At 57.0% G+C, this 48,862-nt stretch carries 57 protein-coding genes and 6 pseudogenes; 13 read left to right on the top strand and 50 right to left on the bottom strand.

Annotation, left to right across the window (positions count from 1 at the left end; translation table 11 throughout):
* A partial coding sequence (locus A9976_RS26485) for an MFS transporter (protein WP_183021456.1) occupies window positions 1-1,029 on the top strand: 1,029 nt, incomplete at its 5' end.
* Window positions 1,030-1,186: 157 nt separating this feature from the next.
* Window positions 1,187-1,624 carry an OsmC family protein gene (locus A9976_RS26480; RefSeq protein WP_183021455.1) on the top strand — a complete coding sequence of 146 codons (438 nt, stop codon included), beginning with the start codon at window positions 1,187-1,189 and terminating at the stop codon, window positions 1,622-1,624.
* Window positions 1,625-1,646: 22 nt separating this feature from the next.
* Here the strand turns inward: A9976_RS26480 and azu are convergent, their stop codons facing one another.
* The 5 genes from azu to A9976_RS26455 are packed head-to-tail and all read right to left on the bottom strand — an operon-like array spanning window position 1,647 to window position 7,680.
* Window positions 1,647-2,138, bottom strand: coding sequence for an azurin (gene azu / locus A9976_RS26475; protein WP_183021454.1), 492 nt, complete (start codon window positions 2,136-2,138; stop codon window positions 1,647-1,649).
* Between the two features lie 50 nt (window positions 2,139-2,188).
* Complete coding sequence (locus tag A9976_RS26470; protein WP_183021453.1) at window positions 2,189-3,043, bottom strand: ABC transporter ATP-binding protein; 855 nt, start codon at window positions 3,041-3,043, stop codon at window positions 2,189-2,191.
* Window positions 3,040-4,128: an iron ABC transporter permease gene (locus A9976_RS26465; RefSeq protein ID WP_183021452.1), complete on the bottom strand. Its 1,089-nt coding sequence runs from the start codon at window positions 4,126-4,128 to the stop codon at window positions 3,040-3,042. The genes A9976_RS26470 and A9976_RS26465 overlap by 4 nt, the downstream gene beginning before the upstream one ends.
* Complete coding sequence (locus A9976_RS26460) at window positions 4,125-5,336, bottom strand: ABC transporter substrate-binding protein (RefSeq protein ID WP_183021451.1); 1,212 nt, start codon at window positions 5,334-5,336, stop codon at window positions 4,125-4,127. Before A9976_RS26460 ends, A9976_RS26465 begins: the two co-directional genes overlap by 4 nt.
* Before the next feature lie 13 nt (window positions 5,337-5,349).
* Window positions 5,350-7,680: a TonB-dependent siderophore receptor gene (locus tag A9976_RS26455; RefSeq protein ID WP_183021450.1), complete on the bottom strand. Its 2,331-nt coding sequence runs from the start codon at window positions 7,678-7,680 to the stop codon at window positions 5,350-5,352.
* Between the two features lie 152 nt (window positions 7,681-7,832).
* Between A9976_RS26455 and A9976_RS26450 the strand changes: the two genes are divergently transcribed.
* Window positions 7,833-8,597, top strand: a complete 765-nt coding sequence (locus tag A9976_RS26450) for a response regulator (RefSeq protein WP_183021449.1) — start codon at window positions 7,833-7,835, stop codon at window positions 8,595-8,597.
* Entirely contained in the window at window positions 8,597-10,030 is a 1,434-nt protein-coding gene (locus A9976_RS26445; RefSeq protein WP_183021448.1) for an ATP-binding protein, read from the top strand. The genes A9976_RS26450 and A9976_RS26445 overlap by 1 nt, the downstream gene beginning before the upstream one ends.
* Here the strand turns inward: A9976_RS26445 and A9976_RS26440 are convergent, their stop codons facing one another.
* On the bottom strand, window positions 10,031-10,831 hold the full coding sequence (locus tag A9976_RS26440) for a SprT-like domain-containing protein (RefSeq protein WP_183021447.1): 801 nt from the start codon (window positions 10,829-10,831) through the stop codon (window positions 10,031-10,033).
* Window positions 10,832-10,953: 122 nt separating this feature from the next.
* Here A9976_RS26440 and A9976_RS26435 point away from each other — a divergent pair, with 122 nt between their 5' ends.
* Both A9976_RS26435 and A9976_RS26430 read left to right on the top strand, forming a co-directional pair.
* Complete coding sequence (locus tag A9976_RS26435) at window positions 10,954-12,093, top strand: helix-turn-helix transcriptional regulator (protein ID WP_183021446.1); 1,140 nt, start codon at window positions 10,954-10,956, stop codon at window positions 12,091-12,093.
* 4 nt (window positions 12,094-12,097) lie between these two features.
* On the top strand, window positions 12,098-13,219 hold the full coding sequence (locus A9976_RS26430; RefSeq protein WP_183021445.1) for a helix-turn-helix transcriptional regulator: 1,122 nt from the start codon (window positions 12,098-12,100) through the stop codon (window positions 13,217-13,219).
* A 78-nt stretch (window positions 13,220-13,297) separates the two neighbouring features.
* Here the strand turns inward: A9976_RS26430 and A9976_RS26425 are convergent, their stop codons facing one another.
* The 6 genes from A9976_RS26425 to A9976_RS26400 form a co-directional block, all read right to left on the bottom strand.
* Window positions 13,298-14,782, bottom strand: a complete 1,485-nt coding sequence (locus tag A9976_RS26425; RefSeq protein WP_183021444.1) for a hypothetical protein — start codon at window positions 14,780-14,782, stop codon at window positions 13,298-13,300.
* Window positions 14,783-15,100: 318 nt separating this feature from the next.
* Window positions 15,101-15,670 (bottom strand): flavin reductase family protein, encoded by a 570-nt coding sequence (locus A9976_RS26420; protein ID WP_183021443.1) that lies wholly within the window; start codon window positions 15,668-15,670, stop codon window positions 15,101-15,103.
* Between the two features lie 37 nt (window positions 15,671-15,707).
* Window positions 15,708-16,340 (bottom strand): NAD-dependent dehydratase, encoded by a 633-nt coding sequence (locus tag A9976_RS26415; RefSeq protein ID WP_183021442.1) that lies wholly within the window; start codon window positions 16,338-16,340, stop codon window positions 15,708-15,710.
* Window positions 16,341-16,418: 78 nt separating this feature from the next.
* Window positions 16,419-17,519: an alkene reductase gene (locus A9976_RS26410; protein ID WP_183021441.1), complete on the bottom strand. Its 1,101-nt coding sequence runs from the start codon at window positions 17,517-17,519 to the stop codon at window positions 16,419-16,421.
* 118 nt (window positions 17,520-17,637) lie between these two features.
* Window positions 17,638-18,219 (bottom strand): TetR/AcrR family transcriptional regulator, encoded by a 582-nt coding sequence (locus A9976_RS26405; RefSeq protein WP_183021440.1) that lies wholly within the window; start codon window positions 18,217-18,219, stop codon window positions 17,638-17,640.
* A gap of 35 nt (window positions 18,220-18,254) precedes the next feature.
* Complete coding sequence (locus tag A9976_RS26400) at window positions 18,255-19,214, bottom strand: LysR family transcriptional regulator (protein WP_183021439.1); 960 nt, start codon at window positions 19,212-19,214, stop codon at window positions 18,255-18,257.
* Between the two features lie 123 nt (window positions 19,215-19,337).
* Between A9976_RS26400 and A9976_RS26395 the strand changes: the two genes are divergently transcribed.
* The 5 genes from A9976_RS26395 (at window position 19,338) to A9976_RS26375 (ending at window position 24,835) form a co-directional block, all read left to right on the top strand.
* The gene (locus A9976_RS26395; protein ID WP_183021438.1) at window positions 19,338-20,354 is read left to right on the top strand and encodes a tripartite tricarboxylate transporter substrate binding protein; all 1,017 of its coding nucleotides are present in this window, start codon (window positions 19,338-19,340) and stop codon (window positions 20,352-20,354) included.
* A gap of 4 nt (window positions 20,355-20,358) precedes the next feature.
* Window positions 20,359-22,275 (top strand): AMP-binding protein, encoded by a 1,917-nt coding sequence (locus A9976_RS26390; protein WP_183021437.1) that lies wholly within the window; start codon window positions 20,359-20,361, stop codon window positions 22,273-22,275.
* A gap of 194 nt (window positions 22,276-22,469) precedes the next feature.
* Window positions 22,470-23,198, top strand: coding sequence for a DUF4198 domain-containing protein (locus A9976_RS26385; RefSeq protein WP_183021436.1), 729 nt, complete (start codon window positions 22,470-22,472; stop codon window positions 23,196-23,198).
* A gap of 195 nt (window positions 23,199-23,393) precedes the next feature.
* Complete coding sequence (modA, locus tag A9976_RS26380; protein ID WP_183021435.1) at window positions 23,394-24,134, top strand: molybdate ABC transporter substrate-binding protein; 741 nt, start codon at window positions 23,394-23,396, stop codon at window positions 24,132-24,134.
* Between the two features lie 35 nt (window positions 24,135-24,169).
* On the top strand, window positions 24,170-24,835 hold the full coding sequence (locus tag A9976_RS26375) for a molybdenum ABC transporter permease (protein ID WP_183021434.1): 666 nt from the start codon (window positions 24,170-24,172) through the stop codon (window positions 24,833-24,835).
* 40 nt (window positions 24,836-24,875) lie between these two features.
* On the opposite strand, the gene A9976_RS26370 is transcribed toward A9976_RS26375, so the two are convergent.
* From A9976_RS26370 to A9976_RS31565, 21 genes are all read right to left on the bottom strand, one after another.
* On the bottom strand, window positions 24,876-25,589 hold the full coding sequence (locus tag A9976_RS26370) for a hypothetical protein (protein WP_183021433.1): 714 nt from the start codon (window positions 25,587-25,589) through the stop codon (window positions 24,876-24,878).
* A gap of 307 nt (window positions 25,590-25,896) precedes the next feature.
* Window positions 25,897-26,214: a hypothetical protein gene (locus A9976_RS26365; protein WP_154834253.1), complete on the bottom strand. Its 318-nt coding sequence runs from the start codon at window positions 26,212-26,214 to the stop codon at window positions 25,897-25,899.
* Between the two features lie 118 nt (window positions 26,215-26,332).
* Complete coding sequence (locus A9976_RS26360; RefSeq protein WP_183021432.1) at window positions 26,333-26,692, bottom strand: hypothetical protein; 360 nt, start codon at window positions 26,690-26,692, stop codon at window positions 26,333-26,335.
* A 488-nt stretch (window positions 26,693-27,180) separates the two neighbouring features.
* Complete coding sequence (locus A9976_RS26355; RefSeq protein WP_183021431.1) at window positions 27,181-27,840, bottom strand: hypothetical protein; 660 nt, start codon at window positions 27,838-27,840, stop codon at window positions 27,181-27,183.
* A 101-nt stretch (window positions 27,841-27,941) separates the two neighbouring features.
* Window positions 27,942-28,103: a hypothetical protein gene (locus A9976_RS26350; protein ID WP_183021430.1), complete on the bottom strand. Its 162-nt coding sequence runs from the start codon at window positions 28,101-28,103 to the stop codon at window positions 27,942-27,944.
* Between the two features lie 77 nt (window positions 28,104-28,180).
* Window positions 28,181-28,648, bottom strand: coding sequence for a hypothetical protein (locus A9976_RS26345; protein WP_183021429.1), 468 nt, complete (start codon window positions 28,646-28,648; stop codon window positions 28,181-28,183).
* Window positions 28,649-28,657: 9 nt separating this feature from the next.
* On the bottom strand, window positions 28,658-28,912 hold the full coding sequence (locus tag A9976_RS26340) for a hypothetical protein (RefSeq protein ID WP_183021428.1): 255 nt from the start codon (window positions 28,910-28,912) through the stop codon (window positions 28,658-28,660).
* 41 nt (window positions 28,913-28,953) lie between these two features.
* A complete protein-coding gene (locus A9976_RS26335; protein WP_183021465.1) occupies window positions 28,954-29,106 on the bottom strand; it encodes a hypothetical protein in 153 nt (50 codons plus the stop codon).
* Complete coding sequence (locus A9976_RS31970; protein WP_183021427.1) at window positions 29,033-29,281, bottom strand: RHS domain-containing protein; 249 nt, start codon at window positions 29,279-29,281, stop codon at window positions 29,033-29,035. The genes A9976_RS26335 and A9976_RS31970 overlap by 74 nt, the downstream gene beginning before the upstream one ends.
* Before the next feature lie 78 nt (window positions 29,282-29,359).
* Window positions 29,360-29,728, bottom strand: a complete 369-nt coding sequence (locus A9976_RS26325; RefSeq protein WP_183021426.1) for a hypothetical protein — start codon at window positions 29,726-29,728, stop codon at window positions 29,360-29,362.
* A gap of 56 nt (window positions 29,729-29,784) precedes the next feature.
* A complete protein-coding gene (locus A9976_RS31965) occupies window positions 29,785-30,141 on the bottom strand; it encodes a hypothetical protein (RefSeq protein WP_409049557.1) in 357 nt (118 codons plus the stop codon).
* Window positions 30,142-30,203: 62 nt separating this feature from the next.
* Window positions 30,204-30,680, bottom strand: coding sequence for a hypothetical protein (locus A9976_RS26315; protein ID WP_183021425.1), 477 nt, complete (start codon window positions 30,678-30,680; stop codon window positions 30,204-30,206).
* A 61-nt stretch (window positions 30,681-30,741) separates the two neighbouring features.
* Window positions 30,742-31,203, bottom strand: coding sequence for a hypothetical protein (locus tag A9976_RS31570; protein ID WP_259649323.1), 462 nt, complete (start codon window positions 31,201-31,203; stop codon window positions 30,742-30,744).
* Window positions 31,142-31,555 (bottom strand): hypothetical protein, encoded by a 414-nt coding sequence (locus A9976_RS26305; RefSeq protein WP_183021424.1) that lies wholly within the window; start codon window positions 31,553-31,555, stop codon window positions 31,142-31,144. Before A9976_RS26305 ends, A9976_RS31570 begins: the two co-directional genes overlap by 62 nt.
* Before the next feature lie 154 nt (window positions 31,556-31,709).
* Window positions 31,710-31,967, bottom strand: coding sequence for an RHS repeat-associated core domain-containing protein (locus A9976_RS26300; RefSeq protein WP_183021423.1), 258 nt, complete (start codon window positions 31,965-31,967; stop codon window positions 31,710-31,712).
* A 75-nt stretch (window positions 31,968-32,042) separates the two neighbouring features.
* On the bottom strand, window positions 32,043-32,402 hold the full coding sequence (locus A9976_RS26295; protein ID WP_183021422.1) for a hypothetical protein: 360 nt from the start codon (window positions 32,400-32,402) through the stop codon (window positions 32,043-32,045).
* Between the two features lie 436 nt (window positions 32,403-32,838).
* Entirely contained in the window at window positions 32,839-33,267 is a 429-nt protein-coding gene (locus tag A9976_RS26290; protein ID WP_183021421.1) for a hypothetical protein, read from the bottom strand.
* Window positions 33,268-33,660: 393 nt separating this feature from the next.
* Window positions 33,661-34,170, bottom strand: a complete 510-nt coding sequence (locus tag A9976_RS26285; RefSeq protein ID WP_183021420.1) for an RHS repeat-associated core domain-containing protein — start codon at window positions 34,168-34,170, stop codon at window positions 33,661-33,663.
* A 157-nt stretch (window positions 34,171-34,327) separates the two neighbouring features.
* Entirely contained in the window at window positions 34,328-35,293 is a 966-nt protein-coding gene (locus A9976_RS26280) for a hypothetical protein (RefSeq protein ID WP_183021419.1), read from the bottom strand.
* 55 nt (window positions 35,294-35,348) lie between these two features.
* A complete protein-coding gene (locus A9976_RS26275) occupies window positions 35,349-35,600 on the bottom strand; it encodes a hypothetical protein (protein WP_183021418.1) in 252 nt (83 codons plus the stop codon).
* 47 nt (window positions 35,601-35,647) lie between these two features.
* A complete protein-coding gene (locus tag A9976_RS31565) occupies window positions 35,648-35,830 on the bottom strand; it encodes a hypothetical protein (protein ID WP_259649322.1) in 183 nt (60 codons plus the stop codon).
* Window positions 35,831-36,032: 202 nt separating this feature from the next.
* On the opposite strand from A9976_RS31565, the pseudogene A9976_RS26265 reads away from it, so the two are divergent.
* Window positions 36,033-36,257: pseudogene (locus A9976_RS26265) on the top strand (hypothetical protein); the annotation flags it as partial.
* A 240-nt stretch (window positions 36,258-36,497) separates the two neighbouring features.
* Here the strand turns inward: A9976_RS26265 and A9976_RS26260 are convergent.
* From A9976_RS26260 to A9976_RS26245, 4 genes are all read right to left on the bottom strand, one after another.
* Window positions 36,498-37,061 (bottom strand): hypothetical protein, encoded by a 564-nt coding sequence (locus tag A9976_RS26260; protein ID WP_183021417.1) that lies wholly within the window; start codon window positions 37,059-37,061, stop codon window positions 36,498-36,500.
* 167 nt (window positions 37,062-37,228) lie between these two features.
* Entirely contained in the window at window positions 37,229-37,582 is a 354-nt protein-coding gene (locus A9976_RS26255; protein WP_220808886.1) for a hypothetical protein, read from the bottom strand.
* Between the two features lie 247 nt (window positions 37,583-37,829).
* Entirely contained in the window at window positions 37,830-38,378 is a 549-nt protein-coding gene (locus A9976_RS26250; protein ID WP_310889424.1) for an RHS domain-containing protein, read from the bottom strand.
* Window positions 38,375-38,923, bottom strand: coding sequence for a hypothetical protein (locus A9976_RS26245; protein WP_183021416.1), 549 nt, complete (start codon window positions 38,921-38,923; stop codon window positions 38,375-38,377). The genes A9976_RS26250 and A9976_RS26245 overlap by 4 nt, the downstream gene beginning before the upstream one ends.
* 115 nt (window positions 38,924-39,038) lie before the next feature.
* On the opposite strand from A9976_RS26245, the pseudogene A9976_RS26240 reads away from it, so the two are divergent.
* Window positions 39,039-39,850: pseudogene (locus A9976_RS26240) on the top strand (transposase); the annotation flags it as partial.
* A gap of 78 nt (window positions 39,851-39,928) precedes the next feature.
* Here the strand turns inward: A9976_RS26240 and A9976_RS26235 are convergent.
* From A9976_RS26235 to A9976_RS26170, 13 genes and pseudogenes are all read right to left on the bottom strand, one after another.
* Window positions 39,929-40,768, bottom strand: a complete 840-nt coding sequence (locus tag A9976_RS26235) for a suppressor of fused domain protein (protein ID WP_310889423.1) — start codon at window positions 40,766-40,768, stop codon at window positions 39,929-39,931.
* A 7-nt stretch (window positions 40,769-40,775) separates the two neighbouring features.
* A pseudogene (locus A9976_RS31560) lies at window positions 40,776-41,144 on the bottom strand (RHS repeat-associated core domain-containing protein); the annotation flags it as partial.
* Window positions 41,145-41,516: 372 nt separating this feature from the next.
* Window positions 41,517-42,056, bottom strand: coding sequence for a hypothetical protein (locus A9976_RS26225; protein WP_183021415.1), 540 nt, complete (start codon window positions 42,054-42,056; stop codon window positions 41,517-41,519).
* Window positions 42,057-42,121: 65 nt separating this feature from the next.
* The gene (locus tag A9976_RS31550; protein WP_310889420.1) at window positions 42,122-42,613 is read right to left on the bottom strand and encodes an RHS domain-containing protein; all 492 of its coding nucleotides are present in this window, start codon (window positions 42,611-42,613) and stop codon (window positions 42,122-42,124) included.
* 186 nt (window positions 42,614-42,799) lie between these two features.
* Window positions 42,800-43,327, bottom strand: coding sequence for a hypothetical protein (locus A9976_RS26215; RefSeq protein ID WP_183021414.1), 528 nt, complete (start codon window positions 43,325-43,327; stop codon window positions 42,800-42,802).
* A complete protein-coding gene (locus tag A9976_RS26210) occupies window positions 43,327-43,761 on the bottom strand; it encodes an AHH domain-containing protein (RefSeq protein WP_409049558.1) in 435 nt (144 codons plus the stop codon). The genes A9976_RS26215 and A9976_RS26210 overlap by 1 nt, the downstream gene beginning before the upstream one ends.
* A pseudogene (locus A9976_RS31960) lies at window positions 43,744-43,935 on the bottom strand (RHS repeat-associated core domain-containing protein); the annotation flags it as partial. The pseudogene A9976_RS31960 and the gene A9976_RS26210, both read right to left, overlap by 18 nt.
* A gap of 321 nt (window positions 43,936-44,256) precedes the next feature.
* Window positions 44,257-44,844: a hypothetical protein gene (locus tag A9976_RS26205; protein WP_183021413.1), complete on the bottom strand. Its 588-nt coding sequence runs from the start codon at window positions 44,842-44,844 to the stop codon at window positions 44,257-44,259.
* A 346-nt stretch (window positions 44,845-45,190) separates the two neighbouring features.
* A pseudogene (locus A9976_RS31955) lies at window positions 45,191-45,576 on the bottom strand (RHS repeat-associated core domain-containing protein); the annotation flags it as partial.
* Window positions 45,577-46,359: 783 nt separating this feature from the next.
* Window positions 46,360-46,756: pseudogene (locus tag A9976_RS26190) on the bottom strand (RHS repeat-associated core domain-containing protein); the annotation flags it as partial.
* A 374-nt stretch (window positions 46,757-47,130) separates the two neighbouring features.
* Window positions 47,131-47,559 (bottom strand): SMI1/KNR4 family protein, encoded by a 429-nt coding sequence (locus A9976_RS26180; protein WP_183021410.1) that lies wholly within the window; start codon window positions 47,557-47,559, stop codon window positions 47,131-47,133.
* 11 nt (window positions 47,560-47,570) lie between these two features.
* Complete coding sequence (locus tag A9976_RS31950) at window positions 47,571-47,951, bottom strand: hypothetical protein (protein WP_183021409.1); 381 nt, start codon at window positions 47,949-47,951, stop codon at window positions 47,571-47,573.
* A 161-nt stretch (window positions 47,952-48,112) separates the two neighbouring features.
* Window positions 48,113-48,679: a hypothetical protein gene (locus A9976_RS26170; protein WP_197956207.1), complete on the bottom strand. Its 567-nt coding sequence runs from the start codon at window positions 48,677-48,679 to the stop codon at window positions 48,113-48,115.
* Window positions 48,680-48,862 lie beyond the last annotated feature (183 nt).

Here is a 48,862-nt window from a genome sequence, read left to right as displayed (position 1 = left end):
GTTCAGGGGCTGGGGGCGGGCGGCATGTCGGTGGCGCTGTATGTGCTGGTGGGCCGGCGGTATCCCGAGGCACTGCGGCGGCGTATTTTTGCGGCGTTTGCCACGGCCTGGGTGGTGCCCGCGCTGGTGGGGCCGGCGTTTAGCGGCCTGGTGGTGGAGCACCTGGGCTGGCGCTGGGTGTTCCTGGGCGTGCCCCTGCTGGCCTTGCCGGCCGGGGCGATGCTGCGCCCGGCGCTCCAGGGCCTGGGCGGCCATGGCCAGGGCATGCAGGGCGGTGTGCGGCGCGGGCTGTGGGCCCTGGGTGCGGCCACGGGCATCTGCCTTCTGTATGTGGGCGGGCAGAGGCAATCGGCGGGCGCCTTGGGGGCGGTGGCGGTGGCCGCGGCCTTGTCGCTGGTCTGCACCTGGAAGCTCTTGCCGGCCGGCACGCTGCGCGCCGGGCGCGGGCTGCCCAGCGTGATCGCCTTGCGCGGTCTGGTGTTTGCAGCATTCTTCGGGGCCGAGGCGTTCCTGCCGCTGGTGCTGGCGCGCGAGCACGGGCTGTCAGCGCCCATGGCGGGGCTGGTGCTGAGCGCGGGTGCGCTGGGCTGGTGTTCCGCCTCCTGGTACCAGGGACACAGCCGCAACGGCTGGAGCCGTCACCGCTTCCTGCGCGTGGGCACCAGCGCGGTGCTGGCGGGCGTGCTGCTGACGGCATCGGTGGCCTGGCCGGCCGTGCCCGTGTGGGTGGCGGTGGTGGGCTGGATCGTGTCGGGGCTGGGCATGGGCCTGCTGTCGGCAAGCCTGTCGGTGCTCACGCTGTCCATGTCCGCACCCGGCGAGCAGGGCGCCAACAGCTCGGCCCTGCAGCTGTGCGAGGCCATTGCCGTGGCGGCCACCCTGGCGATTGGCGGATCGCTGTTCGCGGCCTTGCTGGAGACTTCGGCCCAGGCGGCCTATCTGGCGAATTTTGGGGTTGCGGCCGGGGCGGCGGTGCTGGCGGCGGTGATCGTGGGGCGAACGGATACGCGGCAGGTGTTTGTGGGGTGAGGAGCCGGCTTTGCCATCACAAAGATCGCTGGATGAGTGTTTAAGCCTGGCTCTGTAGGACGTGCGCGCAGGGGCTGGCGCGCCCCGGGACCACGCCTTGCCCCGTGGCGCCTGTGCTGTGATGGCGGCTTGTCCAACCAACGCACAGGAGAAACACATGTCCGAGAAAACCGCTTCCGTCCATTGGGAGGGTGCCGGCAAGTCCGGCCAGGGCCGCATCAGCACGGAGACCGGCGCGCTCAAGGACCATCCCTACGGGTTCGGCAGCCGCTTCGGGGATGATCGCAAGGGAACCAACCCCGAGGAGATCGTGGGCGCCGCGCATGCGGCGTGTTTCACGATGGCCTTTGCCTTTGCCTGCGAGAAGGCGGGCATCGCCACCGAGATGCTGGACACCACGGCCAAGGTCCGGCTTGCCAAGGATGGCGAAGGCTTCAAGATCGACCGCATCGCACTCACGCTGGATGCCAAGGTGCCCGGCATCGATGAGGCGCAGTTCCAGAAGATCGCACAGGATGCCAAGTCCCAGTGCCCGCTGTCCAAGGCACTGGCAGGCGTGCCCGAGGTGACCCTGGTGGCCACGCTGCGCAAGTGAATGGGCGCAGGCCCTTTTCCTTTCAATCCCCCAGCACCAGCCGGCCCCGCATGGGCAGGGCATGCGATGGATACGAGCAAAAGTAGGTATAGCTTTCGCCCTGGCGCAGGCGCTCCACGGGGAAGGTGACCGAGGCATGCTCGCCGCCCGACAGCATTTGCGTGGCCGCGATCACGCGTGCGTCGCTGTGGTCCACCCAGGCATGCTCGGGTCCGGCGCGCAGGCCGTCCGCGATGACGGCGTCGATGTCGGCGCTGCGGACCAGCACCCAGTTGTGGCCGGCTTGCTGCCAGGGCTTCTTGCCGGTGTGCACCAGGTGCACGGTGAAAGTGCCGCAGCGCGGGCTGACGCGGATTTCGGCCAGGCTGAAGCGTTTGCCGGGCTGGCCTTCGATGGTGGTTTCGCAGGCGGTGCTGGCTGCTTCGGAGCTTGGCACGGCGTGGGCATGCTGGGCCTGGCCATTCAGGCAGAAGGCGGCCAACAATGCAGCGGCGGCGGTGATGCGGATAGGCATTCGGGAATCTCCAGGAAAGAAGGGATGGAAATGTGGATGCGATGGCGGGCTCATGCCGCAGCCGCCAGCCCGTCCACGATGACCTGGGGCAGGCCTCGGGAGCAAGGCTCCACCCGGGCCTGCACGCCGTAGGCGCGGGACAGCAGGGCGGGGGTGATGGCCTGGGCGGGCGGGCCGTCGGCCAGCAGCCGGCCTTGCCTGAGCACGATGACGCGGTCGGCATGGCGCAGGGCGGCGCCCAGGTCGTGCAGCACGACCAGGGTGGTCATGCCGTGTCGGCGCGTTTGCTCGTGCACCAGCTGCATGACGTGGAACTGGTGGTTCAGGTCCAGGGCGGACAGCGGCTCGTCCAGCAGCAGCACGCGCGGCTCGCGGATCAGGGCCTGGGCCAGGCCTGCGAGCTGGGACTGGCCACCCGAGAGTTCGTCCAGGTGGCGCATGGCCAGGTGGGCGATGCCCAGGTGCTCAAGCAGGGCGGCGGCCTGGGTGACCGCATCCGGGGAGCCGGCCTGCTGCGGGCGCGTGGTGTGTGGCGAGGCCTTGCGCGCGGCCAGCAGCGATTCGATGACGCGCAGGTGCACGGCGGCCGGCAGGGCCTGGGGCAGGTAGACGATGCGGCGCGCGCGCTCGGCCAGGCTGGCGTGCTGCAGCTCCTGGCCTTCCAGCGTGATGCTGCCCTGGGCGCGCACCAGGCCGGCCAGGGCACGCAGCAGGGTGGATTTGCCGCTGCCGTTGGGCCCCAGCACCACGGTGAGCGTGCCGGCGCGCAGCGGGGCGATGTCCAGCGATTCGATGACGCGGCGGCGCCCGTAGGCGACGCTGAGACCCTCGATCTGCAGACCATCCTCCGTGAGAGGTGGCAGGCAGGTGGGTGCGAAGTGCGGAGTATCCAGGAGGGTGTTCATGTCCGCCCCCGCGTACGCAGCACGATGGCCAGGAAGAAGGGAATGCCCACCAGCGAGGTGACGATGCCCACCGGGATGATCACGCCCGGGATCAGCGTCTTGGACGCCACCGAGGCCAGCGACAGCACCAGCGCGCCGACGAGGGCGGCGGCGGGCAGGTAGAAGCGGTGGTCATCACCCACCATGCGGCGCGCGATGTGCGGTGCCACCAGCCCGATGAAGCCGATGCTGCCCACAAAGGCCACGGACAGCGCGGCCAGCAGGCTGATGCGCAGCAGGGCGCCCAGTCGCAGTCGGCGCACGTCCACGCCAAAGCTGGCGGCACGGTCCTCTCCCAGGCGCAAGGCAGTGAGGCGCCAGGCGTTGAGCAGCGAGAACGGCAGCACCAGGGCCAGCGCGGCGGCCAGACCGGCCACCTTGGGCCAGGTGGCGCGGGAGAGGCTGCCCATGGTCCAGAAGACCAGGCCCTGCAGCGCCTCGGCCGTGGCCACGAACTGCAGCAGCGAGACCAGGGCATTGAAGCTGAACACCAGGGCAATGCCGAACAGCACCACGCCCGATGCGCTCATGCCGCCCCAGCGCGCCACCAGGTCCAGCAGCAGGGCCGAGGCCATGGCGAACAGGAAGGCGTTGGCAGGCACGGCCCAGGCCGTGGGCACGCCCGGCAGGCTCCAGTCCAGCACGATGGCCAGCGCCGCGCCGAAGGCGGCGGCCGAGGACAGGCCCAGCGTGAACGGGCTGGCCAGCGGGTTGGCCAGCACGGTCTGCATCTCGGCGCCGGCCAGGCCCAGGGACAGGCCGACGGCCACGGCCATCAAGGCGTAGGGCAGGCGAATGTCCCAGACGATGACGCGCAGCGCAGGCGGCGCCTGGTCGGCATGGCCCAGAGTGGCGATCAACTGGTCCAGCGCCAGCCCTGAGGGGCCGGTGGTGAAGTCCAGCAGCAGCGCGCCCACGATGGCCGCAGCCAGCAGGGCCAGCACCAGCACGCGCAGTGCGGTCAGGCGCCGGTAGCCCCTGGCCAGCGGCGTGGCGCTGGCGGCCGGGCTGGCGAGCTCCATGGGCAGGTCGGCGGCCATGTTCATCGCGCGGCTCCGCTGGCCGCCGTGGCCGCTGCCTTGGCAGGTGCATCGCCCCAGAAGGCACCGTGCATGGGCAGGGCGGGCAGGAAGCGGCGGTTGATCTCGTCCAGCGTGGCCTGGGGATCGATGTCGTGGAAGCGCTCTGGGTAGAACCACTTGGCCATGGCCTCGATGGCCAGGATGTTGGTGGGCGCGTCGTAGAAGTTGTGCCACAGGCCGTGGGCGCGGCCCTGGCGCACGGCGCCCAGCACCTCGAAGCCGGGGCGCGCGGCCAGCGCCTGCAGGCTGGCCGAGAGGTCGGCCGGCGCCACGCCGCTGCCGGCCTTGAGCATGAGTCGGTTGCTCTGCGGGCGGCTGCCGGTGGCGATGTAGACCTCGGGGTCGGCGGCGATCAACGCTTCCTGGTGCATGTCGCCTATGGCGCCGGGCACCTTGCCGGCCGCGACGTTGATGCCGCCGGCCGCCTCGATGAATTCGCCCATGTTGCCCTTGCCCACGGTGTGGCAGCAGCCGTCCCAGACGCCGGCCAGCAGTTCGGCGAATACGCGCGGGCGCTGGCTGGACGGTATGCCTTCCACGCGCTGGCGCACCTGCTGCAGATGCTGCTCGTAGAAGCTCGCATAGGCCTCGGCCTGTTCTTCGCGGTGCACGGCCTTGCCCAGGATGCGCATGCTGGCCAGGGTGTTGCGCACGGGCTGGGCGCGGAAGTCGATGAAGACCACGGGCACGCCGGCCTTTTGCAGATCCTTGACCAGGCCGCTCTGGCGCCCCGGCCCATGTCCGCCCAGGCCGAAGATGGCAATGTCGGGCCGCGTCGATACCGATTGCTCGGCGCTGACGCTGTCCTCCGAGGTGCGACCGATGACCGGGATGCGGTCTATGGCCGGGAAGCGGCGCCGGTAGTCGGCATAGCCGTTGGGGTCGGCAAAGGGCAGCTCGCCCTGCCAGCCGGCGATGCGTGCCAGCGGCTGCTCGCCCTCGATCAGGGCCAGGGCGTAGAGGAAGCGGCCTTCGCCTAGCAGGATGCGCTCCACCTTGGCGGGAATCTCGACCGTGCGACCGACGATATCGACCAGCGTGGCAGCCGGTGCATTGGCAGCGGTGCCGGCAGGTGAGGCCGCAAGCGCGGAGGCGGACAGCAGGGCGGCGGCGCAGGCTGCGGCCAGCGCCAGCAGGGCACGGCGTGTGGGAAAACGGGGAATGGATTTCATGGGAAGGCCCGGCTCAGAAGGACATGTCCAGGCCCGCCGTGTAGGTGCGGCCCGCGCCCGGCACGCCGTACAGCTGGAAGCCGTCCAGCGAGGCCCCGATGCGGCTCCAGTAGAAGCGGTTGGTGAGGTTGTTGATGTTGAAGCGGGCCGTGAGCTGGCGGTTGATGCGCCAGCTCAGCGCCAGGTTCTGCACCAGGTAGCTGGGTGCCTTCTCGTGGTCTGCCACGTAGATGGGATGGGCGCCGTTGGCGCCGGGTGCCGTGCTGGAGGTGTTGTTCTGGCCTCCCACCATCACGTTGTCGGCATAGCGGCGCTCGCCCACGTACTGCGCGCCCCAGCTCAGGGTGACGGCCGGCGTCACCAGGAAGGAGGTCCAGACGCTGCCGCTCCAGTCCGGTACATTCCTGGCCTCGGCGCCCTCGTTCGCGCCCTTGGTGATGCGGCTCTTGAGGTGGGACAGGCCTGCGGAGACGGACCAGCGCGGCGTGATCTCGCCCTGCGCCCCCAGTTCGAACCCCTGCACGCGCTTGGACGGCAGGGCGCGGATGGGCGAGGCGTTGTCGGCGTTGTACTCCCAGGAGTCGCTGAGTTCGGTGCGGAACACGGCGCCCGTGAGCGACAGGCGACCGCCCAGCACATCCCACTTGCTGCCGGCTTCCCAGGTGCGCGATAGGGCCGGTGCGTAAGCCAGCTGCGCCGCCGTGCCATAGACGCCATTGTTGGTGGTCACGCCCACGGCCGAGGGCTGGGCCGCGCGGCTGTACGAGACATAGATGGAGCCTTCGCTGGCGGGCTTGTAGACCAGGCCCAGCCGGCCGCTGAGGGCGCCGTCGGTGCGGCTGGCGCTGCCGTTGCCGGCTTGCCAGCGGTCATAGCGCAGGGCGGTCTGGGCCTGCCATTGCGGCGAGAAGGTGATGGTGTCGTTCACATACACGCCCGCGTTCTGCACCGAGGCTCTGGCGCTACCTGCGCCGACCACGGTGGGCGTGCCCGGGAAAACGGTGGACGGGTTGGCCATGTCGAAGCCCAGCGTCCCCGTGGGCAGGTCCATGCTGCGCTCGCGGTCGCCATAGGTCTCGCGGTACAGCTCCAGGCCCGCCGTGAGGTCGTGCTTGAAGCCTGCCGTCTCGAAACGGGTGCGCACATCGGTCTGGTTATCGGCGATGGTGTAGCGCTTGGACACGGGCACCGATGCCAGGCGCAACGATGCGCTGGCGCCCGTGGTGTCCACCAGGCCGTAGTCGCCATACGAGAGCACGCCGCCCGGCCCGGCGATCAGCGGCCCCAGGCCCACATAGCCCAGCGAGTTCTTGCTGCTGCCGCTGTTCAAGCGCGCAGGCGCCAGCACGCTCCAGTTGTCGGCACGCTCGTAGCGGAACTGGTTGCGCACCGTGGTGTCCGGGGACAGGTCATGCTCGATGCGCGCCGTCACCGTGTCGGTGCGCGACTGCTGGGTGTAGAGGTTGGACGCGCCGTACCAGGCATGGCGCGGCACGCCCGGCATGGCCCGGCCGCCCGTGCCGCGCTGTATGGGCAGGCCGCCGTCGGGCATGTTGTCGTCCACCTGGTGGAACATATTGACCACGGTGCGCGTGGAAGTGCCCAGGCCGTGGGCGAAGGAGGCCGCCACGCCGTAGCGGTCGTAGTCCACCACGTCGCGGCCGGCCACGTCGTTGTGGTGCTTCATGAGGTTCAGGCGCACGGCGCCGGTCTCGCCCACGCTGCGGTTCAGGTCGGCCGTGACGCGGCGGTAGCCATCGCTGCCCACGCCCGCCGAGCTGTTGTAGAAGGTGTCGCGCCCGGCCTCCTTGCTGACCAGGTTGACGCTGCCGCCCACGGCGGACACGCCCGACTCCACCGAGCCCGTGCCCTTGTAGACCTCGGCTTGCTCCAGGTTGAAGGTATCGGTGCGGCTGGCCATGCCCGCGTCGCGCACGCCGTCGATGGTGATGGCCTGCTCGGCCGAGAAGCCGCGGATGGTGAAGAAATCTCCCCAGCCCAGATTGCCCTCGCCCGAGGTGAAGGTGATGCCGGGAACGTTCTGCAGCACCTCCTGCAGGCTTTGGGCGTTCTGCTCGCGGATCAACTCGGCAGGCACCACGCTGATGCTCTGCGGCGTGTCGCGCAGCGGCTGGGTGAGCTTGGGGGACTGTACGGCGGCGGGCTGGTAGGCCGGGGTCTCACGCGTGGAGCGGACCTCGATCGCGTCCAGCTCGGCCGCGGCCTTGGTCGCAGTCTGGGCCACGACCAGCGAGGGCACGGCCAGGCAGGAGAAGGCGCCCAGCGTCAGCGCAAGGCTGGTGGACAGGGCGGGAGGGAAACTGTTGGAGTGACGGGAAGACATGGCAGCGAATCACTAGAATGAAAATCGTTCTTATTGACGAGCAGGACTCTAGTGACGCGACAGCGCAGACAGGCCAGCGGCCGCCGGGCAAATGCAATGCTCCATTGCACAGGCCGCCGCCACAACATTCCATTACAAAACGCCATGCGCCAATGCAATCCATGAGCGCACCAACCGCCGCATCCCCGGCCGCCCAGGGGCCGCGCATCCTGGTGGTGGACGACGATCCCGACATCCGCGAACTGCTGTGCGACTACCTGCGCGCCTCGGGAATGCGCCCGGCCGCCGTGGGTGACGGCCTGGCCATGTGGGACTGGCTGGGCCGGCATGCGGCCGACCTCATCGTGCTGGACCTGATGCTGCCCGGCACCGACGGCCTGGCCCTGTGCCGCAGCCTGCGCGAGCGCACCCATATCCCCGTGGTCATGCTCACGGCGCGCGGCGCCTTGCTGGACCGCATCCTGGGCCTGGAGATGGGGGCTGACGACTACCTGCCCAAGCCTTTCGATCCGCGCGAGCTGCTGGCCCGCATCAAGGTGGTGCTGCGCCGCGTGGCGCAGGCGCCCGCACCGGCCAGCGAGCCGGAGCACCTGCCCGTGCTGCGCTTTGCCGGCTGGACGCTGGACATGCGTGCGCGCGAGCTGCGCTCGCCCCAGGCCGTGCTGGTGCCGCTGGCCCAATCCGACTACCGCGTGCTCTGCGCGCTGGCCAGCAACCCGCACCGCACGCTGAGCCGCGATTACCTGGCCGACCATGTGTTCGGCCGCGAGCGCCAGGCGCAGGACCGCGCCATCGACGTCTGCGTGAGCCGGCTGCGCCAGCATCTTGAAGACCCCGCCCGCCAGGCCAGCCTGATCCGCACCGTGCGCAACGCCGGCTACGTGCTGACCTGCGACGTGGTGCCGCAGGCATCGTGATGGCTTGGGCACAGACCGGCGCGCTGCTGCAGCGCCTGTGGCCGCAGACGCTGTCCGGGCGCGTGGCCCTGATCCTGGTGGCCGGCATGCTGGCGGCCCAGGCGCTGACGGGCACCATCTGGTGGGAAAGCCGGCGCGGCCAGCTGCTGGAAGTGCCGCTGCGCCTGCTGGGCGCGCGCGCGGCCGACTCGCTGCTGCTGCTGTCCTCCCTGCCTCCCGAGGCGCGCGCCGCCGCCGTGGGCGCGCTGAGCACGCAGGGCTATCAGCTGACCCTGATCGATGCGGCCCGTGCTCGTCCCCTGATGGAAGACAAGGCGTCCGATCCCGCCGATGCGGCCGACGCCATGGCCAGCGATCTGCTGGCCGATGTGCTGGCGCGGCGAGTGGGCGCGGCCGTGCCGTTCCACCTGCTGGCGCTGGAGCTGCACGGCGGCGCGGAAACCCTGCTCACCGCCCATGAGCCCGAAGCCCATGTGCGCATGCTGCTGGGCCTGGGCAACGGCCAGTGGCTGCAGGTGCAGGCCGTGGAGGGTGAGGCAGGCTACCCCGTCAGGCCCTACCGGGCGCTGGCCGACTATGTGCTGCGCATCTACCTGCTGCGCATCGTCGTGGTCGTGGTGGTGGCGCTGCTGGCCGTGCGCCTGGCCATGCGCCCGCTGGCCCGCATGGCCAGCGCGGCCGACGCGCTGGGCAAGGACCTGCAAAGCCCGCCGCTGCCGCTGGACGGCCCGCGCGAGGTGCGCCAGGCGGCGCAGGCCTTCAATGTCATGCAGCAGCGCATTGCCGATGGCGTGGCCGAGCGCACGCGTTTCTTTGCAGCCGTCTCGCACGACCTGCGCACGCCCATCACGCGGCTGCGTCTGCGCTCGGAAATGCTGGAGCCGGCATCCCTGCGCGACAAATTTCGCCGCGATCTGCAGGAGATGGAGGCCATGGTCACCGCCACGCTGGACATGCTCACCGGCGCCGACGCGCGCGGCGAGCGCCAGGCGCTGGACATCAACGCCCTGGTGCAGGGCGTGGCCCAGGACCTGGGCGAGGCGCATGGAGTGCACATCCCCATCACGGGCCGCGCGCTGCGCCCGCTCGATTGCTATCCCCACAGCCTGCGCCGCTGCCTGCAGAACCTGCTGGAGAACGCGCTGCGCTATGGCCGCGACGCCGAACTGCACATCAGCGACAGCGACGATCTGCTGCGCATTGCCGTGCTGGACCGCGGGCCGGGCATTGCCCAGGAGCAACTGGCCCAGGTGCTGGAGCCGTTCTACCGCATGGAGGCTTCGCGCAACGCGGGCTCGGGCGGGTTTGGCCTGGGCCTGTCCATTGCCGATGCCGTGGCCAAGGCGCATGGCGGGCGCATCGTGCTGGGCAATCGGGAGGGGGGCGGGCTGGAGGCGGTGCTGGAGCTGCCGCGCAAGACTCCTGCCCGCTGATCAATCCTGGGCTGTGAAGCCTTTGCCGCAATCGCCGCAGATCAGGTTCAGCCCAGGCTTGCCCCAGACATTGACGGGCGCCGCGCAACCGCCGCAGCGGTATTTGACACGTAGCGACTTGTTCACGGGCTGCACCATGGTCTCGCCGGTGGTGGAGCCCGGCACAGCCACCGAGGTGCCCACGGGCCGCACGACTTCGGCCAGGGCGGGCACGGAGGACATGGGCGGCTGCGTGCCCTGCATGCCCTGGATCTGCGTGGCCATGCTCCACTGGCCCGTGACCACATGCTCGATGGCCGGGAAGCGGTCGTACCAGCTCAGTTGGAAGCGCGTGGTCAGCAAGGCATCGCAGGCCGCGAGGAAGGGGCCGCCCGCCATGGCGTAGTCGGCCATCATGTCGCCCGTGCGCCGGCCGCCGGGCCGGCCCGTGGACGAGGGCATGAGGCCCAGCGATTCCAGCTTGTCCGCCCATTCCTCGTTGTGATAGCGCGCGCGGCCCGGCTTGCCGAAGTGGTGCTGCCACAGGTGGGTCATCTCATGCACCAGGGTCTGCAGCGTCTCGATGATGGGCACGGCCGCGAAGTAGGCGGGGTTGAGCGCAATCTCGTCCGTGGTGCTGCCGTCCAGCGACGCAAAGCGTGCCGCAGAGAAGTAGCCGCAGGTGCGCTTTTCGCGCTGCAGCGTGATCAGGCAATGGGGCAGGGCATCGTCGAACAGGCGCTGGTTGAAGTGCTCGTAGGCCTGCTGCAGTTCGGAATAGGTTTCGCGCGTGGGGGCGGAGCGTACGGGGGCGGCGGGCATTAATGAATTGTGCAATACATAAAACCAGTGGACATTTGCCCCGGATCGACTTGGCAAAACCTTCATCGGAATTCAGAACGATCTGATTGAGAATAGCCATAGCCAATAAATAATTCCATTTCATGAAAAACATTCATGAGCAAGATGCCAGGGGCCATGTAGCGGGACTGCTGTATGACGGAGTACTTTCCGCCCAGGATTGGCAGTCCGCACTGGACGCCATGCGGGAGGCGCTGGGCGCATCCGTTTTCCATTTCTTCACGCTGGGCGGCACTGATGTCGGGGTGATCGAGAGCGTGCACAACCACGACCTGGCGGGCATAGACGCCGATAAATTGCGTGAGTACGAAACCCACTATGTTGGCGAGGACCTGCGCATGTCCGTCGTGGCGAGCCTGCCGCAGGGCCAGTTCATGCTCGACCACGAGCATTTCAGCGCATGGGACATGTCGCGCAACGCGGTCTACGCCGATGTGCTGGCGCCCCACGGACTTCGCAACACGCTGGGTGTCATGGTGCGCGACCAGGGGGGGACGCAGGACTTCCTGGGTTTCATGCGTCCCACGGACCGTGGGCCTTATGGCGCGCAGGAGCGGGTCTTCATGCAGCAGTTGATGCCCGATCTGGCGCGTGCCACCCGCCTGCGCATGCACATGGGTGGACTGGCGCGGCAGGCGGCTTTGGGACTCACAGCCCTGGGCAACTTGCCGCAAGGCATCGCACTTGTGGATTCAGATTGCCGCATCCACTACAGCAACCCCTCGGCCGACTGCCTGCTGGCAGCTTTTTGCGCGGCCTTGTCTGTGCGCCACGGCCTGCTGCGCTGCGTTGACGGGCAGGCCCAGGCGCAACTGCTGCGTCTTGTGGCCCAGGCTTGCGGCCATCATGCGCAGGGCCTGGCCGGGGCGCTGTGCCTGACGGCAGGCTCTGCGTTACGGTTGATGGTGACGGTCCTGCCGCTCAAGCCCAGCCATGCCGCTGCGTTCCGCCAGCAGCCCATGGCTTTGCTGGTAATGGCGGATGCCGGTACGCCATTTTCTGGCCCGAGTCCCGGACTCGTGCAGGAGGCGCTGGGTTTGTCGCCCTCGGAAGCGCGCCTGGCGGTGCTGCTTGCCACGGGCAGGACCGTCAAGGACTACGCCCGGATAGAGGGATGCAGCTGGCACACGGCGCGTACACACATGAAGAACCTGATGCGCAAGACCGGTTGCCACCGGCAGGTGGAATTGGTGGGGCTGCTGCAATCCCTGCAACCGAGGTGAGTCCATGCAACAACGCGTTGAAACCATCGCCGGTCAGCTGTATGAGGGGGTGCTCGCTCCCCAGGCTTGGAGCGAGGCGCTCGCGGGCATGTGTGCGCAATTGCAGGCGGGCGTCTTCCACTATTTCACGCTGAATGCTGGCGAGGCAGCCGTTCCGCAAAGCGCAAGCAATCTGGAAAGCTTCGGTTTGCATGACGGCTTGATGCATGAGTACGAGACACACTACGCGCATAACGACCTGCGGATGGAGACCGTGCAGCGGCTGCCCGTGGCCCAAGTGATGCTGGACCACGAGCACATAAGCGCCAGGCAGGCGTCACAGAACAGTGTCTATACGGATTGGCTGGTTCCGCTGGGACTGCGACATACCGCTGCTGCCAGCGTTCGCATGGAAGGCAATGCGCGTGATTTCATCAGCTTCATGCGTCCCAGGGATGCCGGGGCCTATGGTGCGCAGGACAAGGCATTCCTTGAGCATGTGATGCCGCACATCGAGCGGGCCAGCCGCCTGCGCGCGCGCATGGGCCAGCTATGCAGCCAGGCCGCAATCGGATTCGCGGCACTGGATGCGTTGGCGCAGGCACTGCTCGTCGTGGATTCCCGATGCCGGCTGCAGCATGCCAATCCGGCGGCAGAGCGCCTGCTCGCGACATTCGGCGCGTTGCAATGTGTGCACGGCGGGCTGCAATGCACATCGGGCGAGGCGCATGCGCGCTTGCAGAGATTGGTCTGCGCAGCTTGCGCCAATCCCGCAAAGGCGGCGGCCCTGGAGCTCCAAGGCAGCCAGCCAAGCCAGTCCCGGCTCATGCTGACCGCGTTGCCCCTGGCGGCCAGCCACGCGTTTGCCGCGCCATGGCAACGGCCCCTGGCCCTGATCTTTCTGACGTTGCCCGGCTCCATGGTCTTGCGGGATCAAGGCCTGGTGGGCGAGATGCTGGGCCTGTCACCCAGCGAGACCCGCCTTCTGTTGCTTCTGGCAGGCGGAAAGACCGTGAAGGACTATGCCCTGGTGGAAGGATGCAGTTGGCACACTGCGCGCACCCACATGAAGAACCTGATGCGCAAGACGGGTTGCCATCGGCAGGTGGAATTGGTGCAACTGCTGCGGGGGTGGGCAATTGCGTGACCACTCTCCCTGCCCATCGCTCAGCGACTTGCGGGCTGGGTCATGGATTGGGCGCTGCATGGTCACGCATCCCTGGCCTCAGGGGTTGTATTGCAGGTTGTAGTACATCTCCCTGCCGTTGCGGTCAGCGTAGACGAGGAGGAACTCGGCATAGTTCGTCGCCGATGCGCCGTCCGGCCTGCCTCCAAAAGGTATGGTGGCCGAGGTGGCTCCTTTGGGCACGGCCACGGTCAGATTGGGCGTGCGTACCGTGGGCAGGCCTGAGGCAGATCCCGCCGCAGCTCCCTGCCGGTAGGAACTGAGTACGGAAAGTGCCATGGGCATGCTGCCCGCTGGCGGTTGCGCAGCCGACCAGACAACCTGCGCGCTGCCGCCGCCGGCCTTGAAGGCTGCCACGATTTCGGCCTCGGAGGGCGAGATGGTGTTGAACTGGGGATAGGCATTGACAGGTATCTGCGCAAACGGATAAGACCCGTTCTTCAGCGTGACCTGGTAGGTGGCGATGGGTGTTTTGCCTTGCTGTCCGTTGACGGCTTTCCAGCCCTCGTCGGCATGGATGTCGAATCGCACCTGGGTTCCCGCTGCCAGGCCCAGGGCTGCGAAGCGGTTGTCCCCGTCCGCCATCGCGGCGGCGTCGAACCCGCTGCGCACGGTGGAGCCCCAATAGTCGTTGGCCACACCCAGTTGCGCGTTGGTGCAATCTGCCGTGACGGCATTGGCCACGTCGTTGTTGGCGTTCGATCGGCACTGCCGGAAGTTGTTGGTGTCCGCATAGCTGGCGTTGCCCCGCACGCCTTGCATTTCGGGTGCATCGCGCATGATGCGGGGCGACAGCAGCTTGAGCGAGTTGCGCGCGCTGCCTGCCTGCGCCGACGGCCAACTGACGATGGCATAAGTTGCCAGCCGAGCAGGATCGGTAATGCCAAACTGCACCTCTCGCCGCAATTGAAACGGATTGGGGGATGGTTGGCCGTCGGCCAGCTGGCGCATCACATTGGCGCGGTTGCGCGACACCAGTCCCACGCCTACCATGCGCTGATTGCCCAGGGCGCGCATCTCGGCTGCATTGCGGGGCGTGGAGCAGGTGCCGCTGCTGTTGCCTGCGATCAGTGTTTCGCGCTGGTCCCTTGTGCTGGTCCCGTCCGTGAATTTTTCGTCGTAGCTGATATCCACCTCATGCCGGGCGGAACCGTCGGCATTGGTGGTTTTGCGCTCCGCCAGGATTTGCAGATTTTCGAAGCTCCGCCCAATCTGGTAGGCATTGGAGGTCTGGATCTGGGCCTGGTTTTCATCCCAATTGGTGATCAGGCGCGCCTTGCTGCTGCCGTTGCCCAGGTAGCAGTCGTCGAGATGCGCAAAGCGCTCGGTGCCTTTGGCGGGCAACTGGGTGGCGGTCAAGGCCTGGCTGGCGTCCATGTACTTCTGCACCAACTCCTGTGTCGTTTGCGTTGGTGGTGCAACCGGTGGCGTCACTTCGTTGCCTCCGCCACCTCCGCAAGCCGCAAGCGCGAGCACGGCTCCGGCGATGAGGGGAGGGCGCAATATGGGGGTCTGCTTGATCATTGGGTATCTGCCTTTCAAACCATTGGGAATTGGCGGCGGACGGATCCGATGGCCTCCCGCGTCCGCCTAGGCAGAAGTCTTCCCAGTCGTGGTGCATCAGGCCATACCGCATTTGCGGGATGGCTTCAGTCCCCACCCATCTGTCGTAATACTTTTTGAAGGCCAGGTGCAGGGCAAACGGCGCTGTTTGTTCACCATGTGTTCATACATAAAGTACAGGGGGCTGGAAATGCAGTGGATTCAAAAATCGTAGGCATGAGTTGATCCGGCAGCGCCCGGTTTGCTGGCAAAGGGCTCAGGATAGGCAGGATGAACCCTTTAAATCTTGAGCCCTTCCCCAATCGCATAGAACTGCCCGCCCGCCACATAGTGCAGGCTGCGCAAGGCCGGGTCCGCGTCCTCGAAGTGCCAGTGGCCGTCGCTGAACACGCGGGTGTCGGACCAGGCGCCGACGATCTCGCCGATGAACAGGTCGTAGGTCTGCTGGTTGTGGGGTTCGGGGATCAGCCTGCAGGCCAGCCAGCCGGCGCAGCCGTCCACGAAGGGCAGGTCGAACCCTTCCATGCCGAACAGTTGAACGCCGCTGGCGGCGAGCTTGTCTGCATCGGTGGACAGGCTGAGCGTGCCGACCTGGTGCGTGAGCTGCAACTGGGCGGCCGTGGGGATCTGGATCACGAACATGCCGCTTTGCTCGACCAGGGCGCGCGTGGCCGTGGCCTTGTCCAGCACCACGGTGAGCTTCGGGGGCGCAAAGTCCAGCGCGCAGCACCAGGCTGCCGACATGACGTTATCCACGCCGCCGTGGCGGGCCGAGACCAGGACGGTGGGGCCGTGGTTGATCAGCCGGTAGGACTTGGCGAGATCGACCGGAGCGATATGCGGATTCATGCGAGCTTCCTGAGAGGTTCTGTTCTGTGCGGCAGAGTCATTCGGCCAGCGCTCCGGAGCCCACGGCATGGACGCCGGGCCTGGCGTTGACAGCAGCCTCTATCAAGGCCTGGGCAATGCGGTGCGCGGGGTTGAGCCGCCAGCGCCGGGGCAGCAGCGGGCCCAGGGCGCCAAGAACGCCGACCATGAGGCGCTCGCCCGGCCGGTGCTCGGTGCGCGGGCCGCTGATCAGGCCGGGGCGCACGAAGGTGAGGGAGGCAAAGCCTTGCGCCTGCAGGTCTTGCTCGAGTTCGCCCTTGACGCGGTTGTAGAAGATGCGCGAGCCGGCATCGGCGCCCATGGCCGAGTTCAGCACATAGGTGGGCGTGCCATGCTGCCACGCCAGGCGGGCGGCCAGCAGCGGATAGTCATGGTCCACGCGCCGAAACGCCGGCTGGCTGCCGGCTGTCTTGATGGTGGTGCCCAGGGTGCAGACCAGGGCATCGGCGCGCCACCAGTCGGCTTCTTCGGGCAGGTGCTCGAAATCGACGATGGGGGCGAGCAGCCTGGGATGCTCCGGCAGCGCCCGGCGTACCGGGGCCACGACGCGGGTGATGCGGCTGTCGGCCAGGGCCTGTTGCAGCACCTGGCTGCCCACCAGCCCCGTGGCGCCCACGATCAGCAGTTGCATGGCTTGGTCTTTCGATGGGTCATTCGATGAGGACGCAGGTCAGCCAGTGTGCCGCAGATCGTGGGGCGGATGGCCGGCTCAGGCGGCCACTGGCCAGTCCGTGTAGCCCTGGGCGCCGCCGCCGTAGTAGGCCTCGTGCGGGGCCACGGCCAGTTCCTTGCCGTGGCGCAGGCGCGCCACCAGGTCGGGGTTGGCGATGAAGGGGCGGCCGATGGCCACGGCATCGACCAGGCCCTTGGCGCGGCGGTCCATGGCCAGTTCCAGGTCATAGCCGTTGTTGCCCATGTAGGCGCCGTCAAAGAGCTTGCGCAGCGCGTCCAGGTCCACGCCGGGCGGCAGTTCGCGCGAGCCGCCGGTGGCGCCTTCCACAAAGTGCAGGTAGGCCAGGCCAAAGCGGTTGAGCTGGGGGATGAGGTAGCCGTAGAGGGCCATGACATCGCTGTCCAGCGGCGTGTTGCCGGCGTTGGGCGTGACGGGTGACAGGCGGATGCCCACGCGGTCGGCTCCCCAGACCTTGGCCACGGTGTCGGTGACTTCCAGCGTCAGGCGGGCGCGGTTTTCGATGCTGCCGCCGTAGGCGTCGCTGCGGTGGTTGGTGGAGTCGCGCAGGAACTGGTCGAGCAGGTAGCCGTTGGCCGAGTGCACTTCCACGCCGTCAAAACCTGCGCGCTTGGCGCATTCGGCCGCATGGCGGTATTGCTCGACGATGCCGGGGATTTCGCCGGTTTCCAGGGCGCGGGGCATGGACACCTCGGCCACGCCGTTGGGCGTGAAGGTGACGCCCTCGGCCTTGATGGCAGACGGGGCGACAGGGGCCACGCCGCCGGGCTGCAGGTCCACGTGCGAGTAGCGGCCCACGTGCCACAGCTGGGCCACGATCTTGCCGCCGGCCGCATGCACGGCGTCGGTGACCTTCTTCCAGCCGGCGAGCTGTTCCTCGGTCCAGATGCCGGGCGTGAGGTTGTAGCCCCGGCCCTGGGCGGAGATGTTGACGGCTTCGCTGATCAACAGGCCCGCGCTGGCGCGCTGGGCGTAGTAGGCGGCGTGCAGTTCGGTGGGCACGCCGTCGTCACCGGCGCGGCTGCGGGTCAGCGGTGCCATGACGAAGCGGTTGGCCAGCGACAGGCCGCCCAGTTGGGTGGGGGAGAACAGATCGGTATGGAGGCTGTGGTCGGTCATGGTGTCTGAAGGTGGTGGTTGAAGGGGTAGGAGAAAACGGTGAAGCGGGTGAGATTGGTGGTTGAAGTTGACCAGTCGTCTACAAGCAAGGCAAATAAAAAGCGGCTGCCGGACCTGCTCAGGCCAGCAGCCGCCTGGTGGAAACAAGGGCGGCCGCAAAGGGCTCCTCATGCCGGCCCAGCTTGGACAGCAGGGAGGCGCCCAGCCACAGCTGGTACAGCGATTCGGCCAGCGCAGGCGCGTCCAGATCCGAGGTGATGGAGCCATCGGCCTGGCCGGCGCGCACGCAGTCGGTCAGCCGGGTGATGATGGAGTCGGTGCCGGTGCGCAGCACCGAGCGCATGTCGTCGGACAGGTCGCAGACCTCGGGGCCCAGCTTGACCACGAGGCACTGGCCTCCTGCATGGGCCGAGCACTGGTTCTGCGTCCACTGGCGAAAGTAGGTCATCAGCCGGGAGATGGCCGGATCGGGCGTTTCCATGAGCGCATCGATCTTGGCCAGGTACTCGTCGAAGTACTCCTGCAGCAGGGCCTGGCCGAACTCTTCCTTGGACTTGAAGTAATAGTAGAAGGAGCCCTTGGGCACGCCCGCAGCCGCGACGACCTCGGCCAGGCCGACGGCCGTATAGCCTTTCTGGGTCATCAGCGCCTTGGCCACATCAAGGATGTGCTGGCGTGTTTCCTGTGCGGGTTTCTTCATGGGGTGAGAGTCTAGCGCAAAAACCGACCAGTCGTCTACAAGCTTCGGCCTGGCGATTGCGACGCGTCTGGGGCATCGGGAAGATCCCCCGGTCTGATCACCCGCGCCAGCCCCATCCTGTCGCTCAGGAAATCGATCAGGGCGCGTGTGGCGGCGGACTGGAAGCGGTTGGGCATGTACAGCATGAACATGCGGCCCTGGTTGATGCGCAATTCGTAGTCCTGCATGGCCAGCACGACGCGGCCATCGTCCACCTCGGGGCGCACCATGTAGTCCGGCACCAGCCCCACGCCCAGTCCGGAGGTGATGCAGTCGCACAGAAAGGGGTAGCTGCGCGACATCAGCGTGGGCGTGATGTCCAGTTCCTGCAGCGGCTGGCCGTTTCTGGCGATCTGCAGGCACACCTTGCCGCTTTCGCCGCCCGAGGTGATGAGCGGTGCGCGCGTCAGCTCGGACGGGGTTTGCGGCAGGCGGTGCCTTTGCGCCCAGTTGCTGGAGGCGCACAGGCTGTAGCGCACCGGCCCCATGTCGCGCGCCACCAGCATGGGCGGCGGGTCGGACATGACGCGGATGGCGATGTCCACGCTGTCCTTGAGCAGGTTGTCTATGAAGTTCTCCAGGCGGATGTCCAGCACCACCTGCGGATGGGCGCGCTTGAACTCGATCAGCCACGGCGCCATGACCAGGTGGCCGTAGCCGGTGGGCACGCTCAGGCCGATCTTTCCCGAGATTTCATCCGTGCTGCTTTGCGCCAGCTCGCGCACCAGCTCGGTCTCGTTGAGGATGTTGCGCGCATGGAGGTAGATGCGCTGGCCGACCTCGGTGGCCTCCACGCCCTGGGGCGTTCTGCGCAGCAGTGATGCGCCCAGGGACTTCTCCAGCCGGGCCAGGTGGTAGCTCACGTTGGCCCGCGACATGTTCAAGAACTTTGCCGCCTGGCTCAGGTTTCCGTGCTCGATGATCTGGACAAGGATGTTGAATGCCAGGAGATCCATGCGTTGCAGTCCGAGGGGGTGTCAATATTCTTTGACATGATGTCAACCACCGCCACCATTGTCAAAGAGGGTGCGCTGGGCAGAATGGGCCAGCCAGAACAGATAGACATTCAAGGAGACAAGATGGCAGGCATCACAAAAAGACAGGCGTTGGCCAAGGGCATGGCGCTGGGCGCCATCGGCGTGGCTGCGTTCGCATCGCTGTGCGGCGCGGCGCAGGCCAATACCGATACCGGCGCCTGGCCCGACAGGCCGATTCGCCTGGTCGTTCCCTTCCCGCCGGGCGGACCCACCGATGGCGCGGCGCGCGTCTACGCCGAGGCGCTGGCGCGGCAGCTGGGCCAGCCCGTGGTGATAGAGAACAAGCCCGGCGCATCGGGCGCGGTGGCGGCAGGCCAGTTCCGCACGGCAGCGCCCGACGGCTACACGCTGATGATGATGGTCACGCCCACCATCATGGCGCCGCATTTCTTCAAGAACGTCAAGTTCCACCCGGCCACGGATTTCGCCCCGGTCACCAAGATCTATGACCTGCCCAATGTGATTGCGGTCAATGCGCAGTCGCTGCCCAAGGTGACCGACCTCAAATCGCTGTTCCAGTACGCCAAGGCCCAGCCCGCCACGCTGGACTACACCAGCTCCGGGGCGGGCAGCTCGGGCCACCTGAGCATGGAACTGATGAAATCCGCCAAGCTGCACACCATGCAGCACGTGGCCTACAAGGGCAGCGCGCCCGCCATGAACGACACGCTGGGCGGCGTGGTGCCGGTGATCTATGCGGACATGGTGTCTGCGCTGCCCCATATCCGCAGCGGGCGGCTGAGGGCGTTGGCGGTGGGCACGCCGCAGCGCGTGAAGGCGCTGGACGGCGTGCAGACCATGGCCGAGCAGGGCTTTGGCGGCTATGAGGCATCGTCCTGGGGCGGCCTGGTGGCACCCAGGGACACGCCGCGCGCCATCATCGACAAGCTCAGCGCCACCTCGCGCCAGCTGCTGGCCACCGACGAGGTGCGCGACCGCTTCGAGAAGATCGGCGTGACGGCCGCCTACCTCAACCCCCAGGACACCGAGGCCCTGATCCGCAGCGACTACACGCGCTGGGGCGAGGTGGTGCGCACCAACGGCCTGGGCGCGGAGTGAATCCATGGCCATGAGTCCTCTCCCTGCGCAATCCATGTTCCGGCCCCTGCGGGCCGTGCGTTCCCTGGCCGATGTGGAGGCCATCGAAAGCCGGCCCATGGCCGGGCTGATCACGGCGCAAACGGTCTACGACCTCTTTCGTAACTCCGCGCGTGAGCACGGCCAGGGCAGGGCCCTGAGCTTCCTGCCCCAGGCCGGCAGCGTTCATGACGCCCTGCACCTGAGCTATGCCGAACTGCTGGGCAGGATCCACCAGACGGCGAATGCCCTGCATGCGCTGGGCATGGGCGCCGACGACACCGTGGCCATCCTGCTGCCCGGCTGCATGGAGTACCACTTTGCGCTGTGGGGCGGCGAGGCGGCGGGCATCGTGCAGCCCATCAATCCGCTGCTGAGTGCAGAGAAGATCTCCGCCCTGATGCGGACCACGGGCGCGCGCTTTCTGATCACCTGGGCGGACGAGGACGATGCCGGCATCCGCGAGAAAGTCACGGCGCTGGATGCGGACCTGGCGCATGTGCTCTGGGTCTCGCATGAAGGCCGGGTTCCCCAGGGGGATGGACAGCGCTGGCCCGCCAGCGATCTGCATGCCGCCCTGGCCGCCCAGCCCTCCGACCGGCTGGTGAGCGGGCACCAGCCCCAGGCCGGCGACGTGGCGGCCTACTTCCATACCGGGGGCACCACGGGCGCGCCCAAGATCGCCGTGCAGACGCATGGCGCCCAGGTCTACACCGCCTGGGCCAGCGTGCAGATGCAGGGCCTGAACACGGCCGACCGCACCATCAACGGCTACCCGCTGTTCCATGTGGCCGGCGTGCTGCCGGGCTCGCTGGCCTGCTTCTCGGCCGGGGCCCACGTGATCATTCCGACCACGGGGCTGTTCCGCAACAAGACCGTGGTTGCCGGTTTCTGGCGCATTGTGGCGCAGTGGAGGCCCACGCTGATGTCGGCCGTGCCCACGGTGCTGGCCGCGCTGGTGGAGGTGCCGCTGCAGGGGGCCGATGTGTCCTCCATCCGCTACTTCCGCACGGGCGCCGCGCCGCTGTCGCCCGAGGTGGCGGTGCGCTTCAAGGCGCACAGCGGCTTCCATGTGCACGAGAGCCTGGGCATGACCGAGATGACGGGCATCTCCACCATCACGCCGCCCGGCCTGCACGCGGCGGCCGGACATGTGGGCCTGCGCCTGCCGTTTGCGCGCCTGGCCGTGCGCCGCATGGGGCCGGACGGCAGGCCGTCGGACCAGGAAGCGGCGGCCGGCGAAACCGGCATGGTGGTGTTCCAGTCGCCCAACCTGTTTTCCGGCTACCTGGGCGGCATCGAGCCGTCCAGCTACCTCACCGATGACGGCTGGCTGATCACGGGCGACCTGGGCTCGGTGGGCGCCGATGGCCTGCTGCGGCTGCGTGGGCGCTCCAAGGACGTCATCATCCGCAGCGGCCACAACATCGATCCGCAGGTGATAGAGCAGGCGCTGGAGCGCCATCCCGCCGTCAAGGCCTGCGCCGCCGTGGGCGCACCCGATGCCTATGCGGGCGAGGTGCCTGTGGCCTTTGCCGCGCTCCACCCCGGCGCCCGGGCCGATGAGACCGAACTGCTGGCCTTTGCCGCAGCCGGCGTGGACGAAGCGCCGGCGCGCCCGCGCTATGTGCGCATCATCGATGCGCTGCCCACCACCAACGTGGGCAAGGTCTACAAGCCGCGCCTGCGCAGCATGGCTGCGGAAATCTACGCCCGCACCCTGGTGGCCCAGGCGCATGAGCGCATGGGCCTGCCGCTGCCGCCCGCCGACAGCACCACGCATGCGGAAGGCGAGGGCTTTGTGCTGCGCCCGGCCAGGGCGGCTGACCGGAGCCCTTGGGAGCGGGCCGCCGAGGCGCTGGCATTCATGGGCGAGCCGGTGCATATCGAGGAAGCCGCCTGAGCGCTGGGCCGAACCCCATTGCAGCCACCTGGTGAACTGCGCCGGAGCGGTGTGCAATGCGCATAGAATGCAAACCATTCGCATTCAATAATCAATGCGGCGCCATGCGGCCGCACCCCACTCCCCAAGCACCTTCATGCCGTCGGCCCGTTGTGGCGCCGATGGCTGTTTTTTTGTCCTTTGAGGAAGCTGCAATGAAGAAACACTGGATTCTTGTCTCCGCACTCCTGGCCGCCAGCGGCGCCAGCCAGGCCCACCAGATCTGGCTGGAACAGCCGGCCGGCGAAACCGCCGTGATCCGCTTTGGCGAGTTTGGCGACAACCTGCGCGAGACATCGCCGGGCCTGCTCGACAAATTCGGCAAGCCCGTGGCCACCCTGGTGTCTGCCCAGGGCGAGAAGGCGGCCGATGGCCGCAAGACCGGCACCGGCTTTGCGCTGCCCTTCAAGGCCGGCCAGGGCGACAGCATCGTGGCCGAGGATGCCGGCTACCCGCTGTACACCAGCAAGAAGGGCGAGCAGGAACTGCGCAACTGGTACCACCCGGCTGCGCGCCTGATCACCGGCTTTGCCGCCCAGGCCGCGCGCCTGACTCTGGATGTCGTGCCCTCGGGCAAGGCCGGCGAGTTCAAGGTCATCTACAAGGGCCAGCCCCTGCCCAAGGCCAAGGTGGTTCTGACCGTGCAATCGGGCTGGAGCAAGGAAGCCCATGCCGACGAGCAGGGCCTGGTGCAGTTCGACATGCCCTGGAAGGGCACCTACGTGGCCGAAGCCACGCACGACGAGCGCAGCGGCGGCGAGCGCATCGGCCCGAACGGCGCAGAAAAATACGACGGCGTGCACTACGTGACCTCGGTCACCTACGTCAAGCCCGAAGGCGTGGCGCCCATCGCTGCCGGCCCTGCGGCCAAGCCCAACAAGTAAGCGCTGCGGCCAGACACCTTGGCCGAAGACGCAGGCAGCCATGCCTGGCGGCCTCCATGTGTCATGCATGGAGGCTTTTTTACGGGCGTTGCAGCAGGCACGCAGGGGTGGATGCGGTGATTCGTCGTATACGATTGAACATTTCGTAGAGAGAGGGGCGCAGGCTTCAACGCCGTGTTCCAAGAGGAGGAATCCATGTTCAAACGCATACTGTCCCGCGGCCTGGCGCCGCTCCTGGCGCTGTTGTTGGCTGGCTCGGCCAGCCTGGCCCATGCCGATGAGGGCCTGCTGCTGGCCGCTGGCGCCGGCTACCGCAAGCCCGTGCTGGAACTGCTGCAGGCCTTCAGCCAGGCCACGGGCATTCGCGCCGAGGCCAGCTTCGGCAACATGAAGCAGATAGAGACCCAAGCCCGCCAGAACCCTGAGATCGCGGTGCTGATTGGCGACCGCGCCTTTGTCGAGCCCATGCAACTGGCCGAGCGCTACATCACCCTTGGCCAGGGCCAGCTGGTGCTGGTCGCCGCGCGCGGCCGGCGCCTGGAGAGCGTGCAGGACCTGGCCAGGTCCGAATTCAAGCGCATTGCCATCGCCGACCGCAGCAAGGCCGTGTACGGCAACGCGGCGCGTATCTGCCTGGAGCGCCTGGGCCTGGCGCAGACGCTGGGCGAACGCCTGGTCGAAGTGGCCACGGTGCCCCAGGTCAGCGCCTATGTGACCACCGGCGAGGTGGACGCAGGTTTTGTCAACAAGACCGAGGCCCTGGCCCTGAAAGACCGCGTGGGCGCCAGCGTGCCGGTGGCGGCCAGCTGCCATCCGCCCATCGAACTGAGCCTGGCCGTGCTCAAGGGCCGCGCCGCTTCGCCGCAACTGCAGGCGCTGCTGGACTTCATCGCCACGCCGCAGGCCCGCCAGGTGCTGGAGCGGCACGGCCTTTGATGGGCCACCCATTCCCTGCTGGCAGCTGACAATCCATGGCCACCTCCGTCTGCGCCCAGGCGCCACTGGCCCTGACCGCCCAGGTCATCGCCTGGAGCCTGCTGCTGCAATTGCTGGTAGGTGCAGGCATGGGCTGGCTGCTGGCGCGGCGCCGGTTTGCGGGGCGCCAGCTGGTCGACGCGCTGGTCAGCCTGCCGCTGGTGTTTCCGCCCATCGTGCTCGGCTACGGCCTGCTGGTGCTGCTGGGCCGGCAGGGGCTGCTCACCCAGCTGCTGCCCGATGTGCTGCGGCCCGACATCGTTTTTTCGCAAACGGGCCTGGTCATTGCGGCTTTCATTGCCGGGTTGCCGCTCATGGTCAAGCCCACGCAGGCCGCCTTTGCCGGCACCTCGCCACGCCTGCTGGAGGCGGCGGCCATGCTGGGGCACCGCCCCTGGTCGGTGTTCTGGCGCATCGAGCTGCCGCTGGCCCGGCGCGGCATTGCGGCCGGCCTGATCCTGTCGGGGGGCCGTGCGCTGGGCGAGGTCGGCCTGTCGCTCATGCTGGGCGGCAACATCATCGGCCGGACGGAAACCCTGTCACTGGCCATCTACAACAACGTGCTGGATGGCAATCTGGCCTGCGCCAATCAACTCTCTCTGATGCTGGGCGTGCTGGCCATGGCGGCCTTCATGGTGCTCAGGCGGTTTGGCGCGCTGTGAGCAGCGGGCAGGGCCGGGCAGGGCGCAAGCTGGAAAGGACTCAGGGCAGGAACGGCGAAGACAGCAGCCGCAAGCCGATGGAAAACCACCGCTCCTGCGTGCTGCTGCCTGCGCGATTGCCGTAGGTGGCATCGATCTGCACATGTCCAGGCACCAGCCAGTAGCGCAGGCCCATCTGGTAGAAGGGCTTGCCCTGGTTCTGGCCGAATGTCTCGGCAATCAGCCAGGTGCTCTGGCTCAATTGGGCCTCGGTTGCCAGGCCCCACGTCATGAGGTTGCGATGTGTCTGCGCCGTGCGCAGCCAGCCCACGTTGGTGTGGAAGAACAGCCGGTCATCGCGCAGCGAGAACGTGACGGGCACATAGGCGTACAGATCTCCCCGGCCCTGGCCCTCGTCATTCGGATGCCGGGCATTGCCCACGGCCAGGCCCCAGCCCCAGCCATTGGGCTGCAGTTCCTTGAACAGGGTCTTGCCCTGGATCACCACGTCCGTGGTCCGGCTGCTGCCGTCCTCGCGCGTGCGTGCCGCGCCCAGCGTCAGCTCCAGATTGCCCGTGAAATTGCAGGCCGGCTGCGCCCAGAATTCCGTGCTGTCCTTCCTGGACTTGACCCAACTTTCCAGCTGGCAGGACTTGGCATCGACGATGCGGGCATCGTCCGTGATCATGGGGCGAGCCGAGTGGGCCGGGCTGGTGCCGAGACAGGCTGCCAGGCCCAGGGCTGCTGCCGTCCAAAGGGAGTGGGAATTGCGCATGGCCCGCCATCCTAAAGCCGAAAAATGACGCCACCAGAACATTGCTGTGCCAGGAGCGCCACAACAACGGCTGTGCACGGATTGGCCCATATGGCCCTGTCCATCGCCAAACTGGGTCAGGCACACATCCCCGGACGGATCGCGCTGGGGAACCACGTCCCCGCACACATACAGCCGCTCCGTGCCCGCCTTCGCAACGTACTTCCACTCATGGTCCCAAGGCAGGCGATAGCCCGTGGCGGCCAGAAAGCGCTGCGCTTCCTCTTGCTGCCATCACTTGTCATTCCTTGGGGTTTTTTGATCATTGTCACATAACGATAAATGCATCATGCTTTTTATAAAAACGTATCGCATTTATATAGTCAACGATGGTGGGGAATTCCACTTGCTGTTCCAGATTTTCGATTATATCCTCCACATCTTCTTTTGAAAGATAGGGGGAAAATCCTGCCCTGAAAAATAATTCTCTAACTTGTAATTCATCCTGGGGACTCTGATTTAAATCCGCGCTATAGAAAAATACCTTGGCATCATCTTCTATATCGATATCAGTCTTTGCGTAGAGCCATCCTTCATTAATGGAAATTTCCTCAATGACTTTCTTGAGATTGATGAGATTTTTCATGGATGAATAATGAGTTTATTAATGAGGGGTGCTGTCATCTTGCTCATGAAAATCAAATTTGGAATAATGCGATCGCAAAAGTATGCGGGACATTTTCCTGTGTTGTACGATTGAATATCTATAATACCTTCAAGTCATAAAGAAATACAGTGGATTCACCAGTGCATGCCGATGTTTTTATTCTGAATACAGCAGTTAAATCAGATGGCTCTCCATCAATCCAGAGATCAATGTCTGAAAGCTTGTCAAATAGCCCCAATCCTTCCCGTGTTTCCATTTCTGCCACACTTGATTCTGGAGGCATCGTGTACCTCTGCCTCTTGTGCTTTGGGTTGGAAATGTAGTTTTCTAAGACACGTGAAATTTCGAATGAGTTATCTTCGTCCAAAATTTGCTTGTTTTGGGTAATTTGATGATTGCAGATGATCTTCAATAGATCCATGATCTGTATTTTTGCATTTGGAATATCTTTGACCATTGACATAGATTCCGTGACAACACTTCAAATAGCAAAACGTCATTGATGTCGATAGTTATGTCGCATAGACAACAAAATCTCCACTTCTCCAGTTATTACCACCAGTCCAGGCACAGGGATGGCCTTGTCGATGATATACGCTGAGCATTTTTTCAAAATAAGAATGTGAATCCTGCACTAGCAGTCTTGCTTCTGCACACAGCATAAGATCTTCATATATGGACTCGGAAAGATCCATGATTTCTTGAGGATCAAGAAGGGTGCTGATCTTGTGCTTGGAAAAATACTCAACAAGACAATCGAAGTAATTAATGTGCCGCATAGCTCAATGAGTTTGCTTCTTCTTTCGTCGAAAGGTGGTGATTCTATTTTTTCTATGGGGTGTTGGTTTCTTCAAATCCTGTGCATATTTTCAAAAGAAATTTTAGATGAGCCAATGCTCATATCGATACTCTACTTTAATCAAATAGCCAGCGAAAATTGAATTTTCATACCGGATCATAAAATCCAACGGGTTTGTATAGCTCACTCATATGCGACTGCATGCTTGCGTTTATATCACTTATGGGTATGTATTTCACACATCGTATGCCATGATCTTCGAATATCTTTTTTGCCTTCTCTGAACAAATTAGACTTGCTTGGCTGGACGAGATATTCACAATGTCGAAAATGTCAAAATCCAAGTCCTCCTTGAAATGGAGGCTTTCATATTCAACGCCTCTTGGGGATATTTGTTTGCTCTTTGAAATATCCAAGCAGTTTTCGGCTTTGAACTTCTTTGGTATTGCAATAAAAACATCCCTGGTATTTCTAGCAATACCTTTGCTATCGACGCAATCAACACGCTTGATTTCGGAAAAATTATGTTTGATTTCTGGAAGACATCTTGCGAATCCAGCACTTATGACATAAAAGTAATCTGCACCCTTGCGAACATCATAGTTATATTCATTTTTCTCCATCAAAATAAGTTTCTCGGGAAGCGATGGTAGTGTTCCTCCGTATCTTTTGGGGCCAGAATACCAGGGGTTATAACCATAGTCCGCTTTTACCTCTTCAAAATCTTTAGCAAGTACGGAATGATAAAATCCAGCAGGGCATCCAAATTCCTCGTTGATGGCCATGATGTAATATTCTTTATTCATCCAAATATTTCCTATAAGCGGCTAATATCACTTTGTTGAGTTGCTCCAGTTCGTTCAGCGACCAGAACGTCAGGTATAGGTCGCCAAAATTTCCTGCGCCTTCATTGGACCGGCGCATCCAATTCGCGTTCATCTGCCTCAGAGAATTTTCTGCCGATGGATGAAATTGATTCCAGTATAAATAAGCCAAACTCTTGGTCGGCGAATTTTGCTTCGGTTTCTCCAAAATACTGAATGTCTTCCAATTTAAAAGGCGTGCTCATCTTCTGTTAGATCCAGCTCATGCAATATATGGTGATTATTGTTCTTCAAGAGTTTTCATCCCTTGGAACAGGAGGGCCTATTTGAGGCTGAGATTGTTTTCGTCAAATTTGTTCATCTTCCTTATTCTTATTGTTTCTATGCCTTTCCATTTATTTTTATAGAATAGAATAACTATATAGGTTTCTTTTTGATATATTTGGACAAGGTCTTCCTTGTTTTTGCTGACCGATTTACCCAATTTTTCTTCGACTTGGCTCTTATCCATTGTGAAGTCGAGCTTGAATGGTATTTCTTCTTCGAAGCCTTTGTTGATGTCGATGGATTCAAAAGTGAACCCGCCATCCCCAATGGGTTGAGAAAGATATTTCTCCTTGTATGAATCCGTGGGATCAAATTCCATGGAAATCAATTTATCTTTGGTTTTTATTCTTGTTGTGAAATCTCCTTTTGGTAATTTATTTATGCCATTTTCTAGAAGAAAATACTTAAAACTATCGCTTGTAGAAGTATGGCCCAAGAGTGATAGCAATTTTTCGATGTTCATTGTGATTGCTTATGTTGATGGTAGTTTTGGTTTGACGGCTCTATGAGATAGAACCATGTCTTCCACGTATTTATCAAAATCAAGACTATTTAACTCTTGAAAACGATTGCATGTACTCATCAAAGGCATCGTCGATTTTTTACCGGAATCCTTGTGATTCGTGGGATTGACTTTATCTTTTCCACCCCCTTGGTCATCTGCTTTCTCCGCTATAGCGCCTTTAGCATGTGGGGCTGCTTTATGAACCAGTTTCTGCTGCTTCACGCCAACCTTCTTTCCTGGGCTTCTGTGGTCGCCGCTGCTGCCTACTTTCCATACTTGGTCCCGGTGGCCACCATGCCGGCCCTCAAGATCATGACTGCTGCATTCAAGGCTGTGTTGACTTTATCGCCCTCGGCAAGATAGATCAACGCGCTGGCGCCGCCGGCAATTTCGCCAATGCCGGGGATGAGGCCCACGACATACAGACCTGTGCGCACAACGTCGCTGCCCCAGCGCAGCCTCCTTGTAGTCCGCAGCCCACGCCACCTTGCCCTGTGCGTCGGCCAGCTCCAGCGGCGTGCCGATCTGGTCGCATTGGCACCAGTAGGTGCTGGGTTTTTCGCCCGCGTCCTGAATGTTGGCCGGTGGCACAAAACTTCCCGGCTCATGGGCTTCCCTGGAAGGGCCGACTGGCGAGAATGCGGCCGGTGGGGCGTATATCCGGACGTGTTATGGAGTTTTTAGATCATAAAGATAAACTGCTTGAGCATTGGACTTCGGATTTCTTCTTACGCAAAAGGTCGCCACGGCGTCACTTTCATCGCCGTTGCTCCATAGAAATACATCGATGGCGTATTTATCATTTGGATCTCCTGGAAGATCAAATATGTATGATTTCTGCAATGCATCGTCGGGTGGCATTGTAATTAATCTTCCGCGAAAGATGTCACGAGAACGCTCAGTATATTCCTGTGGCGATGCATTGCCTAGCAGTTTTTCTGTATGCAATAGGTCGTAATTTTCATTGGCCATTTCTTTTATTATTGATTTTATATTAGAAATGATTTTAGGATTATTTTCCAAGTATGATTCAGTCATTTCCTGTTTGCTACAGTTGGATGTTCAGTCCCACAGTGAGATGGTGCTGATGAAGTCTAAAGCGGCCTGGATCTTTCTCCCATGCCTCGCAAATCGCTCGAAATGGCGTCTTCCACCTGTGCGCCTTCGAGTGCTTGCCGAAGTTGTAGCCTTGAACGAATGTCCAGCGACAGATGCCCTTGCTTGCGTAACGCAATCGCCAGGTGTTCTTGCTCCTGGGAAAGATGCTGGCTTGCTCTGTCCCGAGGACCCATGGGCTCATCGAGCACCGAGGTGCGCGCGCGCCACTTGGCCACAGTCTTGGGGTTGATGCCGTAGAGCTGGGCCAAGGACCGATGGGAGCCGGTCGCTAGCTGGAGCTCTGCGCGGATACGCGGCGTTGTGCGGGCGCTGCCATGCAGGCGGATTGCCATAGTGCTTTCTCCTGTTCCAGGCTGAAGAATGCACCATGACTTCCTGGGACCGTACATCTCAATCAGGGGCAAAGTCCATGTTTTCTTTTGACATTTGTAGGAACACCAAGCTGAAAGAATTCCAATTTATCCTCTTCAAAAGCGACTGTCCATACAATACTGTCAAGAAAATAGTTATCAATCTCCGGCATTCTGCGCTTGAGCTGTCCCAGTTTTTTCTCTATAGCATTTCTGCTGTCATTTGCGCTTAAACCATAAGGTAAAGGCCCGGTGTAAATTCCATTCCTCCCGTCATCTCCAGATATTCGAATTTCAAGTTGGCTAAATATGAAAGCACCTTCGCTTTTGGGTGCTATCCCAGTTCCTTTTGCATCTATTTCAAATGACATTGAAAGACCTTGTCCTTTTATGGGGATAAGCGTTTCCAATGACCGGCCTATTTTCGGTCGACTCTTAATGCCATTTTTGGTTAAAAATTCGTCGAGCGGCTCATGCGTGCTGCTATGGCCTAAAAAAAACATCAGTTCTGTTGCATTCATTTCTTTGCCTTTGTTACGTTGGTGCTGGCGTTCTTAATATGTTGATCCCAATCCAGGTTTCTCAACTCTTGCGCAGCTTTGTCATAGGTATTCTTGCATCCGTGATCCTCATTTTCCATAACCATTGGAGATGGCATCTGTATCCGTTTTGCAGCTTCATTGAGGTTTTCCGTAACTTGACTCCGGTAACCGCCATCCCAGCGCCCGGGACCATGGCTGCCTCGCTCAAGGCTGCGTTGACTTTATCGCCCTCGGCAAGATAAATCAAAGCGTTGGCGCCGTCGGCAATTTCGCCTACGCAAGGCAATTGAACCGACGTCCCAGGCAGACGTTGGGGTTCAGAACGCCTGCTGAAATGTTTGATGAAGGTGTTGCGTTGACAGGTTGAATCCACCGCCGCTGCCGGTCCGAGTTTGTAAGGATTAATTTGATTTTTGAGCATGCCTAACAAACTTGCACATTCACCTAATTCTAAGAAAATATCCTTTATCAAAAAAATCACGATTAAAATTATTTCTTGCATCGTCAATATTTATTGAAAACTCTTTCGCATTTAAATTAATGGTCGATTGATTGTTAAACATGAATTTTGCGATATTTGGGATAATGCAATCATTGGATAATCTATTTTCAATAAAATTGAACAATATTTTTATATTATCTTCGCGCTCACTATTTTTTTGAAAAAATTCGTTGCAACTTTGATGCGTCTTATCTGAAATCATTGCCGCATTAAAACTGCGTCCGTTAATGGTTGCACGAATACTGCCGGCAAATATTGTTTCAGGTATCCGAAATAATCCAACTTCAGTAAATTCCTTGTAATTTTTGGATTCTTGATTTTTCTCTTCAAAATACAATAAAAATGATGACATAATTATTTAGGATGAATTGTGTGAATCGCCTACGGTTTCTTCATGATTATTCGGATGAACATGTGGTAGACGACCTTCTGTACTGCCTGTTTTTTGTTAGGGTGGGCGGGATGCTCCATAGGCGCACCACAAGCACACCTTTTCGCAAGACTGATTACCTCACTGCGGCTATCTGCATATACATTTTGTCCTCGCTGTATCCCGATAGCATCTTGACTAACAAATCGCCCCACACCGGATCGTAATACCGAAGTCGGTTGTAGTGCAGCCCTGTCTCTTCACCAAGCTGCTGCCCCTGTAACCGGAAGGGCTGCTCAATCGGCGGCGGTGGAGGTGGTGCAACAGGCTTGGAACCCCAGGCCCGCGCGCTGACGGGCCGATCACCGGTGCCGGTCCGCAACACGCTGCGCATGACCGCCTCGCCCAGACCTTGCAGTCCGCCGCCCAGGCTACCTGGCCTTGTTCGTCGGTCAACTCCAGCGGGGATTTATTCCATTGAATTTATGAATTTGCTGTATTTTTTTATCCAGCCATTATTGCCATAAATTTCTCCAGTTAAGCCGTCACTTATTTCTGATATATCTTCAACTCCTTGATAGCTTATGCCAATAACTTCTTGCTCTGCCATTCGTAGAATTCTGAATAAAGCGGAATCAACTGCGAAAGCGACTAGGAAATCAAAATGAAATTTCTGATTTCCTGAAAGTGATGCATAAAACTCTTGCAACCTCTTTGCTTCATCTGTTGTGTATTTCCCGTTTGCACAGTCGGTGACTCTTTCTATAGATGAGTCTCTAACTGTGTGGATAATGTCTTCGCCAAATTTATCTAGTGTTGAATCTTGCATATTATTTATTCCAAGGAATTCTGCTCGATGTAGTAGCTCATAGACTTCTAGAGAGGGTTATGCACTTTGAGAAATTTTCTTTTACGACAAGCAATTACCTGTGTTTTGAGAAAATGAGTATGAAAAATTCTTCGATGGAATTAACAGCTTGCATGTAGGCTCGTAACATGCGCTAAAGATTTAAGATTATTGCAAGCTCGCGCTCTGGTGTTTGCTTAATGTCTACTAGGAATTACGCAAACTGTATTCAATGATTTAAGAATATTCTATTTGAATACGTCAGATAACATCGACGACTTACGGAATTTTTAATCTGGACTGCAGGGTGAGATCTCCCATGATTTGAAAAATTTATAGCACCTTGCGTAAATAATATCTACAAAATTAGATATTCATATTTCCTGAATTCATGTATTCAATGATTGAACTAAGGCGATTAACTATTTTTGATGAAAAGTTTCAGCTGATCAAAGGCATCGGTTAAATCATGAAATGCTGGATCTTCTCTATCTATGGAGTTTTTTAATGAATAAAATTCTTGTGAGGCAATATAAATTTTTCGCATGAAATAGTGAAATTCATATGGTCCAAATTGTTCTCCTTGATGCTTTATATACAGTCTATTTTTAATGTTGGAGAATGACAATGAGAATGAAGAATCTGTAGCGCTGAACTCTGTTTTTCCACCATTTTTTATAGATAGCAAATCATCGATCAATGAAATTAGTGATAGATAAATCATCATCTTGAATTTTTTGTTTATTTTTGATGTAATTATTCCATTATCTAATATAAATTCCATGTCTCCCAAATCAAAACCAGATGGTTTTTCTTCATTTACCTTCGAAAAGGATGCTGCTATCATATTTGCTCGCTTCTAGCTTTATATGCCGTAATTGTTCTATTGCCATCGTGCGAATCAAAAACACCTTTGATTCTGTCAACCTTTCCATTGACTAGCATTCTTTTTTTCGTAAGTTTGAATGCGTTTTTTGGGATCACTAACTCTTACTCCATTTTTTACACGGCATTCACAAAATTTCTGTAACTCTGCTTGCGCTGTACCTGGTTCAAGCAAATCACCAGGACCATCGGGATGAGTGCCACTTATATGTCTTTCGTCAGTATGTTGGAATCCCTCTCTGCTATTTCCCGGCTCGATTCGAGGTTTGTGTTATTTTCTTCCAGGGAGACCAAGTAGATCAAACCACTCAATAGGATTTATGGTGTATTGATATAAGTTAAATTCACCCAAGAGTCAAATAGGACCCTGACTAACAAACCGCCCAACGACCGGATCGTAATACCGAAACCGGTTGTAGTGCAGTCCGGTGTCTTCATCAAACTGCTGTCCCTGAAAGCGGAAGGGTTGCTCAATGGGCGGCGGTGGAGGTGGTGCAACAGGCTTTGAGCCCCAAGCCCGAGCGCTGACCGGCCGATCATCGGTGCCGGTTCGCAACACGCTGCGCATGACCGCCTCACCCCAGACCTTGTAGTCCGCAGCCCAGGCTACTTCGCCCTGCTCGTCGGTCAGCTCCAGCGGCGCGCCGATCTGGTCGCACTGGTACCAGTAGGTGCTGTGTTCCTCGCCTGAGCCCTGCACGGTGGCCAGCGGCACAAAGCTGCCCGGCCCATAGATATAGAGCGCCTGTCTTGCGCCCCGCTGGCTGTGAACCATGAGGTCACCGTCCCCAATGATTTCCACGGTGCGGCCCCGGGCGTCATGGCGGTAGCGCGTGGTGCGGCCCAGCGGGTCGGTGGCCTGCACAAGGTGGCCCCCGGCTGTCGTATTCCTGTTGCCACTCGTGGCCCAGGGCTTCGCGAAGTGTGGCGACTAGGTCTCGCGGGCCGATGCGGCCTTTGATGGCACCTGTGGCGTTTGCTCAATGAGTTGTTTTTGTTTTTTGAAAAATAGTGAACCCCAATTATTTTAAATCGGGATGCTTTAATTCGCGATGACCGTTGTTATTGAAAATAGTTATCTTTTTTGGACCTATGCATATCAAGGTTTCTTTGTGAACCGAAATATCCTCACATTCCTTTATTTCTTTGATTTTATACAATTTGGATTTTTCTTTTTTATAGTCCAATGAAAAAAGTCCTTTATTGGAAGAGAAATATATTTTGTTCTGAAAGAAAACCATCTTGGTCAGAATCATGTTGTCATCATAATGACTCATGTCTTTGAAGCCATTCTTGAAATCACCTCGAAGTATGGCCCCGTTGAATCCGCATGCCCAGATAGCTCCATCTGGGGCACAGAAAATACTCATGATTATTTCGTCAGTTGAAATATCAACTTCATTCCACAATTTTCCATCAAAGTGATATATTCCATCTCGTCCAGCAGCATAAAGATCATCTTCTGAATAACCATCTATATCAGAAATATCATCACCTATTTCAAGAGTATTTAGTGATAAATTAGCCTTTGGGGTAGGGCTCTTTTTCCTGAGTTTTCCTGCAATATCGCGCCATCCATTTGTGCCGCGTTTATATATTTGTCCTCCACCTCCACATGCGTATAATACGCCATCTATCTCTTTTACAGAATTCAAATATCCATATATCGGAAGTTCTTTGTCCAATCCTGCTTCTGCGATATTCTCGGTGCTCGCGCCACCAGGCCAATAAACTGATATCTCCCCATTATTCGATAAAATTACATATTTTCTCCTATTTCCCATAGCCTTGATTGAAGAGCAGATGCTAACTGTTGTGAAATTAGGCAAATCTAGGTGTCTCCAAGGATCTCCCGAAGATTGAGCATCATAAAAGAAAATCCTACTGAACTCTGCAGAATCATCGATGCCATCCGGCCTTGATGAAAACATATAGTAATCATCCTCGATCGCCAGACATTTATCAAAAGTTATGGGTGTGGATTTCATATGTGCTCCGCTATCTATGCGGACCTCCTTGAGTGGTTTTTCCTGGTCCAATTTTTCAGGAGCCTATTGGTATTTTGCCGATGGGGTCTGCTCGTACAATGGCGGAATCCAATCCTTTCGATTGATGAAAAATACGGAGCTGAGCTTCTACTAAAATAGGATTGCATCCAGTTATTCTTCCAGCCAATATTGCGCCAGCGGCTTCAAGTACACCAAGTGGTGCTGTGTCTGGAGGGTTTCCATCAAGCGCTGCCCTCTGTTCCAATGGATCGTATATCGCATGAATCTTTCCGTGTTCTTTCGACATAGAGATATTCTCACCATCCACACAGATAACAAGACCTTCATCTTCTGTTATTCCATAAGGGTGAGAGCTTCCTCTGTTGCCGCTGCTGCGGCCTTCTTCCCATACTTGACTCCGGTGGCCGCCATCCCAGCGGCCGGGATCATGGCTGCGTTGACTTTATCGCCCTCGGCAAGATAAATCAAAGCATTGGCGCCGTCGGCAATTTCGCCAACGCCGGGGATGATGCCCACGACATCCAGACCTGTGTGCACAACGTCGCTGCCCCGGCGCTGCCACCAGCTTTTTTTCCTAGGCGAGGGGTTTGATGGGGGGCCGTGGCTCCGTGGAGGTGGGGGGCCGTGTCGGGGATGACCAGTCCCGAGGTGTTGCCTATCGGCCCTGGAAAAGGGGCGGCGTTGGGCCTGACCTGTGCAGGTTCTGCTGGGTCAATACACCAACGAGAACACGCATGGGTTGCTCAGGCAGTATCTTCCCAAAGGACTCGACCTGTCGGGCTACTCGCAAGCGGGCCTGGATGCGATCGCAAGGCAATTGAACCAGCGTCCAAGGAAGACACCGAGGTTCAGAACACCTGCTGAAATGCCGGCCTTCTGGTTGCCGCAGGTGCGGCGGGTGACGTTGCCGTGCACGTCGTATTCAAAGTGCAGGTCTTGGTAGAAGCGCAGGCGGTTGTCGCCTACGACTCCCAGGGTGGTGTCCACGGACTGGCCATCTTTGCCGGGCATGGATGCCATGCAGATTGCCGGCGGGGTCGAAGGCAGATAGTTCGCGGGCCAGCGGGCTGCATTGTGCGGGCAGGCTGGCGAGGATGCGGTCCGTGGTGTCGTAGCGGAAGTCCTGCCGGCCGCACGGGGAGTTTGCATGGCGGTATTTTAATGAATTTTATTAAATTAATATTTAATTTTGATTTATGATATTTTTCAATTTGTTTATTTTTTTGTTATTTCTTCCTGTTTGATTTATAAATATTTCTTTGAACTCACTATTGATGGCAGTCGTGGATATTTTTTTTCCACTCATTTCTTCAAATATTCCCTTGTCAGTTTCAAAAGTAAGAGCAAGTGGATTTTTTTTGAAATATGAAAATCTGCAAACGCATAAGTCATTTATTATAACTGCTCCATTTGTTTTTGATTCATCCATGAATAATCTTGTGTTTATTTTTTCATTAATTATTTTAAAAATATTTGACAGTCTAAATCCGTGGAAATCAAGACCACTACTCCATATTTCTCCTTTGAATGTGTACAATTTAAAATTAACACCTTGATTTTTTCGAACTGTCGGATAGTATTTTTCAAATAATTCATGATCGCTTGGATCTCCTGTTCCGTCGAAACCCATTGCTACTGCATCTTCTCTAGTTGAGGGCGTTTTATCTTTTGATTCAATGTTTGTGCATATATCTCCATTAATATATGTTCTTAATATTAGGTTGATTTTTTGGTAATCTATAATCATTTTTAAAAAGGAGATGTTCCTTGTGATGAAGTGGCTTCTTTGTTGATGAACTTACCCAATTAGTTTTGGGGTGATGCATAAAATCTTTATTTTCGGCCAATTGTAAATTGTATCAAGTTGACTTGATGGAGATAAAGTTTTGGAGAGCTGAATTTTGCAGAAGGTTCTTATTTTTTTGTAATAACTGGCTCATGCCAAATATCCTCGTAACCCTCATTGTCAATGATAAATCTATAACCTGGTGCAAGAGCCAAGTACGGCATGAGTGCGGGCCATACATCTGGGACGTGGCCAATGTGTATTGGCTTAAAAAAATCAGGATCTTCAGAGTACTCTCCTGCCCAAATATACCAGCCGGCAGTCCCATTTTCAGGATGGGCTCTCATTCCTGTTACGGGTTGTTTTCCTTTCGTTTGCAAGGCGATGCCAATTTTTAAACTATCATCCGGATAAGATTCTGGAGATCCAGCCAGAATACATTTTTCTTTCTGAAGAGAATTGATTTTGCTGTGATCGTTCATATTTTCCAAGCCATACATTTAGAGAATACAAATGCTTGCCCGCCTTGAATTCTAGAGCATGTGGGACCGTGTGACTGAACTGAAGAAACTTGTGTCTGTTTAACTACATCGTTAGTTCCAGTTCGATAGTGCTCCACAACAAGTGGGTCAATATGGTCGGCTACCATTTTGGCTTCAATGCCGCCAAAAACTACACAAGATTTTCCTTGTACAACGACGGTCTGTTGTGCCGTTGGACCACAAGGATCTAGTCTTTGATATTTCCCAATTCTTTGCTTTGGCCGGTGCGCAGATACTGCAACTGCCGTGTCTGGCCCCAGACCTTGTAGCTGGCGGCCCAGACGATGCGGCCGGCTTCGTCGGTGAGTTCCTGGGGGGCGTCGATCTGGTCGCAGTGGTAGTAGTAGGTGGCGAAGCTGGCTTTGTCCGCTTCTGCCTGTGCGTTGCGGTTTTCTTCGCTTTTCCATTCCGACTCCAGCTTGGCCAGGAGCACGAAGCTGTCGGGCTCGTAGAGGTATTCGCTCAGGCGTGAGCCACGGATTTCCCCGGTGAGCAGGTCGCCGTCGTAGAGGAAGGTGGTGCGCCCGAAGGCATCGTGCTTGTCGATGCGCCGGCCCAGCGCGTCGTAGCGGTAGCGCGTGGTCTGGACGGTGGCGGCAGGCTCTGGCTGCGTGTTCGATCCGGCGATCTTCGGTTCGGGCCTGTCGTGGTAGCGCGTGACCGTGGATTCGAGCATCTGGTGCTCGGTGCTGTAGCGAAAGCGCTGTACGGTGTGCCACCCTATGCGGCGCTTCACGATGTTGCCGTGCAGGTCGTTGGCCTGGAAAAAATAAGAAATTCTCCTGATTTCCAGTCTTCTTGGCCTAACCAACCGTAGGGAAAACCTTGTCTTTTATATATGCTGAACATGTTTTCGAAATATGGATGCGAATCAGTCATTAATAATCTTGATGATGCACAAAGAAGCAGATCATTACAGATTGCATCGGCTATAAGCTCGGCTTGATCTTTGCTGAATTCTTTAATCGACAATATTCTTGGAGCGATAAGTTTATAGAAATTTTCTTGCTCAGAAAATTCTATTAAAGAACGCCTTAACGTTCGAAGTGGCTCATCCATTGGGTACGGAATTTCTGAGGAGGCATCCTGAGTTATTCCAACCAATGGGAAATGTGGTGGGTTGATATCTTGATCAAGATACTCAGCCAATATTGTTTTTATATCTGTAGCAACATTTTTATCATCCCCATTGGGAGTGTATTCTCGTTCCATAATGGAACCTTGCTTTATGTAATTTAGAACTTCAACAACTTTTGCAGGAAATGAATTTATATCAATCATGTTAAAATCCAGAGCTTCGTAAAATTTTATCCCATTGAGAGAATCTGTCTCCCTCTTTGTTCATTTATAGGCGTTCCTTTTCTTAGTTCTTTTCTTATGGTTCTTTGCATCTCGACTGCGGCTGCGCCAGAACTACAACCGGGTGGCCCCATGCCTGGCCGCGCAGATCGGGCGTTATGCGCACGCCAAGCAGTTCAAGCGCATGCGCCCCGCCGTTCGCACGCTGCGCACCCGCGTCGGGCGCGTGCACCGCGAGGTGCAGCGCCAAATGCACGTGCTGCCCGAAGCGGCCAAGGCCAAGGTCCAGGACCTGCTGCAACGCACAGGCCGTATCCTGGCCCAACGCACCAAGGACAAGAAAAGCTGTACGCCTTGCACGCACCCGAGGTGGAATGCATCCGCAAAGGCAAGGCCAGGACAGCGTACTAGTTCGGCGTGAAGGTCAGCATCGCCACCACATTGAAGGAAGGCCTGGTGGTGGGCATGCGCTCCATGCCGGGCAACCCCTACGACGGCCACACGCTGGCCGAGACGCTGGAGCAGATGGGCATCCTCACCGGCACGAACAGGCCGCCGGCCACGGCCATCGTGGACAAGGGCTATCGGGGCGTGGAGATCGAAGGCGTGTGCATCCTGCGCTCGGGGCAACGACGCGGCGTTACCAGGACACTGAAGGCCATGATCCGGCGGCGCAGCGCCATCGAGCCAGCCATCGGGCACATGAAGATGTACGGGCGGCTGGGCCGCAATCCGCTCAAGGGCACGCTGGGCGATGCGCTGCACGCGGTGATGTGCGGCGCCGTGCACAACCTGCGCCTGATCCTGGCCGCGCTGCGGCTTCTATGCGCCCGATTCGGGCTGTGGGTGCAGGCGCTCATCTCTGCACTGATCGCCATGACCGGTGATCGCCGATCTGCCTGCGGCTGAAAACGTGATTGTTCAGGACGTACCATTTATTCTGATAAATATCACATGCCGGAATTAATGGAAATTATCTTGGCGTTGCTAGCTTGGTCGAACCGGGTTTATTATGGAGTAAGGGAGGTTCTCTATATATTCATCGAAAGCATCGATGCCTTTGTTGAGAATAATCTTCTCTTCATTCTCATTAATTGGAACGACCCAAAGTAGACTAACTTTCTCGGATCCTATTATTATTTCTTCTAGCTCCTCGCTTTCTCCTCGTAGTTCATCAATTAGTATGGCCTTGGTTGTCCATCTTTCGGGGGCCAAGGCGCTTTCACTCATGACCCGTGGAGGCTCAGAGCTTTCTATATTTTCAATGTTGTGAGCTATTATGTCGCAAAAATATGTAAAGACCCTGTCAATACTTTCATTTCCCAATCCGCTCTCCAAGGCCAACATGAATTCTGTGCAGATGCGTTTTCCATTTTTTCTTGTGAAATTTGAAAGTCCTACCGTTGCGAATCTGGCTGGATATTTTTTATCTTTTGCTGGGAAGAAGTATAATTCCACTGCTGAATGGGTTTTGTTTTTACCAATTTTTAATCTGTATTCCGGCATTCCCCATTCTTTAATATAAGCGCACAAAATAATGCTCCTTCTAATATCGAAGGATAATATCGCTGCTTTTGCTTCCTCGGTTTTAATTTGTGCATCCATCATCTTTTCCTTCCTTGATTTTCTTGGTTTAAGGTTTGAACCTGTATCTGTGCGATATTTCTGGATTTGACTCACTGAACAGAAGTATTGCTTGTGTTTAATAAGCACCCAAAATAGCGCAAGGGATATTTCCGTCGATGTCTGTCTGTTGTTTCTCCAGGGCATCTCTTCGGCGTTTGCGAATTCTTTTTGGATACAGCTTTTCCCTAATACCAGGTCCACTGCGTTTTGCTAAGCCATACGGATCTATCCATTCGAGAGGATTGTTTGCATAAATAGATAAATTATTTCCACCAAAAACCCAATCGGATCCTGCTGCACGAACCTGCCCACCACAGGATCGTAATACCTGAACCGGTTGTAGTGCAGCCCCGTCTCGCCGTCAAAGTACTGTTCCCTGGAACCGTAGCGGTTGCTCCACCAGCGCAAGGCTTTGTACCTCACCGTGCGCGACCAGGGCCAGCGGGCGCTGGTCGTGGGTGAACGCCGCTGCATCGTCCGTGCCGGTGCGCAGGTGCTGCAACTGCTGGGTCTGGCCCCAGACCTTGTAGCTGGCGGCCCAGACGATGCGGCCGGCTTCGTCGGTGAGCTCCTGGGGGCGCCGATTTGGTCGTATCGGCACAGGCGGACGATGCGTTGGCCAGATGGCCGGGGGAGTTGTCCCTGTCCCCGGAGGGCCTGTCGTGGCGCCTTACTAGTTGACGCTATGGGAGGCGGAATAGAGCCCAAGATGCCCCACCCATAGCAACTGGTCAGAGCATCCTGGGTGTGTTCGGTCTTTTGGTAGAGGTGTTTTCAATGTCACTGAGTACATGTCCATCTGCGTGAATCTGGTGAATCCGTAGTAGATCCATTGAGCCACTATGTATGACTCAATTGATAGTCACGTAGTGTATTCTGCGGTTTTATTAGATTTTAATTCTGAAATATTCAAATATAATTCAAGGGATAAAATTGTTATATATAAAATTCATGAGCGCGTGAAAATTAAGAAATCACCACTTTTCCAATTTTCTCCTCCAATCCAACCGCAGGGAAATCCCTGATTCTTATAGACGTCAAAATAACGTTCAAAATACGGATGAGGATTTTTAAGAAAAAGCCTAGATTTTGCACACATGTATAGGTCTCCACTAATTGCATCTGCTAGCAATCTTAATTGTGCTTTGTTGATGTCTAAGTTTTTGGAGATGGCTTCTAATTTTTTTAGAGTTATATTGAAAAAATCCTCTTGTTCGTCATATTCTATGAGTTGATATTTTAAGTCTAAGAGATCCTCCGCCTCAGGCGATACGGGTATTTCTCCTGATGCTGTTGAAGTTATATCCAAAAGAAAGTAGTATGGATCTTTTACATCCTGGTTTGTATGGTTTTTGAGCGCCTTTTTCATACTGTTATATTGGCGCTCTTGAGGAATTGCTGCTGTATACGGGGTTTCAAGAAGTGGTCCGGATTCTATGAAGTCTATTATTCCAATAACATTCTTTGGGAATATGCTCTTTGAAATCATTTGAAATCTCCTGTCCTTAATATCTTGTCCATCTGAACCGGTTGTAGTGCAGCCCCGTCTCGCCGTCAAAGTACTGTTCCCTGGAACCGTCGCGGTTGCTCCACCAGCGCAAGGCTTTGTACCTCACCGTGCGCGACCAGGGCCAGCGGGCGCTGGTCGTGGGTGAACGCCGCTGCATCGTCCGTGCCGGTGCGCAGGTGCTGCAACTGCCGTGTCTGTCCCCAGACCTTGTAGCTGGCGGCCCAGACGATGCGGCCGGCTTCGTCGGTGAGTTCCTGGGGGGCGCCGATCTGGTCGCATTGGTAATAGTAGGTGGCAAAGCTGGCCTGAGCTGCTTCCGTCTCTACCTGCACGTTACAGTGTTCTTCACTCCGCCATTCCGACTCCAAGAGGGCCTGGGGTGAAGGCCTGCCGGGCTGACCCTGGAGTGCGCCTTGCTGGCTGGCCTTATGGGTGGTAAAGCTGCCTATGGGGTTCCAGCCATAGCGGCTGGTCAGCGTGCCTTGGGTGCGTTCGATTTCCTGGTGCAGGGCGTCGCGTTCGATGTCGCTGAGCACCTGGCCGTCGGCGAGGATCTGGTGCAGGTGGCCCGAGCCGTAGTAGAGCCATTGGACGTGGCGGCCCCCGGGCAGCCAGCAGTCCGTGCGGTTGCTCAGTTCATCGTAGCCGTGTGAAAGGCTGCGTTGCCTGATTTAATCAGATAGCAGCCCCGCGTATCAGCCGAATCATTTTGATATATTTTATTAAACCAATATTTCTCGTGAGTAAACTACAAAATCTCCTTTCTTCCAATTTTTACCGCCAATCCATGCGCACGGGAATCCTTGCCTTAGATAAACATCTAGCATTTTTTCGAAATATGGATGAGAGCTAGGCATCATCAATCTCGCTTTCGCACATAATATCAGATCTTCATAAATGGCTTCTGATATGTCAGTGATTTCTTGGGGATCCAAAATTTTGCTAATGGCATGTTTTGAGAAATATTCCCTGAGATGATCAAAATAATTGGTGTTTCCAATTAATTCTGTTAATTTTTTTCTTTTCTCATCAAAAGGTATAGAATCTATTTCTCCGGATGCATCTTCGGTAATGTCAATGATGAATCGATAAGGTTTTTTTATGTCTTCATCTTGTTGCATGTACATCGCCTTGTCAATATCTAATATTCGCTCTTCTGAAATTCTGTCTGTTGCTTGCAGTAGTGGCCCATATTTCATGAGGTGGAAAATCTCTTGAACATTAGTGGGGAAATTATTTTCTAAAATCATTAGAAACCGCCTTTCTTTAAGATATTATCCCACAACTTGAAATTTGATCTTTCAGATTTTCGTATTGGAGTGCCATTCTTCAATTCTTTGTGCGGAAGTTTTTGTATATCACCAAGTCTTTTAGATAGTTTTTTTGAACAGCCGCCGGCAGAAGATATTTCTTTATCAATGGCATCTAGCAGCGCATCACTATATTCGTTGTGACTTCCTCTGTGAGTTGATTTGCTATAATATTTTCCTTTTTTACCGTCAAATTTTCCGGCATATTTAGTTAGATTAATAGGATTTTCAAGAGCATCTTGATCTATACACTTTAATATTGGGCGTTTTTTAAACAATGCTTGTGGAATTTTGTGATGAGTTTGATGTTTGGGTGCTAACCCTGCGGCCTTATTCATTCTATTTCTATGAGTGCTTAAACCATTTGGGTCAATCCACTCATTTGGATTGACACCGTATGCATAGAAATTTGCACCACTAAACAACCCAATCGGATCCTGATGCAAAAACCTCCCTACCGCAGGATCGTAATACCTGAACCGGTTGTAGTGCAGCCCCGTCTCGCCGTCAAAGTACTGTCCCTGGAACCGTAGCGGTTGCTCCACCAGCGCCAGGCTCTGTACCTCACCCTGGGCGGCCAGGGGCACGAAGCTGTCGGGCTCGTAGAGGTATTCGCTCAGCCGTGAGCCACGGATTTCCCCGGCGAGCAGCCGTCGTAGAGGAGGGTGGTGCGCCCGAAGGCATCGTGTTTGTCGATTCGCTGGCCCAGTGCGTCGTGGCTGTCGGTAGCCTATGTACGCACAGGCTTCTTGAGAGGATTTTTGCAAAATCTAGTTTTCCGCGATTTCAACTCAATGAAATTAAATTTCATGGGTGATGATCGTCTGAAAACAGTTTTTTTGCGAATCAATTTTTAATTGGCCAAGAGTCTAATTCTTGGAATAAACCACAAAACTACCTTTGTTCGGATTGCTACTGCCCTTCCAACCACAAGGAAATCCCGATGATTTATATATTTTAAATACTCTTTCAAAGAAATCTATTTTTTCCTCGGAGAATAATCTGGATTTTGCGCAGAACACCAAATCTTCATAAAATATATTCATTAGAAATTCATAGTCATCGTCATCTATACCTAATTCCATAATAAGATGTTTGTTGTTGTTTATTATTTTTTCGTAATAATTTTCCGAGTCTCGATGTATTGCAAATTTTTCCAAATAATTGGGTGGAGGCGGGATTTCAATTTTCTTTTGTGCGGAGGAAAATATATCTTGTAAAAAATAATAGGGTTTTTTGATATCCTGATTTGTATATATTTCTAAGGCGCTATGTATATTTGTGACAATCTCTGTATTTTTATCACTGCCTTTATATATAGTGCTGAGAAATGTATTATCCCTCATGAAAATTAAAATCTCCTGCACATCTGCCGGAAAGTCAGTTACGGTCGTCATTAATCCTCCTTTTTTCAAGAGATCGTCCCAAAGTTTGAATGTAGATCCTTCATTTTTCATTATTGGCGTTCCTTTTTTAACTCTTTGTGTAAGAAATCCTGCATTTCATTTACTATTTTTGAGAGTTGCTTGGGACATCCGCCCGATGATGCTATTTCTCTATCTATTGCAGACAATATGGCGTCGGAATAGTCATTGTGATTAGTATTGTGGGTGGATTTTCCAAACCATTTTCCCTTCTTTCCTCCAAACTGCCCTGTTTCTTGGGTAAATTAATAAGATTCTCCAAAGCGTGTCTGTCTATGCAGTTGAGAATAGGACTTTTGTTAAAAATATCTTGTGGTACTTTGTGATGTGTTTGATGATCTGGAGATTTACCTGCTACCCGATCCATTCTATTTCGATGGGCTGATAGACCAGCAGTATCAATCCATTCAATTGGATTGACCCCATACAAATAGAAATTTTCACCACCAAACAACCCAATCGGATCCTGACTAACAAACCGCCCAACCACCGGATCGTAGTACCGAAACCGGTTGTAATGCAGCCCCCGTCTCCTCATCAAACTGCTGCCCCTGGAAGCGGAAGGGCTGCTCAACGGGCGGCGGTGGAGGTGGTGCAACAGGCTTTGAGCCCCAAGCCCGTGCGCTGACGGGCCGATCATCAGTGCCGGTTCGCAACACGCTGCGCATGACCGCCTCACCCCCAGACCTTGTAGTCCGCAGCCCAGGCTACTTCGCCTTCCTCGTCGGTCAGTTCCAGCGGCGCGCCGATCTGGTCACATTGGTACCAGTAGGTGTTCTGTTCCTCGCCTGCGCCCTGCACGGTGGCCAGCGGTACAAAGCTCCCCGGCTCGTAGATGTAAAGCGCCTGTCTTCCTCCACGCTGGCTGTGCACCATGAGGTCGCCATCCCACAGGTAGTGGGTGCTGCCGAAGGCATCGCCTTTGGCGACACGTCGGCCAAGGGGGTCGTAGGCGTAGCGGGTGGCCTGGGTGACTCCGTGGCGCGTGGTGTTCGATTCGATGAGCTGGTGGTCTGCGTTCCAGGTCAGGTCCAGTACTTCCTGGGTACCGGCTTTCTGGTTGCCCCTGGTGCGGCGGGTGACGTTGCCGTGGACGTCGTATTCAAAGTGCAGGTCCTGGTAGAAGCGCAGTCGGTTGTCGTCCACCTCGCCAATAGTGGTGTCCACGGGCTGGCCGTCTTTGCCGGGTAGGGAGTCCAGCAGGTTGCCGACGGGGTCGAAGGCAAACAGTTCGCGGGCCAGCGGGCTGTCTTGTGCCGGGAGGCTGGCGAGGATGCGGCCGGTGGTGTCGTAGCGGAAGTCCTGCGGCCAAATTTCTAAGCGTGGCTGTATATGGTTGCAACCCTGCCCGGCTTTAACTACATAACTTCGAATAAATGGAATTTTATTCCAAAATCACTTGTATTGAAGTCTGCTGATAATTCTCCTCGCATTGTTATCTGACGCCGGGAACGCTTTGTCGTCTTGGAAGACATATCGATCCCAAAAAACTTTCTTGTTCTTATTCTTAAGTATTCCCCTCATTAATCTAGTATTCCACACCGCGCGGAGACCGAGAGGGTCGCTCCATCCAATAGGATTGGGTGCGAACTCAAAAAAATTCGAACCCCCTGCAAACCCAATCGGATCCTGATGCACAAACCTCCTAACCACAGGATCGTAATACCTGAACCGGTTGTAATGCAGCCCCGTCTCGCCGTCAAAGTACTGTCCCTGGAACCGTAGCGGTTGCTCCACCAGCGCATGGCTTTGTACCTCACCCTGCGCGGCCAGGGCCAGCGGGCGCTGGTCGTGGGTGAACACCGCTGCATCGTCCGTGCCGGTGCGCAGATACTGCAACTGCTGGGTCTGACCCCAGACCTTTGTAGTAGCTGGCGGCCCAGACGATGCGGCCGGCTTCGTCGGTGAGTTCCTGGGGGGCGCCGATCTGGTCGCAGTGGTAGTAGTTGGTGGCGAAGCTGGCTTTGTCCGCTTCTGCCTGTGCGTTGCGGTTTTCCTCGTTCCTCCATTCCGATTCCAGCTTGGCCAGGGGCACGAAGCTGTCGGGCTCGTAGAGGTATTAGGCGTGAGCCACGGATTTCCCCGGTGAGAATGTCGCCGTTATGTCGCGGGGCGGTGCGCTCGAATGCATATCGCGATCAATGCGCGGCGCCCACTGAAAAATACAGTGGATTGTTGTCCAGTTGTCGCGCCACTCTATGGAAGTATTGAAGTGCCATGTGTATGGCGGATCTATTAAACAAGTCTAACCCTCCGGAAAAGCACAGCTGCTTACGAATAGATGCACCGCTGTGAATATGAAGCAGTTTTACATAATGACTAATCTTCGGTGACGCTTCGATTTAATGCATTGAGCAATGCATCGAGAAAATCATCACCTATTTTTTTTGCGCTTGCCCAGTCTAAATCACCAAGAGGCATAGCCCAGACGGAAGAATCACTGGGAAGATGTTTGAATATATAGCCTACTCCACCGCCATTAGTGGCAAAACACAGGGCCTTATCCCCAAGATATTTTTTAACCAAAAAATCATTATTTAGAATCTCCAGCTCATCTATTGGCCAGAATGATAAATATAGACTACCAAATTTCCCTTCTCCTCCGTTGGTCCAGCGCATCCACTCAACGTAATTTGCAGGTAGGTTTAATATTTTGGATATATCATTAATATTTTTTTCTTCTAGGGGCGGGTCACGGTCATATTGATTTAATACTCTATTTTTTATAGATTCAATAATATTATTCATAATCAAAATGCTCAAATTTCATCAAAACACTGATAACTCTTCTTTAGTGCTCTCTTTCGGCATTTTTCCGAGACTCCAGCAGCTTTAAGATCCTTTGAAGAATATTCAAATTCCTCTCGAATTGTGCTTGACCATTTCCCGTTGCCTGCTGCAACACGAGCATCGCGACTGGCATTTTGTTGCGTGGTGATTGCGGCATGATTTGGACTTCTATTTAAGAGAATAGAAGGCGCATCACCTGAATTATATTTGGCATATCCTTGACTTTTGGCCCATTCGTCTTGAACTACACGATGCGAGTCTTTGGGCCTACGTTGTGATGGTTGATCACAGTGTCGTGTAATATCGCATGGATCTCTGTGGCATCCGCACCTTTTCTTGGGACCGTACATCTTAGGTGTGAGCGGCAGATTTCTCCGGGGAGTAGTTCACCGCTTTATGGGAAGATGGTGCGTCCTGCGTATCGATGTATTGGTCTGGCTGATTATTGAATTAGTTCGCATATGACAACGCGTATCATATTATTTAATTTTATCTTTTAATATTGAATAGATCAATTGTCTAAATTTTTAATGGCTTCTTTTGCTCTCATGCAAATATCGTCTGCAGTTGAAAATTGCCTGCCAATGGAGGCTAGTGATTTTAGTATAAATAAACCAAAATCTTTGCTTCCGAATTTTGTTTCTATTTCTGCAAAATACTCAATATCCGCCATTTTTTCTATATTTATTTTTGATTTTTTTTCTTCTTTGAACCCTATGTATTTGTATAAATCTGCAGCAGCTGCAATGCCATTTTCTTTGAATTTTTTGAATAACCCGTTGAAGAGAGTTTCTTTGAAGCCATCTTTTAACCTGCCTTTTCCATTTAGAGAGTCAGGGTGAAAAGTCGAAAGGTATTTTTCGTATTTCACCGATTCCTTATCTATAGAGTGTGGTATATTCTCTTCGATAAGAATTTTCTCAATTTCTTCAATATTTTTGAACTTTATTCTAGCGAACCTGGCTGCTGAAAACTGGCTTTTCAATGAATCCTCGTGGAGTGCAAGATAGCCTTGAAATGAAATTTCGGCTTTACCTTCAAGAAGATCTTTGAAATATTCGAGATGTTTCTTATCCACCATATCCTCCTCCAGAGCTTCTTGCGCTTTTTGGTATATTGTAGTCTTTCATCATTTTCTTTATTTGTGATTGAAGATCGGATTGAGAGAAGTTTGGATTTTGGCAAAGCCATGACTTAAAATCGTTGTTCCATCCATCAGAGTGAATATCAAAATGAAGAAGATTTGTTATATCGGCTATCT

The sequence above is a fragment of the Delftia sp. UME58 genome (genome assembly GCF_014170385.1).
GTDB classification, from domain to species: domain Bacteria; phylum Pseudomonadota; class Gammaproteobacteria; order Burkholderiales; family Burkholderiaceae_C; genus Comamonas; species Comamonas acidovorans.
The sequence above is the reverse complement of the archived record's forward strand: the minus strand, read 5'-3'. Positions and strand labels throughout refer to the sequence as shown.

Bases quoted from the DNA above. Each gene is read 5' to 3' on its own strand.
- A9976_RS26435 (WP_183021446.1), top strand. From the start codon at position 10,954: ATGAAAAACATTCATGAGCAAGATGCCAGGGGCCATGTAGCGGGACTG.
- A9976_RS26315 (WP_183021425.1), bottom strand. From the start codon at position 30,680: ATGAATGCAACAGAACTGATGTTTTTTTTAGGCCATAGCAGCACGCAT.
- A9976_RS26255 (WP_220808886.1), bottom strand. From the start codon at position 37,582: ATGAACGATCACAGCAAAATCAATTCTCTTCAGAAAGAAAAATGTATT.
- A9976_RS26260 (WP_183021417.1), bottom strand. From the start codon at position 37,061: ATGATTATAGATTACCAAAAAATCAACCTAATATTAAGAACATATATT.
- A9976_RS26280 (WP_183021419.1), bottom strand. From the start codon at position 35,293: ATGAAATCCACACCCATAACTTTTGATAAATGTCTGGCGATCGAGGAT.
- A9976_RS26470 (WP_183021453.1), bottom strand. From the start codon at position 3,043: ATGAACACCCTCCTGGATACTCCGCACTTCGCACCCACCTGCCTGCCA.
- A9976_RS26425 (WP_183021444.1), bottom strand. From the start codon at position 14,782: ATGATCAAGCAGACCCCCATATTGCGCCCTCCCCTCATCGCCGGAGCC.
- A9976_RS26370 (WP_183021433.1), bottom strand. From the start codon at position 25,589: ATGCGCAATTCCCACTCCCTTTGGACGGCAGCAGCCCTGGGCCTGGCA.
- A9976_RS26455 (WP_183021450.1), bottom strand. From the start codon at position 7,680: ATGTCTTCCCGTCACTCCAACAGTTTCCCTCCCGCCCTGTCCACCAGC.
- A9976_RS26395 (WP_183021438.1), top strand. From the start codon at position 19,338: ATGGCAGGCATCACAAAAAGACAGGCGTTGGCCAAGGGCATGGCGCTG.
- A9976_RS26360 (WP_183021432.1), bottom strand. From the start codon at position 26,692: ATGGTCAAAGATATTCCAAATGCAAAAATACAGATCATGGATCTATTG.
- A9976_RS26375 (WP_183021434.1), top strand. From the start codon at position 24,170: ATGGCCACCTCCGTCTGCGCCCAGGCGCCACTGGCCCTGACCGCCCAG.
- modA (WP_183021435.1), top strand. From the start codon at position 23,394: ATGTTCAAACGCATACTGTCCCGCGGCCTGGCGCCGCTCCTGGCGCTG.
- A9976_RS26460 (WP_183021451.1), bottom strand. From the start codon at position 5,336: ATGAAATCCATTCCCCGTTTTCCCACACGCCGTGCCCTGCTGGCGCTG.
- A9976_RS26215 (WP_183021414.1), bottom strand. From the start codon at position 43,327: ATGATTTTAGAAAATAATTTCCCCACTAATGTTCAAGAGATTTTCCAC.
- A9976_RS26440 (WP_183021447.1), bottom strand. From the start codon at position 10,831: ATGCCCGCCGCCCCCGTACGCTCCGCCCCCACGCGCGAAACCTATTCC.
- A9976_RS26385 (WP_183021436.1), top strand. From the start codon at position 22,470: ATGAAGAAACACTGGATTCTTGTCTCCGCACTCCTGGCCGCCAGCGGC.
- A9976_RS26445 (WP_183021448.1), top strand. From the start codon at position 8,597: ATGGCTTGGGCACAGACCGGCGCGCTGCTGCAGCGCCTGTGGCCGCAG.
- A9976_RS26405 (WP_183021440.1), bottom strand. From the start codon at position 18,219: ATGAAGAAACCCGCACAGGAAACACGCCAGCACATCCTTGATGTGGCC.
- A9976_RS26420 (WP_183021443.1), bottom strand. From the start codon at position 15,670: ATGAATCCGCATATCGCTCCGGTCGATCTCGCCAAGTCCTACCGGCTG.
- A9976_RS26465 (WP_183021452.1), bottom strand. From the start codon at position 4,128: ATGAACATGGCCGCCGACCTGCCCATGGAGCTCGCCAGCCCGGCCGCC.
- A9976_RS26295 (WP_183021422.1), bottom strand. From the start codon at position 32,402: ATGCAAGATTCAACACTAGATAAATTTGGCGAAGACATTATCCACACA.
- A9976_RS26275 (WP_183021418.1), bottom strand. From the start codon at position 35,600: ATGTCGAAAGAACACGGAAAGATTCATGCGATATACGATCCATTGGAA.
- A9976_RS26205 (WP_183021413.1), bottom strand. From the start codon at position 44,844: ATGAAAAATGAAGGATCTACATTCAAACTTTGGGACGATCTCTTGAAA.
- A9976_RS26430 (WP_183021445.1), top strand. From the start codon at position 12,098: ATGCAACAACGCGTTGAAACCATCGCCGGTCAGCTGTATGAGGGGGTG.
- A9976_RS26415 (WP_183021442.1), bottom strand. From the start codon at position 16,340: ATGCAACTGCTGATCGTGGGCGCCACGGGGCTGGTGGGCAGCCAGGTG.
- A9976_RS26245 (WP_183021416.1), bottom strand. From the start codon at position 38,923: ATGATTGATATAAATTCATTTCCTGCAAAAGTTGTTGAAGTTCTAAAT.
- A9976_RS26390 (WP_183021437.1), top strand. From the start codon at position 20,359: ATGGCCATGAGTCCTCTCCCTGCGCAATCCATGTTCCGGCCCCTGCGG.
- A9976_RS26300 (WP_183021423.1), bottom strand. From the start codon at position 31,967: ATGCGCAGCGTGTTGCGGACCGGCACCGGTGATCGGCCCGTCAGCGCG.
- A9976_RS26290 (WP_183021421.1), bottom strand. From the start codon at position 33,267: ATGATAGCAGCATCCTTTTCGAAGGTAAATGAAGAAAAACCATCTGGT.
- A9976_RS26180 (WP_183021410.1), bottom strand. From the start codon at position 47,559: ATGAATAATATTATTGAATCTATAAAAAATAGAGTATTAAATCAATAT.
- A9976_RS26325 (WP_183021426.1), bottom strand. From the start codon at position 29,728: ATGACTGAATCATACTTGGAAAATAATCCTAAAATCATTTCTAATATA.
- A9976_RS26355 (WP_183021431.1), bottom strand. From the start codon at position 27,840: ATGAATAAAGAATATTACATCATGGCCATCAACGAGGAATTTGGATGC.
- A9976_RS26345 (WP_183021429.1), bottom strand. From the start codon at position 28,648: ATGAACATCGAAAAATTGCTATCACTCTTGGGCCATACTTCTACAAGC.
- A9976_RS26305 (WP_183021424.1), bottom strand. From the start codon at position 31,555: ATGTCATCATTTTTATTGTATTTTGAAGAGAAAAATCAAGAATCCAAA.
- A9976_RS26450 (WP_183021449.1), top strand. From the start codon at position 7,833: ATGCAATCCATGAGCGCACCAACCGCCGCATCCCCGGCCGCCCAGGGG.
- A9976_RS31965 (WP_409049557.1), bottom strand. From the start codon at position 30,141: ATGGCAATCCGCCTGCATGGCAGCGCCCGCACAACGCCGCGTATCCGC.
- A9976_RS31950 (WP_183021409.1), bottom strand. From the start codon at position 47,951: ATGTACGGTCCCAAGAAAAGGTGCGGATGCCACAGAGATCCATGCGAT.
- A9976_RS26410 (WP_183021441.1), bottom strand. From the start codon at position 17,519: ATGACCGACCACAGCCTCCATACCGATCTGTTCTCCCCCACCCAACTG.
- A9976_RS31570 (WP_259649323.1), bottom strand. From the start codon at position 31,203: ATGCAAGAAATAATTTTAATCGTGATTTTTTTGATAAAGGATATTTTC.
- A9976_RS26480 (WP_183021455.1), top strand. From the start codon at position 1,187: ATGTCCGAGAAAACCGCTTCCGTCCATTGGGAGGGTGCCGGCAAGTCC.
- A9976_RS26365 (WP_154834253.1), bottom strand. From the start codon at position 26,214: ATGAAAAATCTCATCAATCTCAAGAAAGTCATTGAGGAAATTTCCATT.
- A9976_RS26225 (WP_183021415.1), bottom strand. From the start codon at position 42,056: ATGATTTCAAAGAGCATATTCCCAAAGAATGTTATTGGAATAATAGAC.
- A9976_RS26400 (WP_183021439.1), bottom strand. From the start codon at position 19,214: ATGGATCTCCTGGCATTCAACATCCTTGTCCAGATCATCGAGCACGGA.
- A9976_RS26350 (WP_183021430.1), bottom strand. From the start codon at position 28,103: ATGAGCACGCCTTTTAAATTGGAAGACATTCAGTATTTTGGAGAAACC.
- azu (WP_183021454.1), bottom strand. From the start codon at position 2,138: ATGCCTATCCGCATCACCGCCGCCGCTGCATTGTTGGCCGCCTTCTGC.